Consider the following 55,801-nt stretch of genomic DNA (forward strand, 5'->3'; position numbering starts at 1 on the left):
CGCGATAGCGCATCCCACTCGACGTCAGACAACTCGTAGCGACGACTCACGCCCTACATCATCCGACACCATGATCCTTTGAAGACACTGCCTAGCGCAAGGACTCCTGCACCGTGGCGAAACTCGTACAGTTCGACCGGCTCGGCGGTCCCGAGGTTCTGACCCTGCGCGACGTCGAGGTGGCCGCTCCGGGCACGGGCGAGGTCCGGATCCGCGTCGACGCCATCGGTCTGAACCGGGCCGAGATCATGTACCGCGAGGGCGTCTACTTCGACAAGCCCGTGTTCCCCTCCACGCTCGGCTACGAGGCCGCCGGGGTGATCGAGGCGGTCGGCGCGGACGTGGACCACCTCGCCGAGGGCGACACGGTCGCGGTCGTACCGGCGTTCCTGCAGAGCAGGTACGGCACGTACGGCACCCACGTCATCGTCCCGGCCTCGGCTGTCGTACCCCGCTCCGCCCACGTCGACCCGGTCCAGGCGGCAGCCACGTGGATGGCCTACATCACCGCCTACGGGGCCCTCGTCGAGTCCGGCAAGGTGCGCCCCGGCGACCACGTGCTGATCACCGCCGCCTCCAGCAGCGTCGGCCTGGCCGCCATCCAGATCACCCGCCACCTCGGTGCGATCCCGGTCGCCACCACGCGTCGCTCCGACAAGAAGCAGCGCCTGCTGGACGCCGGTGCGGTCCACGTCATCGTCACCGACGACGAGGACCTCCCCGCCCGGCTCAAGGAGATCACCGGCGGCGAGGGCGTCCGCCTGGCCTTCGACCCGATCGCCGGCCCCGGCGTCGAGACCATCGCCCTGGGCATCGCTCCCGGCGGCTTCCTGGTGGTCTACGGAGCACTCGACCAGCGCCCCACGCCGCTGCCCAACGCACAGTCCTACCCCGCGCTGACCAGCAGCACCTACACCCTCTTCGAGATCACCATGAACCCGGAGCGCCTGCGTCGGGCCGTCGCGTTCGTCAACGCCGGCATCGCCTCGGGTTCCCTCACCCCGGTCGTCGACCGCACGTTCGACCTCGGCGACATCGCCGAGGCCCACCGCTACCTGGAGGCCAACGGCCAGGTCGGCAAGGTCGTCGTCACCGTCACGCACGACGACGTAACCGGCTGAGGCCGCCGGCAAGCGAGAGTACGCGCCGCCGCGCCACCACCCGCCGAACCCGAGGATGCCCGCCAACCTCGTCGGCACCGGTGGCGCGGCGGCACTGTTCCATCCGCCACGCAGAGTGCCCATCCGCTCACTGAGCTGCTCGTTCTTGACCCTTGGCGACGACAGAACTTAGACTCCCGTGATTGTTAACGTTAACAGTTACGTCACTCGATCGTAATCGACAGGTCATCGCCACCGGGATCCCCGTCACCCCCGGTGACGACGCGACAGACCGGTGCCGACCGGGCCGAGGGGACCGCGAAGGCGCGTACCACCACCAGCCAGGAGGACGAGACATGACGCACGAGCAGAACGAGCCGGTGAGCGGCGAACGGAAATTGCTGAGCCGCCGAACCGTCCTGACGACGATGGGGGCCGTACCGGTCGCGGCGGTCGCCGCGGTCGCGGTGCCCACGGCGGCCTTCGCCGCACCGGCGAGCATCAATCCGTCCGCCATCCGGCAGACGATCCGGGGCTTCGGCGCCATGGCCCACGCCGCCTGGATCGGCGACCTGACGGCCGCCCAGCGGGACACGGCCTTCGGCACCGGCCAGGGTCAGTTGGGGTTCTCCCTGCTGCGGATCCCCGTCAACGAGAACCAGGCGGACTGGAGCGCCGATCTGGCGACGGCGCAACGCGCGGTCGCGCTCGGAGCAACGGTCTTCGCCTCCCCGTGGAACCCCCCGGCCAGCATGATCGAGACCTTCACCCGCGGCAGCCAGACCAACGCCCGGCGCCTGCGGTACAGCTCGTACGCCGCCTACGCCACGCACCTGAACAACTTCACCACGCACCTGCGCAACAACGGGGTGAACCTGTACGCCATCTCGGTCCAGAACGAGCCCGACTACGCGGCCGAGTGGACGTGGTGGACCAGCACCGAGATGCTCCGGTTCCTGCGGGAGAACGCCGGCTCGATCAGCACCAGGGTCATCGCGCCGGAGTCCTTCCAGTACGTGAAGTCCGTGTCGGACCCGATCCTCAACGACTCGACGGCGCTGGCCAACGTGGACATCATCGGCGCACACCTCTACGGCACCTCGTACTCGAACTTCGCGTACCCCCTGTTCAAGCAGAAGGGGGCGGGCAAAGAACTCTGGATGACCGAGGTCTACTACCCCAACAGCAACACGAACTCGGGCGACGCCTGGCCCGAGGCACTCGACGTGGGCGAGCACATCCACCGCGCCATGGTCGACGCCGAGTTCCAGGCGTACGTCTGGTGGTACCTGCGGCGCAGCTACGGCCCCATGCGCGAGGACGGCCAGATCAGCAAGCGCGGGGCCATGATGGCGCACTTCGCCAGGTTCGTCCGCCCCGGATACCAGCGGATCGACGCGACGGCGAACCCGACGTCGAACGTCTACGTCTCGGCGTACCGCGGCGGCAACACCGTCGTGATCGTCGCCGTCAACAAGAACACCTCGGCGGTGAGCCAGCAGTTCACCCTGTCCAACACCACCGCGTCCGGCAGCGTCTCGAACTGGCTGACCGACGGGAGCAGGACCGTCGCGCCCCAGGGCGCGCTCACCATGTCGAACGGCTCGCTCACCGTCACACTTCCCGCCCGCAGCGTGATGACCTTCGTGACCACCGTGAGCGGCGGCACCACCCCGGTGGGAGACACCTACAAGCTGGTCAACGTCGACACCGGCGTGGTTCTCGGCGTACAGAACATGTCCACGGCCGACGGCGGTCTGGCGGTGGTGTGGGGCGACACCGGCACCGCCGACCACAACTGGGTCCGGGTCACCGACGGCAACGCGTTCCGGTTCCGCAACGTCAACAGCGGCAAGGTCCTCGGCGTGGAGAACATGTCCACCGCCGACAACGCCCGCGTCATGCAGTGGAGCGACAACGGCACCGCCGACCACCGGTGGACGCTGGTGGCCAACAGCGACGGTTCCTACCGGATCCGCAACGTCAACAGCGGCAAGGTGCTCGCCATCCTCAACGGCTCCAGCACCTGGGGCACCCAGGCCGTCCAGTACACCGACAACGGCAGCACCCGGAACAACTGGCGGCTGGTCCAGGTCGGCTGACGGTCCAGCGCGCGGCTGCGGTGGGGATCAGACTGATCACCTGATCCCCACCGGGCCGGTCCCCCTCGGTCAGCCCAGGTACTTCTCCCACGGGCCGGTGATCGCCAGGGTGAGGCCGGGGTCCTGCATGTTGACGAAGAGCACCCGGCCGTCGGCCGTGAAGGTCGGCCCGCAGAACTCCGAATCGTTGAGCTGGTTGCGGGCGATCGCGTACGTCGGTCCACCCGGGGTCGTACTGAGCACGTGGGAGGCCCCGGTGCCGTCCTCGGCGAGCACCAGACTGCCCCACGGGGTGACGGAGACGTTGTCCGGGCCGTCGAAGGTGAGGTCGTTGTACTTGACCGGGGTGCCCTCCTCCGACGCCGTCTGGTGCGGGAAGTACGTCACCAACTGGATGGTCTGAGCCTTGAAGTTGTAGAACCAGACCATGCCGTCGTGCGGCGCGGCGTCGGCCGGCAGGTCACCCTCGTCCCAGGCGTAGGAGTTGACCACGTACACGCCCTCGTCGGTGCTCCACACACCCTCGAACTTGCGTCCCCGGGTGACCTGACCGTCGGCGAACTGCTCGCGCACGGACGTGTGCCGCGCGTCGCGGTCCGGCACCTCGATCCACCGTACGGGGAAGGGGCGGCCCAACTGGGCGGAGGTCAGGTAGGCGACGTCCGGCAGCACCGAGCCGTCGTCCAGGATGATCTGCATGGCGGCGAGGACACCCGCGTTCGGTGCGAGGCGGGTGAGCACGCCAGGACCGAGCTTGACGCCTCGTGGCGCCGACCAGCGGTAGAAGAGGCCGTTGGGCTCGTCGGCGTCCTCGGAGAGGTAGATGGCGGTGCGGTCCTTGTCGACAGCCAGGGCCTCGTGCGAGTAGCGACCCAGGCACTTGATCGGCTTCGGGTCCGCGCTGCCGTCGGCCCAGACCTCGAAGACGTACCCGTGGTCCTTCTGGTAGACGCCGGACCGGTCGCCCTCTTCCCACTCGTCGCCGGCCCGGTCCTCGGTCTCCTCGCAGGTGAGCCAGGTGCCCCAGGGGGTCGGCCCGCCGGCGCAGTTGGAGATGGTGCCGGAGAGGGCGACGAACTCACCCAGGTTGCGGCCCGCACGGTCCGTCCTGATCACGGTGCAGCCGCCGGCGTCAACGGCGCCCGCGTCGTACACCGTGCCCTTGACGTGCGGTACGCCGAACTCGGCGCCCGGGTCGATCTCGTGGTTCTGGATCAGGGTGTACCGGCCCTGGCCGGCGTCGTAGACGGCCATGCCGTCATGGTCCGACGGCGTCACGCCCTGACCACGGTCGAGCCGGGTGACGCCGGTCCGGGTCACCACGGTGTAGCTGAAGCCCTTCGGCAGGGCCAGGATCCCCTTCGGGTCGTCCACGAGCGGCGGGAAGGGCGTCGGAACGCCCTTGACCGGCGGGTGCGGCCGCCCCGGGCTGGCCTGCGCGAGGGACGGCAGCCCACCGGCGACGGCAAGGCCCACGCCGGCGGCGGCGCCGCCCGCGAGGAAGGTACGACGGGAGGAAGGCACTCGAATCAGCTCCTGGTCAGGGTACGTGCGACGGCTGACAGCACACTCCGACGGGCGGTCACCGACACGTCGCCTGAGGGTTCGAGAGGTGACATCGAAGTGAAGAATCAGGTCCGTTCACCGTCGCGCCGTCAGTGCGTGGTTGCGTGGTACCCCTTCCAGTCCTCGACGAGGGTGAGCGGAACGGGTGTGGGCCGCTCCACCGCCGTCGTCAACTCGATCCGGCGGCCCTCGGCTGCCGACCGGAGCAGGGCGGTCATCGTCTCCAGCACGTGTAGTGCCATGTCGCCGCCGGCCCGTGCCGGGCGTTTCCCGTCGGCCGTGATCAGGTCGATCAGGCCGATGCCCCGGGACGACTCCAGGTAACCGGCCCGCGGTGGGAGGACCCGCCAGTCGTCGTCGCCGAGCGCGCGGAGGCGGACCTCTCCGTCGAAGTAGTTCGGGTCGGGTACGGCGAGCGTGCCGGTCTCCCCCCGTACCTCGATCGGTGCGGCGGTCGTCGCGACCCCGTCGAAGCTCGTGGTGATGGTGGAGAGAGCGCCGTTGGCGTGTTCGAGCACGCCGGTGACATGGGTGTCCACCTCCACCGGAATTCGCTGGCCGGTCCGTGGACCCGAGCCGATGACGCGCTCGGCGCGTAGGCGGCTGGCGGCTCCGACCACCGCGCGCACCGGTCCGAGCAGGTGGATGAGCGCCGAGAGGTAGTACGGACCCATGTCCAGCAACGGTCCGCCGCCCGGGGCGTAGTAGAAGTCGGGGTTGGGATGCCAGCGCTCGTGCCCCGCGGTGACCATGACGGCCGATGCGGACATCGGGCGTCCGATGAGTCCGTCGTCGATCGCCGCCCGCGCCGTCTGCGTGCCCGTGCCCAGGACGGTGTCCGGCGCGCACCCGACCCGCACGCCAGCCGACGCGGCCCGGTCGATGATCGTGCGGCCGTCCGGGAACGTCACGGCGAGTGGCTTCTCGACGTAGACGTTCTTGCCGGCGTCGATGGCGCCCAGCGAGATGTCGGCGTGCGCCGCGGGGATCGTCAGGTTGAGCACCGTCCGCACGTCCGGGCGGGCGAGCAGGCGTTCGACGCTCATCGCCTCGGCCCCGGGGATCGTGGCGGCCACCGCGGCCGACCGGGAGGCGTCGAGGTCGGCAAGGGCGGCGATCCGCACCGCGGGGTGGTGGGCGAGGGTGTCCAGGTAGGCGCGGGAGATGACCCCGAGACCTACGATGCCGACGCCGTGCGGGTCGCCCACACCATCCCCCTCTCGATGACGGTACGCACACTCGCGTGCTCCAGCACGTCCAGGCTGTGTCCCGGGGTCGTCACGACAATGCGCCCGGCACCCCAGCGCCGGGTCCAGATCGCCGGTGACGTGACCGGTCGGTGCCACGGATGCCACGCCTGCGTGGGGTGGGTCGTGACGGCCAGGACGTCGATCAGATCGTCGTGCAGCACCCAGTACTGTTCGGTGACCAGGTCGAAGTCCTCGACACCCGCGGTGATCGGATGCTCCCGGCCGAGGTCGGTGACGCGCACCGTGTGCGGTAGGAAGTTGTCCTCCGCGCCACCCTGCCGCTCGCACGGCTCCTTGCCCGGATGCGTCGCGAACTGGCCACCCACCAGGTGCAGGTATTCCGAGGACGCGCGGAACGAGTCCACGATGCCGCCGTGCCAGCCGGTGAAACCCGTACCGGCGCTGACCGCCGCGCTCAGGCCCGCCGCCTCGGCCGAGGTGATCTGCGACATCGTCATGCACTGCACGACGAGGTCGGTGTCGGCCATCTCGGCGGCATCGGCGTAGATCTCCGTCGACTCCTCGACGCGGACGGCATAGCCGCTACGGTCGAGGAACGGGATGAACAACTCGGTCGCCTCGACCGGCTGGTGTCCCTCCCACCCGCCCCGAACCACAAGTGCTCTGCGCTGCGCCACCCTCGCTCCCTCCCACGGTCCGCCGCCACCGGGCTGGCCGGTCCCGAGCCCGGCGACGTACCGCCGATACCCGTGCTTGTCGGGCACCGAAACCGTACTCCTGGTGGAGTCTACGGATCGACAGGTGACGAACCGTCCTACCGCGACGGTGGAGGCGAGGGGCTGCCGTGGTCAGCCCAGGGCGGCGGCTGGCCTGGTCGCGACGTAGTGGAGGCCCGTGGCCCGGATCCCGTCGGCGGTGATGGCCGCCTGTTCGTCGGCTTCGCTGACGGGGTGCAGGTCGGGGAAGAAGTACGGTGCATGGGTGCGCAGCCTGGTGTGGAAGCGGGCCTGGAGCGCCCGGCAGATCGCGTCGCCGCGGTGCAGGCCCTCTCGCCCGGCCCAGCCTTCCAGGTAGTCGTCCCAGGGTTGCCCGGAGGCGAGCCACTGCTCGTGGTGGCTGTGCAGCCAGCCGCGCTCGCCGCTGTCGGGCAGCCGGTCGAAGCTCCAGCGCGCGGTCGCCTCGTCGAACCTCTCGTAGGCCCACTCGACGACGATGAGTACGCCGCCCGGCGTGAGCGCCTCGGCGGCCCGAGCCAGGACCTCGTCCAGGTCGGTGACGTGGTGCAGCGAGGTACAGGCGACGATCACGTCGACCGGCTCGCTCAGCTGGTGCTTCTCGAATTCCGTCCGGTGGTATCCGGGTCCGGACGGCGCCACCGGGTCCACGCCCACGGCGGCGAAACCGTGCTCCCGCATCGCGGGGACGAAGCCACCTTCCGGGCCGCATCCGATCTCCAGCACCCGGGCTGGTGCCGGTGGCAGGTGGGCGCGTACGAACGCCCAGCGGGCATCGAGCCAACGCTGCTTGGCGGTCATCGGGTCAGCCGTCCTCGGCGATCAGCTCGCCCTGTTCCGCGGTGACATCGCGGGCGACGGCGAAGGCGGCGGCGGTGAACCGGGTGGTCCGGATGAGAGACATTGCTGCACCCTTCGATAGAGTTCGTTATTAGAGTCAGGCTCTAGTGATACAGTGCAGTCATGCCACTGGTCAAGAGCGCCGGCAAGAAGGGCGAGAAGTCCCGGCAGACTCGGCGACGCATCCTGCAGGCTGCGTACGAGCTGTTCGTCGATCAGGGCTACGGGGCCACCACGCTCCAGGGCATCGCGGAGCGGGCCGGTGTCGCCGTGCAGACCATCTACTTCGCGTTCGGCAACAAGCCGTCGCTGCTCAAGGAGCTGGTCGACGTCACCATCGCCGGTGACGACGAGCCGATTCCCACGATGCAGCGGGCCTGGTTCCGCGACGCTCTGGCGGCTGACACCGCCGAGGCGCAGTTGCGGGCACATGTGAGCGGCACCTGCGAGGTGCTTCAGCGGGTGGCACCGATCATGGATGTGCTGCGCGCCGCCGGAGCACAGGACCCAAGCCTGGCCGGGATGTGGCAGCAGGACACCGATCCGCGCCTCGAAGTCCAAACCGCAGCCGCGCGCAGCCTCATCGCCAAGCCCGGCGCCACGGCAGACCTGACCGTCGAACACGCCGCCGACCTGCTCTACGGCCTGCTGAGCCCAGAGCTGTACCTGCTGTTCATCCGCGACCGAGGCTGGACCCCCGACCGCTGGGAGCAGTGGGTGTACGACACCCTGCACGTGCAGCTCTGCCGTTGACGCGGCAGCGGAGGCACCACGCGGCGCCTACTCGCGCCAGCCGGTCAGCTCCACGCCCTTGGCCAGCTCCACCCGGAAGCCGATGGTGATCTCACCACTGGCGCCGGGCGCGAGCGACAGCCGCCAGGCCAACTCCCCCAGCTCCGTACGCTCCGCAGGCGGCGGCACCAGGTTCGTCTCCCGCACCACCACCGCCTCGTCGCGGGACACCGGCAACTGGTCGCGCACCTCGACCGTCGCCGTCCGCGGTGTGTGGTTGGCGACGGTGATCCGGTAGTCCACCTCCCGCCGCCGCGTCGACCCGAGCGTGGCCTTGGTCTCCGAGCGCCGGTGCAGCTTGCGCTCCACCCGCAGCCGGTCGTCGACCCCGAGCCCCAGCTCGATCTCCTCGCCCGGCGCCCACATCGGCAGCGGGGTGGCCGAGACGAAATCGGCGCCGTGGAACACCGCCGCCGCACCGGGCAGCATCGTGTGCTCGGAGGTGTTGCGTACCGTGGCCCGCAGGTGCGCCTCGGCGACGCGGACCGGCACGGTCACGTGGTCCAGCCGGGCGGGCATGTCCAGCACGGCGATGGTGGCTCGGTGCGCGCTGCCGTCGGCCGGCACCGCTGCCGGCCGGGCCGGCCGATAGGTGGCCGCGCTGACGCCCTGCTCGACCTGGGCGACGCTCTCCTTCAGGCGGGGCGGGAGCGCCCCGGGCCGGGCCGGGCCTCCGCCCGGTACCGGCACCGGCATCCCGACCGGCGCCGGGGGCGGCGCCCCGACCGGCCCGGCCGCCGTCACGGGCCAGGCTGGCGCCGGCTGGAGCCGGTCGAGATACCAGGGCGACAGTTCGGGTACGACTGTCGTCGCGGCCGGCCGGGCGGTCGAGAGCTGGAGCTCGCACTCCGGCCAGTCCTCTCCGGTGTTCTGGCTGACCAGCCCGAACCAGGTGACGGTCACGGTGTCCTCGACCAGCCGCAGGTCATAGGAGGGCCGCCACACCGCACCATCGACCAGGTAGGTCAGCTCCAACTCCACCTCCGCGTCGTCGGCCGTCACCAGGACCGTCACCTCGGCGGCCAACCGGTCCGGCGTCCGCTTGCCGCGCGCGCCGTTCAGGTCGCGCTCGACCGCGGCCACCTCCGCGGCCAGGTCGGTGCGCCGCCGGGACAGCCCGCGCCGCCGGCCGCGTGACTCGGCGAGCTGACCGGCCACCGAGTCGGTGAAGGCCGCCACGTCGGTCGGTGCCGCGTCGCCGGAGGCCAACGCCCGGGCGTACGTGCCACCGGCGCGCTCGGCCAACCGGATGAGGAACTCCCCGCGCTGCTCTTCGATGCCGGCCGCGTCCTCGACCTCGGCCAACTGGTCGGTCAGCTCGCGCTGTCGTTGTTCGAGGGTGACGATCTGCGCGTCGGCGCTGCGGGCCTGCCGCCAGGTTTTCAGGTCCACACCGAGTACCGTGGCCGCGCCCCGACCACCGACCCGAATGGAGTCGCGCCGCAGGCCGATTGGGAGTGGCGCGACGCGTACACGGTGCTCTCCGGCGGTCAGCCGATGGCTGCCCCGACGGGTGACCCGGGCCCGGTCGGGGTAGACGGTGACGCCGACGATGGGTGCGTCGATCTCGGTGCTTTCCACGTCGCGAGGGTAGTCCACGCGTACCGCGCAGGCGCTCCCTCGCAGCACCGACGGCGGCAGCGGCGGACCTCTAGGCTGCCGTTGTGCTCATGGACGATCGGGTGGCGGCGGCCCGCATCAACGTCCAATGGTGAAGGGCGAAGCGATGGCGCAGCATGAAGTGGCGGAGTTGGCGGGGAATTGGGGACGTCCCACCTACTCCGCTCCGGTCCCCGCTGGTCGGCTGGCTCAGTTCGCAGGCGTTGTGCCCGACCTGCTGCTGGCATGTTGGCGCCACTACGGATTCGCCGGCTTCGGTAACGGATTGTTCTGGTTGTGTGATCCCGAGGTGTGGCAGCCGGCGATCGACGCGTGGACAGACGACCTCGTCCTGCCGAGAGAAGACCGATGGATCGCGGTGAGCCGCAGCGCGTTCGGCGATGTGCAGGTGTGGGGTCAGCAGACGGGTTCGCGGTTGACGATCACCGCCCAGCACGGGTGGGTGATCCATACGGATCGGTCGGGCCGCGTGCTGTCAGACGATGGCCGCGATGACCGGCTCTACGCTCTGTTGATGTGCCAGGACCGCCGCAGTGTTGACCTGCACGGTGCCGATGGGAAGCCGCTGTTCGATCGGATCCTCGCACTGCGTGGCCCGGTGGGACCCGACACCATCTACGGCTTTGTCCCGGCCCTGGGTCTCGGCGGGGCGCTGCGTCCCGACCGGGCGGAGATCGTCGACGGACCCGTGCATCTGGAGCTGCTCGCCGAGCTCTCCGAGCGTCGCGTCGTCGACAACGACGACCTCCTGCAGATGTGGATCGGCCAGTGACCGACCCGGGCGCTGCCGGCGATGCGGCGGTGTGGCGGGCGGTGCGGGCCACCGACACGGGCCTGAATGGACGTGCCGCGCGCCTGCTGACCAGTGAGCCGACCGACGACGCGGGATGGCCGGCCGACCTGCCAGCCGGTGTGACGGAAGTGGTCATCGTCGAGGACACTCCCAGCCCGACAGCCACCCTGAAGGTGCAGACCAGCGGGGACGCCACGCCGAAGATCGCGCGGATCAGGTTCGACCAGCTCGCCGTACGCGCCACACCCGTGCAACGGTGACCGCGACGCCGATGCGGCCCGTACACCTCGTGTTCCGAGGTGTACGGGCCGCACCGTGGGTTCGTGACGACGTCGGGCCGACCGTCAGACGGCCGTGCGGGACCACTGCTGGTTGGTGCCGGTGTTGCAGGTGTACTGCTTGAGGACGACACCGTCCGCAGTCGACGCGGCCGGCACGTCCACGCACTTGTTGCTGTGTCGTGCCCGGAGCTGGAAGTAGTTGCCGTTCGTCACCATCTGGAACTGCTGGTTGGTGCCGCTGCCGCAGGTGTACTGGACCAGTTCGGCACCGTCGGCGGTCGACGCGCTCACCACGTCGAGGCACTTTCCGCTGAGTCGGCTGACGATGCGCCAGTAACCGCTGCCGGCGTCCTGGAACTGCCACTGCTGCCAGGCGTTGCCACCGTAGGTGTTCTGACTGACGCGCGCGCCGTTGTCGGTGTTCGGTGACTGGACGTTCATGGCCTTGCCGCTGTGCCGCACGTCGACCCGGTAGAACGTCCCCGTCGACGGCGGAGGCGTCGTCGGGTCGCCGCCACCGATGGTGTCGCCCCACGCGTACCGGATCCGGTCCGCGCCGGAGGTGTTGCGGACGGTCAGGTTGAGGTCGGTGCCGCTGCCGGTGAGGGCGAACATCGAGTACCAGTCGTAGCCGATGGTGCCGGTCTTGCCGCCGAGGGCGGGCCAGTAGGTGCCGCCCATCTGGTTGTCCCGCATGACCTGGGCCATGGCGCGGATGTAGCGCACGAAGTTGTCGGTGCTGCCCGCGTCGGCGTAGTTGCGACCGTCGTTCATGGGGCCACCGAACTCGGTCGCGACCGCGCGCGAGGCGCAGTTGCCGAGGCGGGCCTGGATGTGGCTGCGGAAGCCGTCGTAGGTCATCGCGCCGTAGAAGAAGGTGTAGTAGTGGAAGGACAGCAGCGTCGAGTTGAAGCGGCTGTCGTTGCAGATGTCGCGCAGGTCCTGGCTGAAGCCGGTGCCGCCGATCAGCACCCGGCCGGGCACCGCCGACGTGTGGTAGCTGAGCCAGTTCGCGGCGACGTTGCGCCACTCCGTCGAGCTGTAACCGTGCGGCTCGTTCATCGGCTCGAAGTAGACGTTGGCGTTCGAGCCGTACGTGTTGGTCACCGTGGACCACATGGTGTTCCAGGCGGCGAGATTCGTGATCCTGCCGCCGGAGGCGGCGGCGTCCTCCCAGTAGGCGAGGATGACCTTGAAGCCGCGGGCGGTGGCGGCGTCGATGGCGCCTCGGTAGGCCTCCCACCAGGCAGTACCCACCGTATGGGTGTTGATGGGCAGCCGGACGGTGTTGACGCCCATGGTGGACGCCATGTCGTCGTAGATGGCATTGGCCTTGGCCCGCACCGTCGCGTTGCTGTCGGACATGCTCAGACCCTGCACGACGAGCGGGCTGGTCTTGAAGTTGTCACCCAACATGGCCCAGTTCATGCCGCGGAACTGGTTGGTGGCGGCGGCGGCGGGCGACGACGCGACGACGACCACGCCGCCGACCATCGCCGTCACGGCGGCCACCAGGGCGATCAACGTCCGGCGCATCGACCGGCTTATCCGTTTCATGTGTTGTCCAATCACTAGATCGTGCCTCTCCAGGCTCGACAGCTCGAGGGGTTAGCTGGTCACGCGGAAGGTCGCGTCGGCACGGCTCTGCGCGTCGGAGATCGGGTCGAGCCGGAGCAGGTAGGCGTAGTGCCGGAGGTAGCGGTCCGGGTGGCTGTAGGACTGGAACGACGTCCACGAGGAGTTGGCCAGACCGGCGACCTGCCGGAAGGTGGCGTCGGCGGCGAAGGTGGCGGTGCCGTCGTTGGCTTCCAGTCGGAAGTCGAACCCGTAGTGGCGCAGGTAGTAGCCCGGGTAGTTGACCGACTGGATGGAGACCGTGCCGGAGCCGGCCAGGCCGGGCACGACCCGCCACTGGCCGTCCTGGGCCGGGCTGACGTTCGGGTCGATGCGGACGTCGTAGTCGTAGTGCCGCACGTACCGGTCCTGGAAGTTGTACGACTGGATCCGGTTGACGGCGGTGACGGGCCAACGGGCGAGCACCCGGTTCTGTTCGGCGGCGGTCAGGTTGAGGATCGTGCCGTGCCGCTTCTTGGTGCCACCCATGGCGTACGAGCCGGACGCGGGCAGCCGGTAACTGCTCGGGCTCGACGGGTTGGTGGTCAGGACGGGCAGGTAGCCCCGCCCGGAGGAGTACTGGTCGAGGTAGAGCACCCACTCGTCGCGGTTGTTGTACTTCAGCCACATCGGGCCCTCGACCTGGGCGCCGGTCAGCCCGATGCCGGACAGGTTCCCGAGGTTCGTCCAGGTGCCGAGGATGGAGTTGCTGCCCTCGATGGCGATCTGGCCGTCCCGGGAGGCCCGCACGTACCGGTAGGCGCCGACGCCGGCCGGCACCTCGACGATCTGGGTGTCGATGATCTCCTGGTTGCCGGGTCGGTTGATGTAGACCTGCGGCGTGGTGATGCTGCGGAAGTTCGTCGTGCGCGCGGCGTAGATGCGGTGCTTGGTCGCCCCGTTGAGTGGGACGTTCGTCGCCCAGTAGAGGACGTAGTCGCCGGTCTCCGGGTTCCAGATCGCCTCCGGCGCCCAGGCGTTGCGTCCGTCCGGGATCGCGCCGGCGACGTTCAGCAACCACGGCGCGGACCAGTTGACCAGGTCGGTGGACTCCCACACGACGAGGTTGCGGCTGCCGTTGTTGATCGCGGCCGACCAGTCCTGACCACAGCCGATGCACAGGTCGGTGGCGATGATCCAGTACCGGTCACCGTTCGGTGAGCGGACCAGGGCGGGATCACGGACGCCGCGGGTGCCGACTGTGGAACGCAGGACGAGCCCGCCGTTGTTGAGGTCGGTCCAGCGCAGGCCGTCGGTGCTGTGGGCGAGGTAGATCTGCTGGGCGGTCGACGACTCGCCGGTGAAGTGCGCCATCAGGTAACCGACGGTCGGGTCGAGTGCGGACGCCTCCTTCGGTGTCGCCGCGGACCAGGTGGTGAACAGCAGGCACGCGGCCACCGCGACCGCGCCGAGCCGCGCGAGGACTCTCGACATGTGTCTTTCTCCTTCGCGGAGGGGCATCCGGGTCAGCTAGAGGGTCGGTACGACGGGACGGATGGTGCCGTCGGCGTTGAACTCCATCCGGTCGATGGCAGTCTCCCGGTTGGTGCCGTTGCCGGCCGGAACAGCGAACCGGTGGTAGGCGATGTACCAGGTGTCGCTACCGGGCGCCCGGACCACGGAGTGGTGGCCGGTGCCCTTGATGCCGACGTCGAGCCGCTTCTGCAACACCACGCCGCGCCTGGTCCACGGCCCGAGGGGCGACGGGCCGGTGGCGTACGCGACCCGGTAGTCCTCACTGCGCGTGTCGTTCTCCGACCACATGAAGTAGTACTGGCCGTTGCGCTTGAACACGAACGGCGCCTCGTTGTAGCCCGACGGCGTGCTGACCCGTACCTGCGCGGCGTCGAAGGAGGTCAGGTCCGTGTTCAGCCGCACGGCCCGCGCGACGCCCTGACCCCAGTACAGGTAGGACTGCCCGTCGTCGTCGGTGAACACCATCGGGTCGATCGCCTGCCCACCGGAGAACTGGTCGCTGCGGACGAGCGGCCGACCCAGCGCGTCGCGGAACGGCCCGGTGGGGCTGTCGGCCACGGCCACACCGAGGTGTTTGGCGGTGTTGCCGCTGGCCGCGCCGCCGCTGAAGTACAGGTAGTAGCGGCCGTTGGCGCTGGCCACCGCCGGCGCCCAGGCCGAGTTGTCCGCCCAGGACACGTCCGGGCCGTGGTCCAGGACCACGCCGTGGTCGGTCCAGTTGACCAGGTCGGTGGAGGAGAACGCCTTGTGGTAGGTGCCGGCCCAGCTCGCGTAGCCGTCGGTGGTCGGGTAGAGGTAGTAGCGGCCGTTGAAGACGGCGAGGTGCGGGTCGGCGAAGAGGCCCGGGATGACCGGTCCCTTGGTGGTCCTGGGCGCCCACGGCGCGACGAGACGGAAGGAACTGTCCGCCCGGAACGCGGCCGTGTCCTGGTAGGCGTCGAGCCAGAGTGCGAAGTCACGGTGCCGGATCCGCCGGGTCGGATAGTTGTACGAGGCGAGCGCCACCGAGCCGGAGACCGAGCCGTCGACCGCGCAGAAGGTGGCGTCGGCCCGGAACCCCGCGTCACCGGCGTTGGGGTCGATCCGGAGACGGTAGTCGCGGTGTCGCAGGAACAGGCCCGTCTTGGTCTGGAACGAGTAGCAGGCAGGCGAGGCCAGGCCGTTGACCACGGTGAAGGTGGCATCGAGCTTGACCTGGTTGGCGCTGCTGGAGGTCACCGGATCGAGCTGCCCGAGGTAGTCGATGTGCCGCACGTACCGTCCGGTCTGGTTGACCGCCTCCAGCGAGACGGCGCCGGTCGGCAACGTGGCGGCCTGCGCCGGTCCGTCGGCGACCACCACGAGAGTGGCGGCGGCCACGGCGGCGAGCGCCAGGAACCGGAGGCGGACGTAGCCGTTGGCCCCGTAGCGCAGCCGCCACCGGTGGTCGGCTCTGCCGGTGTCGGCCCAGCGCGGGGTGGCCGCACCGTCCGGCGCCGACGCCGGCCCGCTGGTCGATGCCGCGGACGTTCGCCTGGGAATCACGGTGACGACTCCTCCTCCGGGCGGCCATCGATGTTAGCGTTAACAAGATCAACTCGCCACGCGGTACAGGAGCAATGTGTTCTGCTCGTTAAGTTCGCGTTGCGGACCAGTGTTAGCGATCGCATCAACGGGTGTCAAGGATCGAAGAAGTTCGCTCACCTTGATCGCGCCGCCACGGCCGGCGCTATCGTTCTGGCATGGTGCTCACGTCATCCGATGCCATCGGTGCCGCCTTCCTCGCCGCCGAGCCGGCCCACGGCGTCGACCTCAGCCTGTTCGGACAGTTCACCGGCTCCTGGGCGCTGGACTGCACCGAGTACGACCCCGACGGGTCCTCCACCGTTCGACGAGGCGAGTGGCACTTCGGGTACGCCTTGGGCGGCCGGGCCACCACCGATGTCTGGATCCTGCCGGGTGTCGAACACGGCGTCAGCGTGCGATTCCCCGACCCCGCTGCCGGCGCGGGGGTCTGGCGCTCGACGTGGGTGGGACCGGGACGGCGGCGGACGCACACCTTCCTTGCCTCTCGCGTCGGCGAGCAGATCGTGCTCGACGGCGGCGACCTCCGCTGGACCTTCTCCGACATCGAGTCAGACGAGTTCCGGTGGCGCAACGAGGCACGCCAGCCCGACGGCACGTGGCGGCTCGACCAGACGTTCCGGGTGTGGCGGCAGGCCTGACCTGACCAACAGTAGGCACAGACCGCTGCGGAGGCCGATGGTCGGCCGAAGGCGGACGCGTCAGTTCTGGATGGAGAACGTCGCGACGACACCGTTGTGGTCGGACCTGGTGGCACCGACGATGTCGTAATCGGTCATCCACATCACCTGGTGACCGGGTAGCCGCTTCCAGAAGTAGACGTAGTCGATGTGCCGATTGCCGTGTGTCCCGGTGCCCTTCTCGCCGTAGAGGTTGTAGTTGGAGCGCAGATTCGGCAGCTCGTTGGCCTCGAAGACCTGCCACGGGAACTTCGCGTACCCGTAGCTCCGGTCGGCGCTGAAGTCGACGTTGAGGTCACCGCTCACGATGACCTGGCCCTCGTCCTGCTTGTCCACCGCCAGGTCCTTGAGGCCTTGGAACTGCGCCTCGGCGCACCTGGTGCGCGGCAGGTCCTCCGGTCGGCCAGCGTTCTCGATGCTGGCCACCGCGTGGGCGTTGATGTGGGTCACGTTGCGGCCACTGGCCTTGTGCCGGTATTTGACCCAGTTGTTGTACCGCGCGGGCGGCACCTCGCCCGGGCCGTTGGTGTCACAGACGAAAATCGACCCCTTGTCGAGTACGTCGAACACGCTCTTCCTGGCGATCAACGCCTCGCCAGCCTGGTTGGTCCCGCCCGGCGCGTACAACCACCAGCCGTTGTCGGCGGCCCAGCTCTCCAGGAACGCCTTGCGGGCACCGACCTCGTTGAGACCGACGAGGTCCGCCTTGGACGCGATCAGGTTCAGGTCGTGCACGAAGTCGGCCTGGCTCAGCCCGTAGTAGATGTTCAGCGTCGCCGCCTTGAAGCCCACGCTCGCGGCAACCGCAGGGGTTGCCGGCAGCAGAGCCGCCACCAACGCGACCGCAACCGCGAGAGCGCCCAGTGCGCGGGCCTGCCAGTCCGTTGTCCTGCGCATCGATGTCCCTCCGCACAAGCCGCCGTCGGTGGCGGCCAACGAACCCTATCGACCCAAGTCGACGCGGTGCCGAACGTCCGGTAACGAAGGATCGACAGACCTGGGTCGATCGACGACCATGCTCCGCAGCGATGTCGAGTCGACCCGGCCGCGCGGGAAGCAGATCACCTCGTGCCGCGGTCAGTCGTCCGTGTCCTCGTCCTCGTCGTCGCCGGGCGTGGTCAGGCCCTGCTCGTCGAGGAAGCCCCACCAATCGTCGTTGTCGGAGCCGACCTCGCCGTACCCGGCCCCGAAGACGTAGTAGGCGAGGAACGAGTCGAGGTCCGGCGCGACTTCGAGGAACGTCTCACGCATGAACCACTCGTCGGTGGTCTCCGCCGGCAAGTACCAGACCGCGCCGGTATCGCGTCGGATCAGCAGCGGCTCGTCACTCAGCGTGCCGAAGACCAGCCACTCGCCCGGTTCGTCCGCGACGCCGGTGAACTCGGGCATCAGCTCGATGTAGTACTGGACGTCGCCGAGCAGGTCAGTTCCGCGAAGGTCGAACGAGCCGGCCCGGAGGCCGTTGGTGGTCTCCAACAGCTCCCGGACCGACCGCGGCAGAGCTGCGGGAATCTGGTCGGCCGGAGCGCCGTCGTAGATCTCGGCCCACACCAGCGTCGCCGGCTGGTCCGCCTCCAGGTCGGTGCGCAGCTCCGCGATGAGCTCCCGCAGGTCGGGGTTCAAGCCATTACCTCCATTCGGATCGGCGCGCCATCGGGCAGCTTCTTGATCTGTTGCCAGCTTTGCCGGCCGACATCCCGTGTGTTCCACCGAGAGGGTGGTCAGATCCGGCATCCGGTCCGGCTGAACCTGGTTAGCGTTCAGAGCTGGGGTCAGCGGCTCTGCTGGAACCAGGCGGCGACCAACTCCAGCGGGCGGCGGCGGCCGGTGAAGATGGTGACCGTGTCACGGAGGTCGTAGGTCTGGCGGGCATCCGTGGGCGTGGTTACGAGGCGGTTGAGCATCGCGGGGGCTAACCAGAAGTACTTCGCGGCGCCGGTGAGTTGGATGGCGCGGCGGACGGTGGCGGCGTCCACCGCGCCAGCGAGGCCGCGAAGGTAACCGGTGGTGACCAGTTCGACGACCTCGTCGATCAGGACCAGGTCGACCAGGCCGTCGAAGAACGTGTCGAGGATGAGGTTGGCGGCGTCCTCGCCGAGTGGACCGGGACCGACGAAGCTCCAGTCCAGCAGCACCGGCCCCGAGTCGTCGACGATCAGGTTCGTCGGCCACACGTCGTGGTGGCAGAGGGTGCGGGGCAGCTCATCCGTGGCCCGCAGCACGTCGTACCGGCGTAGCCAAAGCTCTCGGAGGCTGGCCCGGAGGTCGTGCGGCCAGGCGGAGGCCGCGGTGGGATGGTCCCAGGGAATCGGTTCGGTGACGGGGCGGGTCGTGGTGTAGTCGCGCAGCCAGTCGCGGGACAACCATGGCTCGGTGGGGCGCCGGCCCAGCCAGAACGCGTGCCCAGCGCCGAGCCGCTCGGCGAAGTCGCCCAGCGTCGCGGGCGTTGCCGCGGTGCCGGGCACACCGTCGACGTGCTCCAGCCACAGCGCGACCGACCCGTCGGGCCGGTCCGTCCACTCCAGCAGGGCCGGAGCGCGGATGCCCGCCGCCGAATAGGCAGTCTTCGCCAGCCCATCGCGGTAGGCCAGGGCTTCTCGCTGCCAGTAGTTCCAGTGGCCCTGGTCGGTGCTCGCCGCCCAGTGCGCGGGCACCCCGTTCCGGCCCGGCGGTGCCGCGATCTTCAAGATTGTTCTCCGGCCATCGCGGTTCACCCGCCAAATACCACCGGTCGCCCCGTTGAGCGAGTTATGGGTCAGCAGTTCGGCCTCCGACTGCCGCCCTATGAGGTCACCAGGCGGGTTCATCGGCCCATCCTAGGTACCGCCCGTTCATCGGCGGTGAGCACGGACGGCTACGGTGCTGCGATGGCGGTGTGGGAGCTGTGGCGGCAGGATGACAACGGTAACCGGGTCCAGATAAGCGCTTTCGCTGATCGGGTTGAGGCGCTGGCCAACGCCCTGGCGTTGGAATCTGGGGTGGTGCACAAGCAGACCTACTGGCTCCACGGGCCGCCCGAGCCGGTCTGCCGCACGAACCGCGACCTCTACCGACGCCTTGTCCGAGAAGGCGAGGGGATGAACGCCGCCGGACACGGTTTGGACAGGTTCCTGCGCGGCTGGTGGCAGGTTGCCCGGCCGCTGTCAGGTCAGGTCCGGCTGGACCTGGACACGGTTGCCGCGATGGTCACGGCGGCCGGCATGGTCGAGCCGGCGCCGTTGCAGGCCTCCTGGCGATCCGCCGAGTTCCGCTACACACACGAGCCGACCACGTATGCCCACTGGGAAGCCATCGTCCTGTCGCAGATCGCGGACCTGGCCGACTTCGCCGACCAAGGTCCCCTCGACAAGTACGCCTATTTCGGCATTGCCGCGCCCCGTCCCGCCGGATGTGTACGAGCCCTGAGCACCACCTGGTACAACTTCGATCCGAAGGGTTACCTGGAATGCGGGATGGCCGGGGCGCTGGGCGGCTGGAGCGAGGACGACGGCATACGACAGCCGCTTCCTGGCCCACACCCGGAGTTCGTGGACGAACGGGAGCCAGGCGATCAGGCCATCGATTTCCTCGGCTGGGACGATCTGGCAGAGCTGGCCCGATGTGGGCAGCAGTACGAGTAGCAAACCACGTCAGGCGGTGGCCAGGCGAACCATGAACTGGCAGCCCTCCGGGGTGTTGCGCACCTCCACCCGACCGCCGTGCGCCTCCACCAGGCCGTGGACGATGGCCAGGCCGAGCCCTCCGGACGCCCCACCGTCGCCGGGGCCGGGCGTGCGGGCCGGCTCGCCACGGAACGCGATGTCGAACAGTCGGGGAAGGTCGGCCGGGGGGATGCCGCCGCAGGTGTCGGCGACCGACAGCCAGGCGTGGTCCTCGTCGTGGCCGGCCTCGATGCGTACGGTGCCGTCCTCCGGGGTGTAGCGGACCGCGTTGAGCAGCAGGTTGGCGACGACCCGGGCCAGCTCCGGCTCGCTCGCGGCCACCGTCGGCCAGCCCGACTCGCTGGCGATCAGCTTGATCCGGCGGGCGTCGGCCAACGGGGTGGTACTGGCCAGCGCGTCCGACACCACCTCGCCGAGCGGCACCGCGGTCAGCGACAACCGCAGCGCTCCCGCGTTGATCCGGGACAACTCGAACAGGTCGTCGACGAGTCGGGTCATCCGGTCGGTCTCCAGGCGGATCCGGCGGTGGTACTCGTCGACGGTGTCCGGATCGCGGACCACCCGGTCCTCCAGCGCCTCCGCCATGGCCCGCAACCCGGCGAGCGGGGTACGCAGGTCGTGGGAGACCCAGGCGACCAGGTCGCGTCGCCCCTTCTCCAGGTGCCGTTCCCGTTCCCGCGCCTGGTCGCGCCAGACCGCCGCGCGGGCCAGTCGACGGCCGAAGTGCCCGCCGACGGCGAGGCTGACCACCCCTGCCGCCGAGACGGTGATCAGCACCACCTCGAGGTCGTGTGCGGAGAGGAACATCGCCTCCGCGACCGCCAGCACCCCCACGGCGACGGCAACCACCGTGGTGGCGAGCAGCACGCTGAGGTGCACGGTGATCGAGCTGCGCCGAAGCGCACGCAGCAGCAGCGCGCCGGCGAGCCCGATGCCCAGTGCCGCGCCGAGGGCGATCGCGAAGATCAGCAGTAGGTCACGCATCGGCTGGCTCGTACCGGTAGCCGACGCCCCAGACGGTCACGATCCGCCGCGGATCGGCCGGGTTGTCCTCGATCTTCTCGCGCAGCCGGCGTACGTGCACGGTCACCGTGGAGTGGTCCCCGAAGTTCCAGCCCCAGACCTGCTCCAGGAGTTCGGCCCGGCTGAACACCCGGGACGGGTGCCGCATGAGGTGGACGAGCAGGTCGAATTCGCGCAACGTCAGCACCAGGTCGGCATCGGCGAGGCGGGCGGTCCGGGAGGTGGTCTGCACCACCAGGCTGCCGTCGAGAAGCGCCTCCGGCCGCTCGGGTGGCGGCCCGCTGGCGGCGCGCCGGAGCACCGACCGGACCCGGAGCACCAGTTCCCGGGGGGAGAAGGGCTTGGTCAGGTAGTCGTCCGCGCCGAGTTGCAGCCCGAGGATCCGGTCGGACTCGTCACCCCGCGCGGTCAGCATGATGATCGGGATGCCGTCCGGCCGGGCGCGCAGCTCCCGGCACACCTGTAGGCCGTTGATCCGGGGCAGCATCAGGTCGAGCACGACCAGGTGCGGCACCTGGCGCGCCACCGCCGCCAGCGCCGCTGCCCCGTCCGCGGCGTGGCTGACCTGGAATCCGTCGTGTTCGAGGTAGCGACAGATGACGTCACTGACGGTCTGGTCGTCGTCGACCACCAGCACCCGCTGTGTCACGAACGTCCCCCGCTCCGGCCCGTCGACCTGTCCATCCGCCCAGCGTAGCCAGGCGGTGGGCGCCGACCGCACCGGCGAAACCTAACGAGGTTCTTACGGCTGCGCGGGCCGGCCGGTACGGGCGTACGCGGGGTCCTACGGTGACCGGAATGCGGATACTTGTCACCGGTGCTGCCGGGTTCATCGGCTCCCACGTCGCCGACCTGCTCGGCGAGGAGGGGCACGAGGTGGTGGCCGTCGACGCGCTCCTGCCGGAGGCGCACGGTGCGACGGCACCGCCCTGGGCGCAGCGACACGACCTCGTGGTCGGCGACGTGCGCGACCATGAGCTGCTGACCCGGCTGCTCGCCGGGGTCGACGCGGTCTGCCATCAGGCGGCCATGGTCGGCCACGGCGTCGACCCGGCCGACGCCCCCCGCTACGCCGCCCACAACGACCTCGGCACGGCCACCCTCCTCGCGGCGATGCACGCCACCGGCGTACGCCGGCTGGTGTTGGCCAGCTCGATGGTGGTCTACGGCGAGGGCCGCTACCACTGCCCGGTCCACGGAATCGTCCGGCCGGCCGGTCGCCGTGCCGCCGACCTGGCCGAGGGCCGGTACGAGCCGATCTGCCCCCGGTGCGACCTGACGCTCTCCCCCGGTCTCGTGCCCGAGGACGCGCCGCTGGAACCGCACAGCACGTACGCCGCCACGAAGCTGGCCCAGGAACACCTCGCCGGCGCCTGGGCCCGGCAGACCGGCGGATCGGTCTGGGCGCTGCGGTACCACAACGTCTACGGGCCGAGGATGCCCCGCGACACTCCGTACGCCGGGGTGGCGTCGATCTTCCGGTCGGCGCTGGCCGCCGGGCAACCGCCGCGGGTCCTGGAGGACGGTCGGCAGCGGCGCGACTTCGTCCACGTGACCGACGTCGCCGCGGCCAACCTGCTGGCCCTGACGACACCGGCGCCGGAGCCTCTGGTCCCGGTCAACGTCTGCTCGGGTGAACCGCACACCGTCGGTGAGCTGGCCCACGAGCTGGCTTCGGCGATGGGCGGACCCCTGCCGGTCATCGTCGGCGGCGGGCGGGTGGCCGACGTCCGGCACGTCGTGGCCGATCCGGCCCGCGCCGCCCGGCTGCTGGGTTTCACCGCCCGAGTCGGTTTCGCCGCCGGCGTCACCGACTTCACCACCGCGGTGATGCGGGAGCCGGCGTCGGTCAGGACACCGTCCACAGTAGGTGGTTGACGGCGAGAGCCGTGCCGGCCTGGGCCGCCAGCCACCACCGTCGGTGTCCGGGGGGCAGGTGCGCGGTGGCGACCAGCAGCCAGACGGCGAACGGTAACCAGATCCGCTCCACCTCGGCCTTGCTGAGCCCGGACAGGTCCGCCGCGAGCACGGCCACCGCCGCCGCGACGGGCAACCACACGGTGGGGCCGGCGCTGACGATCCGCTGGCGCAGGGCCGTCGGGAGCGGTGGTCGGATCGACACGGCGGCCACCGCCCGGCGCAGCGCCGGCCCGAGCACCGGCCCGGCCGAGAGCAGCAGGGCGGCGAGGTTCGCCCAGATCCAGTAGCCGTACGGGCGTTCCGCCGCCCAGCCCTGGTAGTAACGACGCGCCACCAGGTGGTAGCCGTCCAGCCACCAGAAACCGGCGACGCTGAACCCGGCGACAACGACCGCCACCGCCGTCGCCGCGACCAGGAGCACGCCGAGGCGGTCCCGCGCCCGCAGCAGCACCACGGTCACCACGAGGACCCCGACCAGGACGAACCCGTACGACAGGTAGAGCGCGAATCCGAGCAGCAGCCCGCCGAGTACGGCCCCGGGTCGGCCACCCACCACCAGCAGCGCCAGTCCGGCGGCGATCACCGCCGCGAAGATCCCGTCGGCGGACGCGCCCACCCAGACCGCCCCCGGGAAGAGGACCAGGAACGGCCACACCGCCCGAGCGGCATCCTCGGCCCCGAGCGCCCGCAGCGTCACCGGCACCGACACGGCGACCGTGGCGCCGAGCACCACACACGCGAGCCCGGCGGCGGTACCGCCGCCCAGGCCGATCCGCTCCAGGACGACGAAGAACAGCAACGCTCCCGGTGGATGACCGGCGGCGTGGGTGGACCACGAGTCGGGCTGGAAATCGAGGATCCGATCGGCGTAGCCGGCCACCATCGCACCGACATCCGTCACCCGGGGTACCTCGTGCAGGTACTCGGCCTGCACGGTGAGCCGCTCGGTCAACCCGGCGGACCAGCCGTCCACCAGGGCCAGCGACAACGTCCAGAGCACCGCGCCGAGGTAGCCGACGACCAGCAGCAGTGGCCACCGCGCGGTGGCCCCCCAGCGGGTACCCCGCCAGACGAACAGCGCCGCGACGAGGAGTGCGGCGGGAGTGCCGGGACCCAGATGGGGCTGCCACGCGGCGTAGAGCGGGGCGGCGTCCGCGTGGAGCTGCACGCCCCGATGGTTGAGCAGTGCGCCGACGGTGACGGCGACGACGAGCAGGGCAATCTCGGCGCCGATGACGATCAGGTCGGCGGACCGGGGTCGTCCCGGCCGGGTCATCATGGTCATGGTGACGGCCGACGATACGACCTCCGGCCAGGGATCCGACGGCGCGACGGCGCGACGTCAGGGACTCGTAAGATCCCCTGCCGCGTAAGCGATTCGTAAGGAGCGACGGCGGTCCGGACGGACCGTGGCGGGCCTAGCGTCGCCGGTATGCACACAACGATCGACGTGGTGCTGCCCTGCCTGGACGAGGCGGCCGCACTGCCTGCCGTCCTGAGCGGGCTGCCACCCGGCTACCGGGCCATCGTGGTCGACAACGGCTCGACCGACGGTTCGCCTGCCGTCGCGGCCGAGTACGGGGCGCGTGTCGTCCACGAGCCGAGACGCGGGTACGGCGCGGCGGTGCACACCGGCCTGCTGGCGGCGGACGCGGAGCTGGTCTGCGTCCTCGACGCGGACGGCTCGTTCGACCCGGCCGAGTTGCCCAGGCTCGTCGCGGCGGTGCTCGACGGTCGGGCGGATCTCGCCGTCGGGAGGCGTCGACCGGTCTCGGCGCAGGCCTGGCCGTGGCACGCCCGGATGGGAAACGCGCTGGTGGCCGCGCTGCTGCGGCGGCGCGGCGTGCCGGTGTACGACATCAGCCCGATCCGGGTGGCCCGGCACGCGGCGCTCCTGGGACTCGGCGTTGAGGACCGCGCGTTCGGTTACCCCCTGGAGTTGCTGCTGCGCGCCACCGAGGCGGGCTGGCGGATTCTCGAGCTGGACGTCGCGTACGCGCCCCGGGCCGCCGGCACCAGGTCGAAGGTCTCCGGGTCGGTCCGGGGCACGGTACGGGCGAGCCGGGACTTCGCCGGAGTGTTGCGCGCCGGCGTCGGCGGTGGCCGGTGAACGTCCTGCTCCTGGTCGCGAAGGCGCCGGTCGCGGGACTGGCCAAGACGCGCCTGTGTCCTCCGGCGAGTCCCGCCCAGGCGGCCCGGGTCGCGGCGGCGGCGCTGTTGGACACCCTCGCGGCGGTACGCGCCACCGCCGCGACGATTCCCGTGCTGGCCCACACCGGTCGGTTCGCCGATGCCGAGTGCGGCGCGGAGCTGACCGCAGCGCTGGCGGGCTGGCACCTCGTCGCACAGCGCGGCGCCACGTTCGCCGACCGTCTCGCGAACGCGCACGCCGACACCGCCACGGCCTTCCCCGGCCGACCGGTGCTACAGATCGGCATGGACACCCCGCAGGTCCGGCCGGCCCTGCTCACCACCGCCCTGGAATTGCTCGCCGCGCACGGAGCCGTGTTCGGGCCGGCGCTCGACGGGGGCTGGTGGGCACTCGGGTTACGCGACCCGGCGTACGCGGGCGTGTTGCGCGACGTGCCCATGTCCACCGACGACACCGGTCGCCGTACCCTCGCCGCTCTCCGGGAGCACGGCGTACGCCCGGCGATCCTGCCCGGGCAACAGGATGTCGACGACTGGCCCAGCGCGCTGGCGGTCGCGGCCGACCTGCCCGGCACGCGGTTCGCGGCTGCCGTCGAGTCGGTGGGCGGCCACCTGGTGAACGGACGCCTCCGGTGAGTTCGACGATGATCCTCGACGGTTTCGCCGTGGCGCTGGGCGGGCTCGGCGGGTGGTCCGCCGACCAGGATGCCCGCGGTACGCCGGTCGCCCCGATGCCTCCGGCCCCGTCCGAGCACTGGCTGGTGCACACCGACGGACGACGCGACCTGTTGCCGGTTCGGCGCTGGCACGGTCCTCCCGAACCGGCGATCGAGTCGCTCGCCGCGCGCTGCGACGGGCCGACGATCGACCTCGGCTGCGGCCCCGGCCGACTGACCAGGGCGCTCGCCCAGCGCGGTCTCGTCGCCCTGGGGGTGGACATCTCCGCCGAGGCGGTACGGCTGACCCAGGGCCGGGGTGTGGTCGCCCTGCGACGCGACGTCTTCGACCCCCTGCCCGGCGAGGGGCGGTGGGCTCACGCCCTGCTCGTCGACGGCAACATCGGCATCGGCGGTGACCCGGTCCGGCTACTGCGTCGGTGCGCGGCCCTGCTCGCGGCCGACGGGACGCTGCTGGTCGAGGTGGAGCCCCCGGGAGCCGGGCTGTGGCAGGGACAGGCGTTCGTGCTGTCCGGGGCGTCCGGCGACGGGGTACGTCAGGGGCCGACGTTTCCCTGGGCGCGGGTCGGTGCGGACGTGCTGGCCGGTACCGCCGCCGCTGCCGGCCTACGGGTGGCGGACCGTCTCCGGTTCGGCACACGCTGGTTCGCCGAGTTGGTCCGCCAATGATCCGCCAGCCCCGCGTCCCCACCCCCGAGGACTTCACCGCGCCGTCGCACTCACCGCTGGTCGCCGCCCGGCTCGGCCTCTGGCTCGGGGTGGCGTTCGGGCTGTGTTTCGGCACCGGGCTGCTCAGCCACTACCTCCAGCACCCGCCCGGTTGGTTCACCTGGCCGACCCGACCGGTCAACCTCTACCGGATCACCCAGGGCGTCCATGTGCTCTCCGGCATCGCGGCGATCCCGTTGCTGCTGGCCAAACTGTGGAGCGTCTACCCGCGGCTGTTCGTCCGGCCGCCCCTGCGCCAGCCGATCCGGTTGTCCGCCCACGCCCTCGAACGGATCTCCGTCCTCGTCCTGGTCTGCGCGGCGTTCTTCGAACTGGTCACCGGCCTGTTCAACGTCGCCCAGTCGTACCCCTGGGGGTTCTTCTTCCCGACCGCGCACTACGCGGTCGCCTGGCTGGTGGTGGGCGCGTTGCTGCTGCACGTCGCGGTGAAGCTCCCGATCGCCCGCGCGGCACTGGGCACGCCGCTGCGGCCCAGCGCCGGTGGGCGAGACGATCGGGACTCGTCCGGACGTCGCGCGTTCCTGCGTACCTCGGCGGGTGTCGCCGGAATCGCCGTGCTGGCCACCGCCGGCGTCACCGTCCCGTGGTTGCGTCGGGTGTCCCCGCTGGCGTGGCGGTCCGCGTCCGGACCGCAGGGCGTGCCGATCAACCGGACGGCCGCCGCCGCGCGCATCGCCGTTCCACCCGACTGGCGGCTGGAGATCGTCTGGCCGGGCGGGCGGTACGCCCTGTCCCTGGCCGACCTGGCGGCCCTGCCGCAGCGCACGGCCGAACTGCCGATCGCCTGCGTCGAGGGCTGGAGCGCCTCCGCCCACTGGACCGGTGTGCCCGTCGTCCACCTGCTCCGCCGGGCCGGCGCACCCACCGGCCGACCGGTTCGCGTCACCTCCCTGGAGACCGACGGCCTGTACGCCGCGAGCACCCTCCCCGCGGCCCACGCCAGCGACCCGCTGACCCTGCTCGCACTGCGGATCAACGGCGAGGAGCTGTCGCCGGACCACGGGTACCCCTGCCGTCTCATCGCGCCGAGCCGACCGGGTGTGCTCCAGACCAAGTGGGTGGCCCGGCTGGAGGTGTTGCGGTGAGAACCGTCCGACTGCTCCTGCTCGTGCTCGGCACCGCCGCGGCGGCGTACGGCGGTTGGCTGCTCCTCCCCCAGCTCGCCACCACCCTGCCGTGGCTGCTCGGCGGTCCGCTGCTGCACGACATCCTGGTGGCACCACTTGTCGGACTTGTCGGGCTGGCCCTGGGCCGACTGGTGACCGACCGGTTCCGCCGGGCCTGGATCGGCGCGGGCCTGCTGGCCAGCGCCACGTTGCTGCTGATCGCGGTGCCCCTGCTGTGGCGACCGCCATCGGCGCCTCCGAACCCCGGCCTGCCGGACCGTGACTACCCACTGGGGCTCGCGGCCGGGCTGGCCGTCGTCTGGGGCGTCATCGTGCTCGTGCTGGTCGTCACCACGATCGTCGGCCGGCGCGGCGCCAACCGTTCCTGAGTCCCCCACCCGCCTCCGAGGAGACGTGCACATGTCAGAAGGCAACGCCCGCCCGCCGATCGGCGTGATCGGCGGGTCGGGTTTCTACGAGTTCCTCGACGACGTCAGCGAGGTCACGGTCGACACACCGTACGGACCGCCGAGCGACTCGCTGTCCGTCGGGAGCGTCGCCGGGCGACCCGTGGTGTTCCTGCCCCGCCACGGACGTCGGCACACCCTCCCCCCGCACCTCATCAACTACCGGGCCAACCTGTGGGCGCTGCGGGCAGCGGGCGTCCGGCAGGTGCTCGCACCGGGGGCCGTGGGCGGTCTGCGACCGGATCTGGGTCCCGGCACCCTCGTCGTGCCGGACCAACTGGTCGACCGGACCGCCGGCCGCGAGCAGACCTACTACGACGGGCGGCCCCGCGGGGACGGGCAACTTCCCGGGGTCGTCCACGTGCCGTTCGCCGACCCCTACTGTCCGGTGGGGCGCGCCATCGTCCTCGACGCCGCCCGCAACGCTGATTGGCAGCCGGTCGACGGCGGCACCATTGTCGTCATCGGAGGGCCGCGCTTCTCCACCCGCGCCGAATCACAGTGGTACGGCCAGCAGGGCTGGTCGGTCGTCGGCATGACCGGTCACCCCGAAGCGGTGCTGGCCCGCGAACTGGCCCTGTGTTACACCGCGCTGTCGCTGGTGACCGACCTCGACTCCGGCGTCGAGGTCGGGCACGGCGTCACCCAACAGGAGGTGTTCACGGTCTTCGCGCGAAACGTCGAACGCCTGCGCGTCCTGCTCGGCGACGCGATCCAGACGTTGCCGGCGGACCAGGCGGGCTGCCCGTGCGCAGAGGCCCTGTCCGGCACGGACACCGGCATCACGCTCCCCTGAGAATCGGGGCGGGGTTGTCGACAGCTGCCGATTCGTAAGGGTTCCGCAAGGGTTCGCGACCGGTTCGACGGTTGCCGCGGCCGTACGCTGCGGTGATGGGAAAGCCGATCTTCCGGTCGCCGGTGGCCTGGGCCGCCCTCGTCTCCGCCGTCGTCGTGACGGCCCTGGCCCTCTCCTGGTTTCAGCCGTGGAAGCTGTTCACCGACACCTACGTCGACGAGGCGCTCCCGGGCGCGGGGACGACGTCGACCGTCCCCGCGCCGACCTCCACGACCCCGGCCCCCACGACCCCGACCCGCACGACCCTGGCCCCCGCGACCCCGGCCCCTGCGTCGAAGGCCACACCGGCGGCTAACGAGATCCTTGCCGCCGGGACGTTCGTCACCCACGAGCACCAGACGACCGGCAGTGCCGAGATCCACCGGCTCGCCAACGGACGCCACCAGCTCGTCCTGCGCGACCTCAAGACGTCGAACGGGCCGGATCTGCGGGTGTGGCTGACCGACCAACCGGTCATCCGGGGCACGGCCGGCTGGCACGTGTTCGACGACGGCGAATGGGTCGAGCTGGCACGACTCAAGGGCAACAAGGGCAACCAGGTGTACGACCTACCGACCTCGGTGGACCCCCGTGACTTCCGGAGTGTCTCCATCTGGTGCAAGCGATTCTCGGTCTCCTTCGGCGCGGCCGACATCAAGACCACCTGACCCGGCCCCTCACGGGCGTGCGGCCGAGCGGAACCCCGTCCAGCGCAGCTCACCCGACAGGTGGCTCTGGTCGTTGAACATGACGAGCGTGGGCGACAGGCCGGCCCGGTATTCGAGCACGGTGAGGCCGGTGTTCGCGCTGTCCAGGCCGAGCCACCGGGTGGGCGGGGCCGCCAGCGCGTGCCGCACCAGCCACGCGATCGGGTACGCGTGCGTGATGAGCACCTCGTGCGAGTCCGGCTCGGTGCGCTCCGGGGCCGTGGTGAACCTCGCCACCAGGGCCTCCGCGATGCGTGTGCCGGCTGCCGCCTCGGCCTCGTCGTAGCCGTCGAAGAAGCCGGCCCAGGAGCGGGGCATCTCGTCCGCGTTCGGCACGTACGGCACGTGGTCGACGAGTTCGGCCGCCTCGGCGACCGGCACGTCCGGCAGGTGCTTGGCGATCTCCCGCGCGCTCGCGGCGGCACGCGGCAGCATCGAGTGCCACACCGCGTCGATCGGCAGGCCGGCGAGACGCCGACCGAGCAGGTCTGCCTGCCGGTGTCCCACGTCGGTGAGCTGGCCGAAGGCGTCCGCCGCACCGTGTCGGGCCAGGTAGAGGTATCGGACAGCCACGGCGGGAACCTATCGGCTTTCCGGTGCGGCGTCGCGGGCGATCCCGAGTGTCGACAGGAGGTCCTCGTGCAGCTCCATCCACACGGCGTGGCACGATGCGACCCCCACCCCGGTCACCCACCGCCCGTCCCCGGCGCGAGCCCGGGTGAGCGCCGCGTCGAACCGGTCGGCGTAACCGTCGAACCGCCTCAGCACGCTGACGAGCGCGCCGATCAGCCGGGTCAGCTCCACGCCGATCGCGGTGAGCTCGTCCAGCACCCGGCCGTCCCACTGCGGGTCGGTGTGGTCGTTGGACGTCAACCGGTCACCCTCGACCGGCCGCAGCTGCCAGTCGGTGCAGGCCCGGACCAGTCGCCCGTTGAGGGTCTCGAACTCCTTGTGGGCCTGCTCGACGGTGGCTCGCGCGCCCGCCTGGTCCAGCTCCTCGCCAAGCTTCCGGGAGTCCTGCTCGCGGCCGCGCTCGGTGAGCGTCCACCCGCCGGTGCCACCGAACTCGACGTGGGTCACCCACCCGTACGCCTCGAAGTCCAACAGCAGCTCGGCGGCCGTCTCCAGGTCGACGCCGGTGCGGCCGGAGACGGCCGCGTCGTTGGCCACCCCGGCGACCCGCACGGCGTGCAGAACCGACAGGTCCGGTGCTGAGGCATGCGTCATGGTGATCAGCATTCCGACTCCCGCATCGGACGTCAACGTGGCGCTTCGGGTCCGGGTAGGCTCGCCCAGCAGTTGAAAGGGGGCCTGTTGCTGATCGACCTGAGCGACGCCGAACCGGCGACGTCCGGCGGCAAGGCCGCCGCGCTCGCCCGGCTTCTCCGCGCGGGCATGCCGGTCCCACCCGGGTTCGTGGTACCGACCACCGCCTACCGGGAGACCGACGACGGTCTCCCGGCGGAGCTGATCGACGAGATCGCTCAGGCGCTCCCGCGGATCGGGGACGGCTACCTTGCCGTGCGGTCGTCGGCGACGAGCGAGGACACCGCCCACGCCACCGCGGCGGGGCAGCACGACACCTTCCTGGGCGTGCGCGGCCCCGAACAGGTGGCGGACGCCGTCCGCGGATGCTGGTTGTCGCTGTGGTCCGAGCGTGCCGTGGAATATCGGCGTCGGCAGGGCGACACACCGTCGCCGTCGATCGCCGTGCTGGTGCAGCGCCTGGTGGACGCGGACGTCGCCGGGGTGATGTTCACCGGCGACGACATCCGGATCGAGGCGTCCTGGGGGTTGGGGGAAAGCGTGGTCAGCGGCCACGTCACCCCGGACTCGTGGACGCTCTCCGGCGGCGACATCACCCACCGGTCGCTCGGCACGAAGGAGACCCGGGTCGACCGCACGGTCACCCGCGAGGTGGCACCGGCCGACCGGGAGCGCTTCTGCCTCACCGACGACCAGCTCACCCGGCTTGCGCAGCTCGGCCGGCGGGCAGCCGACCTGCTGGGTGGCCCGCAGGATGTCGAGTGGGCGATCGCCGGCTCCCGGATCTGGATCCTCCAGTCGCGCCCGGTCACCAGCGCCCTCCCTCCCGCGCCAACGGTCGGCGGCGAGGGCGGTCAGGCCCGCACCGGTACGCCCGGCAGCCCCGGCCGCGCCACCGGGCCGGTGCGCGTCGTGCGTGGCCCCGCCGACTTCGCTCGGGTCCGGCCCGGTGACGTCCTCGTGTGCCGTACCACGGATCCGGCGTGGACCCCGCTGTTCGGGATGGTCGCCGCGGTCGTCACCGAGATCGGCGGTCTCCTCTCGCATGCCGCGATCGTCGCCCGCGAGCAGGGCCTCCCGGCCGTCCTGGCGGTCGCGGACGCGACGACTGCCCTGCCCGACGGCGCGCCCGTGCGGGTGGACGGGAGCACCGGCCGGGTCGCACTCCTCGATCCCTGATCGCGAGTGGCGCCCGGCAGCACGCTGCGTCGGCCACGAAGCTAGCCCACCGAGACGGAGACGTGCGCGGTGACGATCCGCCAGCCGACGGGCAGGCGTACCCAGGTCTGGGTCTGCCGCCCGGTGGCGGCGGTGCCGGCGTACCCGAATCGGGTCGTCACGACCGCCAGGTCCGGGCCGAACGTGGTGACCACCGGATCGACCAGCCGGCGGCCGGCCGGCAGTGGTGGCTGCGCGGCCCGCCACTTGCGCTGCTCGTCCAACCCGTACTGATGGTCGGCGAGGCCGAAACGCACGGTCTGTTCGGAGTCCCAGAAGTACCCGCAGATCTCCTCGGCGTCGCCGTCGGCCAGCGCCCGCTCGTAGGCGGCGAAGGCCGCCGTCACCTCGGCGACCACGTCCGTCCGGTCGATCTCCATGCGGTACGTCCCTTCGATCCGGTGGTCGGGAACTGGCCGGCCCGGTCGGTGGCTTGCCGCCCCGACCGGGCCCGCCGGCTCAGCCGCTCAGTGCCGACGTCCGCCGCTCGCCGTCGGCCCGATCGGCGTCGAGGTCAGCCGGACCGTGCTCCCGGTCCAGTGCGGCCTCCTCCGGGTCGGGCTCGCGGGGAGTGGGGCGACCCAGCGCGAAGATCACGCAGATCACCGCGACGAAGAGGTAGCCGAGTGCCACCTGGCCGTTGGCGTTCCATTCGACGCGCTCGCCGTGGATCAGCCCGATGAACGACAGCGCAGCGCCGGTGCCGGCGAAGATCGCGGCCCGGACGAACCGCTTGTCGATGATGAAGACCACCACCGCGCCGAGCACCAGGCCGGCGAGGATCGCGCCCTGACCGAGCACCAGCAGCCCGTCGTAGACCACGCCCGCGCCGTTGAGCGCATCGTCGCCGACCGCCGCGGCGGTGGTGCCGGCCGCCGCCAACGCGTTGTCGATCTGCCCGGTCGCCCAGGCCGCGATGTTCGGGATCAGCGCGGCGACCACCGCGGCGGCGTGCGCCCGAGGGGTCGCCTGGAACGCCTGTGCGCCGATCAGCAATCCGATGTAGAGCAGGATCGGCACGATGGCCGCCGTCGGGAAGATCGCGCCGAGCAGCCCGAACATGCCGAGGAAGCACAGCACGGCGATCACCACCCCGGTCGCCATCGAGTAACCGCTGCGACCACCGGCCGCCTTCCAACCCGGGTGCCCGACGTAGACGGCCGGCGGGAAGGGCGAGCCGAGCGCGGCCCCGATCACCGCGCCCGCGCCGTCGGCCAGCAGCACACTGCGCAGGTTGTAGTTGTCCCCCGCGGTGGCGGCGCTCTCCACGTTCGTCATGCCCTCGGTGAAGTTGTAGACGCCGAGCGGGATCGCCGTCGCCAGCAGCGGCGCCATGTCGGCCAGCCCGGTGAGGAGCAGGTCCAGCTTGAACGAGGGTACGGCGATCGCGATGTCCCGGGCAGCGGCCGTGACGTCCGGCACCGACATCGCCCCGCCGGCCCAGCCGATCGCGGTGCCGAGCAGCAGCGCGGCGAGGCCGATCGGGAAGTTGAACGGCAGCTTCACGTCGGTGAGCAGGCCGATCAGCAGCAACGCGAAGACCGGTAGGGCCACCCAGGCCATCCGCCACATCTGCCCGGCCGGATTCATCGAGATGAACGTGATGGAGATTCCCGCGAGGGTGCCGAGCAGCGCGGCCCGGGGCGCGTACCGGCGGATGTACGGCCCGACGAACGCGCCGATCAGCACGATCACGCCGATGATGAAGGCCCACGCCAGCCCGGCCTCCCAGGCCCGCACGGGGTCCTGGGTGCGCAGGTAGATCGGCAGCATGATGACGAAGATGACGATGAACATGTGCGGCACGCTCGGCCCGTACGGCAGGGCCGTCACGTCCGTGCGGTTCTCCCGTCGCGCCAGCCGGCGGGCCAGCCAGGTGTAGTAGACGTTGCCGGCGACCAAGGCGATGCCCAGCGCCGGCAGGATGGTGCCGAACACCTCCCCCTCGGGAAGGTTCACCACGGCGAGGCAGAGCCCGGTCAGGGTGAGCACGTTGACCAGGACGTTGACGCCGAAGCCGAAGAACGCGTTGGTGTCGCCGCGTACCCAGTACGGGAGCGGGGCGACGGTGGGCTTGGTCGAGACCATGGCTGCTCCCGGTCAGGAAGAGGGTTGCAACACGGTGGTGGTGGGCAGCGCGGCGCGGACCTGCGCCGAGTCGGCGACCCACCCGAAGATCCCGCCCTGGGCGGCGATCATGTCGAGCCCGACCCGCTGGAACTCGGGGAAGTAGGACCCGACGCAGTCGGCGAGTACGAGGCACTCGTACCCGCGGTCGTTGGCCTCCCGGACGGTCGTGTGCACGCACACCTCGGTGGTGACCCCGGTGACCAGAAGACTGCGGACGCCCCGCTCGGCGAGTAGGCCGTCCAGTTCGGTGGCGTAGAAGGCGCCCTTGCCGGGCTTGTCGATGACCGGCTCGTCAGGTAGCGGTGTCAGCTCGTCGATGATGTCGTGGCCGTACTCGCCGCGGACCAGGATCCGGCCCTTGGGTCCGAGGTCACCGATCCGCATGCTGGGCGCTCCGCGGCTGAGCTTGGCCGGCGGACAGTCGGACAGGTCGGGCAGGTGCCCCTCGCGGGTGTGCACGATGGTCATGCCGACGGTGCGGGCGTCGGCCAGCAGCGCCGCGAGTGGCGGGATGGTGCGGCGCAACTGGCCGACGTCGTTGCCCAGGCTCGCACCGAACCCGCCGGGTTCCAGGAAGTCGCGCTGCATGTCGATGACGAGCAGCGCCGTGGTCGAGAGGTCGAAGGTGTACGGGCCGGGCCGTGCGGCGGGGATGGTCAACATGGGCGCACCTCACTGGGCCGTGGCGGCGATGACGTCGTCGGATGTGGTGACGCAGCCGAAGACGCCGCCCTGCATGGTGACCATGTGCAGTGCCGCGTCGTGGTTGGCCTTGTCGGTGGCGCCGGTGCAGTCGGAGAGAATCAGGCACTCGTACCCCCGGTCGTTCGCCTCGCGCATCGTGGTGTGCACGCAGACGTCGGTGGTGATGCCGGTGAGGATCAGGTGGGTGATGCCCCGGGTGCGCAGCACCAGGTCGAGGTTGGTGGCGTAGAAGGCCCCCTTGCCGGGCTTGTCGATGATCACCTCGCCGGTCACCGGGGCGACCTCGGGCACGATCTCCCAGCCCGGCTCGCCCCTGATCAGGATCCGGCCGGCCGGGCCGGGCGTGCCGATCTCGGCGCCGATGCGGGCCGACCGCCACCGCTTGTTCGCCGGCAGGTCCGACAGTTGCGGGTCGTGCCCCTCCCTGGTGTGGACGACGAGCATTCCCAGCAATCGGGCGTGCTCCAGCAGCCGGGCGGTGGCCGGCAGGCCGGCCCGGGTGAGGCCGATGTCGTAACCCATCGCGTCGACGTAGCCGCCCGGTCCGCAGAAGTCGGTCTGCCAGTCGATACAGAGCAGTGCGGTTCGCGCGGTGTCCGCCGCGCCGTCGTACGGCCACGGGTAGGGGTTGGCCGGTACCGGCCCGATGCTGCCCATCCTCTCGCCTCCTGTCGTCGTCGCTGGTGCCTGTCCGCGCTAGCGCCGGGTGGCGGCGCGGCGGTAGGCCCGCCACCCTCCGGTGGCGCTGATGTCCTCGGCCGGCGGGCCGGCGGCGTACGCCTCGCAGAGGAAACCGAGCACGTCGCGCCCGTCGTCGAGCCGGACCCAGCCGAGCGAGAGTGGGGCCGGGACCCCGGCCAGCAGACCGCCGACCGCGGAGCCGGGCAGTCGCCACAGCTCGACCTCGATCGAATGACCCGCCGGCTCGTCCGGTGCCACGCGGACCAGGCCGGGCAGTCCCTCGCCGTCGGGGGTGTCCATCCGGACGAGCCGGTAGAGCGGCGCGGTGCGGGCGGTGTCGACGAGCGCGGCACCCTGCCCGACCAGCTCACCGTTGCGGGACTCGCCCGTCAGGTGCCGGCCCACCACGGCGACCAGGAGTTCCGCCGGACGCTGCGCCGGTGGTGAGCTGACCTCGACCGTCCGGGTTGGTGGGCCGCCGTCGGTGAGGGTGGCGGCCAGGCGGGACAGGGTGGTGTCGCTGAACGCCGGGCCGACCAGGGTCAGGCTCGCCGGGCGACCGGTGCTGGTGAACCCGTTGGGTACGGTCACCGCGGCCAGGTCGAGCAGGTTCGCGAACTGGGTGTAGCGGCCGAGCATGGCGTTGCGCCCGATCGGGTCCTCGGCGATCTCGTCGAGCGTGAACGTGGTGCCGACGGTGGGCACGACCAGCACGTCGATGTCCTGCCAGAGCTGGTCGACCTGCGCCCGCAGCTCGCGCAGGCGGTGCTGGCCCCGAAAGGCGTCGATGGCGTCGTAGCGCCGCCCGGTCTCCAGCACGGTCCGGGTGACCGCGAGGACCGACTCGGGATGCGACCGCAGGAAGCCGTCCAGCGCGACGAGCCGCTCGGCGACCCAGGGTCCCCGGTAGAGCAGGTCGCCCGCCTCGAAGAAGTCGCCGAGCGGCACCGACCGAGGGGTCCCGACGAAGGTGCGCAGCCGTTGCACTCCCGCGACGAACCGAGCCTCCTGCCCGGCGTCGCCGAAGAACTCCAGGTCCTCTGCCCGGGGCACTCCGAGGCGGAGCGTCCCCGGCAGGCGGGCAACCACCCGCTCCGCCGGCAGCGGACGTCCCCAGGGGTCGGCCGCCGTGACGCCACGGGCCGCGTGCAACACCTCGACGGCGCCGGCGACGTCGGCGGCGAAGACCGACACGCAGTCCAGCGAGCGGCAGGCCGGCACGACACCGGCCGCGCTGAGCAGACCCCGGGTGGGTTTGAGGCCGACGATCCCGTTCAGTGCCGCCGGCACCCGACCGGAGCCGGCGGTGTCCGTACCCAGGGCGAAGCTGACCTGGCCGGCGGCGACCGCAACCGCGGAGCCGGAGCTGGAGCCGCCGGAGATCAGCCCGCCACCGAAGACGCTCTCGCAGCTGCCGTAGGGCGAGCGTGCGCCGGTCAGGCCGGTGGCGAACTGGTCGAGGTTGGTCTTGCCGACGAGCATCGCGCCGGCGTCGAGCAGTCGGCGCACCACCGGCGCGTCCTCGGCGGCGCGGTACCCGAAGTCGGGGCAGCCGGCGGTGGTGATCATGCCGGCCACGTCGATGTTGTCCTTGACCGCGAACGGGATGCCGTACAGCGGCAGCGCGGGATCACCGTGGCGGGTCAGCGACTCGGCGCGTTCGCGCAGGTGCTCAGCCGGGACGGTGCTGATCCAGACCGGCCCGCCGGCACGTCCGGCAAGCCCGTCCAGGACGCGCTCGGCCTGGGCCGCCGGGGTCAGGCCGCCATCGCGGTACGCCGACCGAAGCTCCGAAATGGACCCTACTGGTTCTGGCATACAGTCGATTGTCGACCGAACTGTTACGGGAACCAGCGCGCTGTGTAACGACGACATGACGGCACCCGGGCCGCGCCGCGCCTAACCGAGGTACGAGCGCGCCCCGTGCCCCGCGAGCACGGTGAGCACCTCCTCCGCGTCTCCCCCGGCGACCGCCTCGAACAGCCGCTCGTGCCGGTGGACCCCGTCCAGCGGCTGCGCCAACTCGGCCTCCCGGCGCAGGTTGATCGCCATGTAGAGCTGCAACTTCACCAGGATCGAGCCGTACACGGCGGACAGTTGGCGGTTACCGGCGAGCGCCACCAGCGCGACGTGGAACTCCCGGTGCGACTCGGCGACCGCCATCCGGTCGCCGGACCGGGTCGCCTCCCTCATCTGGTCCAGGGTCGCCCGCAACCCGGCCAGGTCGCTCTCCCGGCCGACCGGGATCCCGGCCCGCACCGCGAACTGTTCCAACATGTCCCGCAGCTCGTACAGCTCCCGCACGTCGCGGTCCGACAGGGTGGCCACCCGGACTCCCCGCCGCGGCACGTGCTCGACCAGTCCCTGTTGGGCCAACAACCGCAGCGCCTCCCGCAACGGAGCCCGGCTGATCCCCAGCCGTCGGGTCAGCTGCTCCTCCACCAGGCGTTCGCCCGGGTCGCTCTTGCCGCTGAGGATCTCCCGGGTCAGCCGGGAGACGGCGAGGTCCACCAGACTGACGCTCTCCAGCTCACCATCCACCGACGAAGCGGCCACGTCGTTCACGCCGATGAGTCTGCCACCCGCCCCCGGCCGACCGGTGTGGCCTGGTCGCCTCGTACGACCTGTCTCCGGTGCCGCCGCCTCCGACGGCATCGCCCGGCGTCGCGCCGCGCCGATCGGCGGCCGGCAACCAGCGGGCTTCTGGGGTTTGGCCGGTCAGCGTCGCATCGGTGGGGCGCCGATGGCCAGGACCGCGGTGTCGTCGGTGAGCCCGTCGCCGAACGTGTCGAGCAGATCGGTGACGGCGGCGACGGTATCGGCGGCGGTGGCGGGCGCGAGAGAGCCGGCAAATCGGGCGAGAGCCGCCGCTCCGTAGCGACCGTCGGCGGTCTCACCGCCATCGACACGAGCCTCGGTGAGTCCGTCGCTGTAGAGGAACAACGTGTCGCCGGGGTTCGCCACGATCGTGGTGTTGGTGTACCGGGACTGCGGGAAGGCCCCCACGATACGGCCCTTGGTGGGGTGGTAGTGGGTCGCGCCGTCGGCACGCAGCAGCAACGGTTCCGGGTGCCCGCCGCTGGCGATGATCGCGGTGAAACCGCCGACGGCCGGCGTGGGTGTGAGGATGCCGAACACGACGGTGCAGTAGCGCGCGTCCGAGCGGTATTCCTGCCAGAGCACGGTGTTGAGGTTGTGCAGCGCGGCAGCGGGATCGGGGTCGTAGACGGTCGCGGCGCGCAACGTGTAGCGGGCCAGGGCGGTGACGGCGGCCGCTTCGACGCCTTTGCCGCTGACGTCGCCGAGGAAGAACCCCCAGCGGCCGTCGATGAGCGGGAACAGGTCGTAGAAGTCGCCGCCGACCTGGTCGGTGGAGGCGGCCCGGTAGTACGCGGCGCTCTCCAGCCCGGGCGGGGTCTGCAGTACGGCGGGCAGGAGACTGCGTTGCAGTTGGCTGACGAGATGTCGTAGCCGTTGGTCCTCGCGCTCCGCGGCCCTGCGGGCGTGGAGAAGCTCTCTTTCGTAGGCGCGGCGCATCTTCGCGTCGAAGATGGCCGTCCGGATGAGTTGGGGTTGCCCCTCGCTGCCGGTCTTGACGACTGACGTGACGAGGACCGGCATCCGGGAGCCGTCCCTGGTGCGAAGTTCGAGGGAGACACCGGCGATCTCGCCCTGCATGGCGAGCATCGGCGCGAAGTGGGTCTCGTGGTAGATCCGGCCGCCACCGGTGAGCAGATCACTGAAGCGACGCCGGTCGACGAGCTCCTCGCGGCGGTAGCCGAGCCAGCCCAGCAACGTCTCGTTGATCTTCGCGATGGTGCCGTCCAGCAGGGTGGACAGGTACCCGCAGGGCGCATTTTCGTACAGGTCTTCGAGGTTGTCTTCAAGCAGGGCAGGAAAACCGACCCCACTCGGCTGGGCACTCCCGTCATCGCCCAGGCCCTGACCGTCCGGGTCGGGCCCCGCGGTGGCGGTCATCGGTAGGCGGCCCTGACGAACGACGTGATCGCTGCGGCCGTCGCCTCCGGCGCGCTCAACTGCGGGCAGTGCCCCGTCGCATCCAGTGTGACGAGTCGACTTCCAGGAATCTGCCGATGGACGAATGCCCCCACCTCGGGCGGTGCGATGGCGTCCTGAGCACACTGCAGGATCAGGGTCGGAACTCTCACGCTGGCGAGATCCGTGCGGTTGTCGGACAGGAACGTCGCCCGGGCGAACACCTGCGCCATGGCGGGATCCGTCCGGCAGAAGCTAGCCGTCAACTCTTCACCCAGCTCCGGCCGCTCGGGATTGCCCATGATCACGGGCGCCATGGTCGACGACCAGCCGAGGTAGTTGCTGTCGAGTGAATCGAGCAGGTCGTCGATGTCCTCGCGAGTGAAGCCACCCCGGTAGTTCTCGTCATCGATGTAGCACGGCGACGGGGTGACCAGGACAAGTGCGGAGAAGCGGTCCGGTTCGCGGTTCGCCGCGAGGACCCCGATGCTCGAACTCACCGAGTGCCCGACGAAGATCGGCTGCTGGAGGTCGAGGTCCTGGCAGATGGTCAGCACGTCGTCGGCGTAGCCGTCCAGGGACGCGTACCGGTCTGCGTCCCAGGCCATCGGGTCGGCCTTACCTGATCCGACATGATCAAACAACACCAACTGGGCCCATTGTCCGATTTCGGCGACCAGATGGCGCCACATCTGCTGATCGCAACCGAAGCCGTGCGCGAGCACAAGAGTCGGGCCGCCCTCACGACCGGCCACCATCACGTTGTTGCGGTCCCGCACAAGCATCCGCCCATCTTCCATCACCCGCATCCGCGGTCCAAGCAGGGCTCACCTGCCCTTGGCTGGAGGTGGCCGCCGGCGCGGCGGATGCGGGTCCGGTCTGCTCGACCTCCGCCACGGCCGCCGTGACCTGCGCCACGCCGAGTGCCGCCAACGCCGCGTGCGGCTCGGCCACCGGCGTTGCTGGTTCCGGGTTCGGCGGCGGCGTTTCCGGCCCACCCCGCCGCCAGGCAACGGCGGGGCGGGCCGGTGGCACCGCGTCGGCTCACCCGTCGCCGGCGGCACGGTGGCGGTCGGCCTCGGCGTCCGCGGCACCTGTCGGAACGCCGTCGCTGTCGCGGGCGGCGTGGGACAGGTCCACGTCCGCTCCGGTCCGGGCGGCGTCGGCCGCCGCGTCGTCCGCGCCGACGATCTCCCCGCCAGCGTCGGCACCCGCGCCGTCGTCGTCGATGAGCTGTTCGGGGGCGGCCAGTGCGATCGGTACATACCTGGGCTCGGTCATCTCGTCCTCCTCCGGGGTCCCTGCGTGCTTCCCCTACCGCTACCCCGAGGAGTGCTCGACACACCCTCGACCATGCCGGCGAGGGGGTGCACGGACACCGTCCAGATGAGAGCCAGCTGCACCGCGACGATCTGCGGGGCATCTCCGGCGCATCGGCGTCGCGCTCGGAACGGGCAGCGGACCGTCGGCCAGCATCACGCTACGTAGTGACGTCATACGTCAGACGATGATGCTAATCTATTTCGGCGCGGTAAACGGATCTCGACTGCGGAAGGATCACGATGCCATCGGATCGGCCGACAGTCAGCTCCGCCTTCACGCGTCATACCCGTGCACGGGCGGCCGGCAACATCCCCACGGCCGCGGCAGGACGCACAGTCGTCCTGCCCAGACGACGGGCGATCGCCGCCGCGACGCCCGTCCCTGCCCGTGCGGACTCCGGCATCGCCGCGTCCAGCCACGCCGTCCCCCGCTGGTCGTTGTCCCGCCAATCAGAACGGGACGTCCGCCCAGCTGCGTGTCGCCGACGCGGGTCGAATGCCGCACGTCGTCAGCAACGCATACCCAAGGAGGTTTGACTGTGCCACTTCGAAAACTCACCAACCCCTGGATAGGGGCGGCCATGGCCGCCATGATGATGGTCGCCGTCGGGGCGTACGTCATCATGACCGGCGCATCCGCATCCGCGGCCAGCACCGCCGGCTGCGGCAAGGCGCCCGGATTGAACAGCGGCACCCACACCATCCAGAGCAGCGGAAAGAGCCGCAGCTTCATCCTTCGGCTGCCCGACAACTACAACAACACCTATGCCCACCGGCTGGCCTTCGGGTTCCACTGGCTGGGCGGCACCTCCAGCCAGGTCGCGGGCGGCGGCACCGACGGAGCGTCGTGGGCCTACTACGGCATGCTCTCGCAGGCGAACAACACGACGATCTTCGTCGCCCCGCAGGGCCTCAACGGCGGCTGGGGCAACTCCAACGGTGAGGACGTCACCTTCACCGACGACATGATCCGCATGATCGACAACGCGCTCTGTGTGGACACCACCCAACGTTTCTCGGTCGGGTTCAGCTACGGCGGCGCGATGAGCTACTCGTTGGCGTGTTCCCGGCCGAACGTGTTCCGTGCGGTCGCGGCAATCGCCGCCCCCGGGGCGATCAGCGGATGCAGCGGCGGCACCCAGCCAGTGGCGTACCTGGGGATTCACGGCATCAACGACAACATCGGGAGCGGACGGTCGCTGCGCGACAGGTTCGTCCGGAACAACGGCTGTGCCGCGCAGACCCCGCCGGAACCGCGGGCGGGCAGCCTGACCCACATCACCACCGCGTACTCGTGCCAGCCCGGATACCCGGTGCTCTGGGCCGCCTTCGACGGCGGCCACCAGCAGGGGCCGGTGGACGGGTGTGCCGGCTGTGAGAGCGGCGCGCGGAGCTGGGTCAAGCAGGAGGTGTGGCGGTTCTTCAGCCAGTTCGGGTCCACCGTGCCGCCCACCAGCGCACCGCCCACCACCACTCCCCCGCCGTCGAGCCCGCCGCCGGGTGGTCAGCAGAACGTGCAGATCGTGGGTAGCCAGTCCGGCCGCTGCGTCGACGTCCCCGGTTCCAGCACCACCAACGGGGCCCGCCCGGCGCTGTGGGACTGTCACGGTCGCACCAACCAGCGCTGGACCCACACCTCCAACCGCGCCCTGACCGTCTACGGCAACAAGTGCCTGGACGCCAGCGGCGCGGGCAGCAGCAACGGCACCGCTGTCATCATCTGGGACTGCAACGGCCAGGCCAACCAGCAGTGGAACCTGAACGCCAACGGCACCATCACCTCTGCCCAGTCGGGGCTCTGCCTCGACGCCGTCAACTCCGGCACGGGCAACGGAACGCAACTGCACCTCTGGGCCTGCCAAGGCAGCGCCAACCAGCAGTGGAGCACGCGCGCCTAGTGCCACATCCGGCTACTGCCGGAGACGCGCCGCCCGGGCACTTTCCCGGGCGGCGCGTCGCCGTCGGCTACCGGCCCGCCTACCATTTCGCCATGCAGGACAGCACCGACGGCGTACGGATCAGACGCGGTAGCCCGGCCGACGCACCCGCCGTACTGAAGATGCTCGACGCCGCGGTGACGTGGATGAACGATCGGGGCAATACCGAGCAGTGGGGCACCACCCCGTTCTCCGCGAAGCCCGGCGGGGCCGACCTGGTCGACCGGTACCTGACCGAGAACCTCCCGTACATCGCTGAGCTGGACCGGACACCAGCCGCGACCCTGGTGCTGGACTACGGACCCAGCCCGCGCGCACCGATCACGCCCGCGGCAGAACCCGAGCGGTACGTCCGCCTCCTGGTGACCGACCGACGGTTCGCCGGTCGACACCTCGGAGCGGCCATGTTGGCGCACGCCGTGGAGGAGACCCGACGCGCCGGCGTGCGGTTGCTCCGGGTGGACTGCTGGGCGGGCGGTGGTGGCGAGTTGGTGGCGTTCTACGAGCGCAACGGGTTCACCCCCACCGACACCTTCCGAGCTGGCTCCTGGCCGGGGCAGGTGCTGGCCCGGCGGGTCGACTGAGTCGTACCCGCTGTCTCCGCGATGGGGCGAACACGTCCTCAACGGCGGGTGGCGCGGTGCAGCGCGGCGACACCGCCACTGAGGTTGCGCCAACCCACCCGCTGCCAGCCCGACGCGGCGATCCGCTCCGCCAGGTCCCGCTGATCCGGCCAGACGCGAATGGACTCGGTCAGGGGTCGTACCGTTCGGCGACGCCGTCGAACATCGCGGCGACCGTTGGCGGCTGCTTGTCCAGACCGGCCCGCGTCACGGCATCACCGCCGCTGCCGGTACCGCCGTCGTGAGCAGGTACTCGACCTCCAACCGGAGACGACCGCCGTCGGCCACCCCACGGTCGCCGACGAACGAGCGCAGGTCCGCGCGCAACGCCTCCCACCGGCCCTGGGCCACCAGCCGATCCCGTTCGGTGACGACGTGACCGGCGGTGTCGATGAGCAGGCTGGTCGCCGCGTCGGCGTTGGCGAAGCTCAGGCCCAACCGGTGCACGACGGTCGACGTGATCCGCAGGTCGGCGTCTGCCAGGATCTGGCCGACGAGCGTGCGGTCACCCCATCGGCTCGGTGGGGCGCCTCCGGCCGGAGGCGGCGGTAGATATCCGCCGAGCACCTGGCCCATGGCCGGCAGCAGACTGCCCGGTGTCCAGGCGGCCAGCAGGACCCGGCCCGATGGGGCACACACCCGGCTCAGTTCCCGGGCCGCCGCTTCGTGGTCGTTCGCGTACATCACGCCGAACACCGACAGGACCACGTCGGCCGCATCATCGGGAAGCGGCAGGCGACAGGCGTCCGCGACCTGCCAGTCGACCGCCAGGCCGTCGTCCGCGGACCGACGCCGGGCCAGTTCCACAAGCGCCGGCTCCAGGTCCACCCCGACGGTACGGGCTCCGCACCGGGCGGCCAGTATCGCCGCGTTGCCCGTACCGGTGGCCACGTCGACCACCTGTTCACCCGGCCGTATCGCGGCGGCCGCCACCACCGTTTCGGCGACCGGCATCAGCCGCCGCGCCATGGCCGGATAGTCGCCGGCAGCCCACGTGGTCACGGATGCACTCTCCCATGGACCCGTGGGACGGCGGTCGGGACAGGTGTGCACACGCGGCATTCGGGGCGTCGCCGGTACCAGTAGGCGAGGGTGGCGGCGGCGAGCAGGAGCCCCCAGAGCGGGAAGGGCATCAACAGGACCAGGAAATGTTCCGAGAGGTCGGTTCCGGCCCCGAAGGACTGCTGTACCAGCGAATGGCCGGCGATGCACATCATGAGGGCCACGATCAGGCCGGGTATGACCGCCGCGTGGACGGGTACCGGGCGACCGCCGACAAACGGCAACGAGCGTGGGAAGACCTCGCCGCGGGGCCGGATCAAGCCGAGAGTCAGCCAGGTGCCTGCCTCGCCGGCGACCGCGAGGGCCAGTCCGAAGATGCGGAGACCGGGGTGTGCGGCGAGGGTCTCGGCGCTTTCCCCGATGGGCCAGGGCGTCAGCCAGCTCAGTCTGGTCACCACGTACGGCAGGGGGCACAGGGCGGCGGCCCAGGTCAGGACGCGACCCCAGGACGACGCCGCCGCTGGTGTCGTCCACGCCGCTCCCGGGCGTCCACAGGACTGGCAGTGGCCGCGGTGGTGCCGCAGGAGACGGACCAACACCGCAGCCCAACAGGCGCCGACGGCCAGGGATCCGAACACGACGAACGGTCGGTAGCCGATCGGTTCGGCGTCGCGGGCGATGTAGCCCAACCACAGCAGCAGCGCGACGAAGGCTGCCGCTCCGACGGTGATGCCACCGGCGCCCGCGGCGCGACCGCTGCGTGGCCTCGCGGACCTGAACAGGCGCGTGGCCAGTGCGGCGGTGATCGCGGCAGGCACCGCCAGCGTCATCAGGTACGCGGTGATGGTGAGCACCTGGATGTCGGGAACCAGGAAGCCGAGCAGCGTCGCCGCGACGGCGGCGACCACGATGCCGCCGACCCGGACCGCCGCGCCGACCCGGCCGCTGCGGAGCAGACCGGCCAGCGCCAGCCCGACGACGCCGGCCGTCAGGGCGAGCGCGACAGCCGTGTCCGACGGTACGTAGGTCATGAGGGAGAGGTCCGCGAACCGGTCCTGCGGGCCGAACGGGTAGCTGCTCGGGCGCAGCCACCACAGGACCCCGACAGCGACCAGCAGGAGGGACCCGACCAGGACGCCGGCCTCCGGCCAGCCGGCGACATATCGATGGTGTCGTGATGCCGGTACGTCATCCGTCAGTGCTGCGTGCATCTCTGTTCTCCCCGTGGGTGAGCCGGCCACGCCCGTGACCGGCATCGTGACGCCAGCATCGCCGCGCTCAGGAACCCCTCGCCATCTGCCGATCGGTAGATACCGGTCGGCAGCGCGATGCGGTTACGGTGACCTCGTGATCTCGCTGAACGCCCTGGGAGCCCGGTACGGGCGGGTGTCCCGCAGCCGTACGGCACGAGCGAGTACGGCGATCGGCGCCTGCCTCGCTGTCGTCGTACCGGCCGGGGTCTGGGGTTCGGGCGGCCACCCACCGCTCGCCCTCGTAGCCGTGCTGGCCCTTGCGACGCTCGCCGGGCACGCGGCGATCTGGCCGCGCGCCCGGCACCTGACCGGCGTGAGCAGCGTCGTGGTGTCCGTGCTGTCACTCGGCGCGGTGGCGCTGTGGCACCACGCCGGCGCTCCCATGCCGGCGGGGCCGTGGCCCCTGCTGACCACGGCAGTCCTGGTCGCCTACCTCGCCCTGGTCTGCCGGATGGCCACGTCCCGCATCTCGACACTGACGGTCGCCGTGGCGATCCTCGCGGAGAGCGTGCTGGCCGTTCCGATCACCGGGGCCGCCGAGCTGGGCTGGCGCGACCGCGTCGCCGTCTGCGTCTTCTGGTCGCTGGCCGGGTTCGCCGGCATCGCCGCCGGTCGGTACCTGCGCCGCCTCGACGAGGCCCGGGTACGCGCCGTCCGGCTGGCTCGCCGGGCGCAACGCGTCCAACTCGCCACCGACCTCCACGACTTCGTCGCCCATGACGTCAGCGCGATGGTGATCCAGGCGCAGGCCGGACGGATCCTGCTCGACGAGGGTGTCGACGTCGCCGAGGTACTCCAGGCCATCGAGGCGGACGGCACCCGCGCGTTGAACGCGATGGATCGCACCATCCGGCTGCTCCGGGAACTTGAGGATGTCGCTGGCGCGGTCCGCACGCCCTTGCCGGATGCTAGCGAGTTGCCGAACCTGATCCGGCGGTACGCGGCCGCCTGGGACGGACCCGTCACCGTCGCTGTCGATCCGGGACTCGAATCCTCGTTGCTGCCCGAGGCGAGCACGACCGCCTACCGCGTGGTTGTCGAAGCGCTCACGAACGTGCGCCGCCATGCCCACCCCGGGGCCGCCGTCGACGTACGGCTGCACCGCAGGCTCGAAGGCGTCACCGTGGCCGTGACGAACACGTCACCCACCGACCAGCGGAGCCCCGCACCGATGCACAGTCGGCGCGATCCGGTACGACGGCGCAGCGGCACCGGGCTGAACGCCCTGGCCGAACGAGTCGACATGCTCGGCGGCACGCTCGACTACGGGCCGCAGTCGCCCGCTGGATGGCAACTACGTGCCGACCTGCCCGCCGACGTGCTGCGGACGACAGCATGACCATCCGCGTACTCCTCGCTGATGATCAGCACTCCGTCCGCTTCGGGTTCCGCACCATCCTGGGGGCCGCCACGGACATCGAGGTCGTCGGCGAGGCCGCCGACGGTGCGACGGCGCTGACCCTGACTCGGCAACTGCGTCCCGACGTCGTCATCGCCGACATCCGCATGCCCGGGATGGACGGACTCGAACTGACACGCAGGCTGTGCGCGGCAGGCGCTCCCGTCGCGGCGCGCGTCGTGGTGGTGACGGCCTACGATCTCGATGCCTACGTGCACACCGCGCTCCGCCACGGCGCCAGCGGATTCCTCGTCAAACACTCCGGGCCGGCGCTTCTCACCGAGGCGGTTCGCGCCGCGGTGGCCGGCGACGCGTTGATCAGCCCCACCGTGACGGTTCGGCTGCTCCGCGAACTCTCCCGGACCACGATCGCGCCCGCCCGCAAGCCGGAACCCGCGCTGTCCGACCGCGAGATGGAGGTCGTCTCCCTGGTGGCCGACGGTCTGACCAACCCCGAGATCGGCGCCAGACTGTTCATCACCACGGGAACCGTCAAGACCCACCTGGCCAGCGTCCACCGCAAGCTGGGCGTGCGGAATCGCGTCGGCATCGCGCAGTGGGCGTGGGAGACACGCGCCCACACCCGGATGCCGGGCGAGCAGCGCTAGTCCCCCGTCGGCGTGCCGGGCCGACCGGTCGCGCGTGCTACTTGCTCCGGGAGCGCAGGAACAGGATGACGACGATGGCCACCACGACGAGGACGAAGAAGCCGATCAGCACCGGTTGGGAGACCGGCGTCTTCGGACCTCCGACCACGGCAAGGTTGTCCAGCATGGCAGTCTCCGTCCACTGAGGAGGTACGCGTTCGGGACTGTCCCCTTCCCAGAATGCGTGGCGCGCAACCCACTCCGACGCGGGGAGCAGACCGAGGCGCCGCGACCGCCTCGCTGGTGTCCCCCGGTCGAGCGCGACACGCTCCCCGACCTCCCGATCCGTAACAGGCCCGAAACTACCGGTTGAGAATCCTGGAACTTCGTGCCAGCCTGAGAGCCATCGATGAGTGTGAACGTTAACGCTAACGACCCGTGGTTTTCGCTCTCACCACCGGAGGATCAGCATGATGTCCCCGGACCCGTCCCACCGGGCGCACCCGACCACTGACGCTCACATCTTCCGGAACGACGGCGGTAATTCTGCTCCGAGGGCGCCCGGCCCGGGTCTGCTGACGCGGCAGCACTGACGGACGGACAACGCCGGGGCACCCACCCACCACCAGGAGGTACCAACCATGCGCGGACATGCGAACCACCCCCCACCCGAGGAAGACAACCGGGTGTCCTCCCGTCTTCGCGGACGGCTGCTGAAACTCGCCGCTGCGGGGATCGCCGCCGCAGTCGCGATGTTCACCCTGACGATGACTACCGGATCGGCATCGGCCGCCGACAACCCGTACCAGCGAGGCCCGGACCCCACCCGGACCAGCGTCACCGCCGTGAACGGCCCCTTCGCCAACACGTCGGTGAGCGTCCCGACCGGGTACGGCTTCAACGGCGGCCGGATCTACTACCCGACCGACACCAGCCAGGGCACTTTCGGGGCCATCGCGATCTCGCCCGGCTACACCGCGTTGTTCTCCGCCGAACTGGCCTGGATGGGTCCGTGGCTGGCCTCCCACGGCTTCGTCGTGATCGGCATCGAGACCAACAGCCGTAACGACTTCGACACGGCTCGAGGCACCCAGTTGCTCGCCGCACTGGACTACCTGACCCAGCAGAGCCCGGTACGCGACCGGGTCGATCCCACCCGGTTGGCGGTCGCCGGTCACTCGATGGGTGGCGGTGGCGCACTGAGCGCGGCCATCCGGCGCCCGTCGTTGAAGGCAGTGGTCGGCATCGCGCCGTACTCGCCGTCGTCGAACCTGGCCAACGACCGGGTGCCTACGATGATCTTCGCTGGGCAGGCGGACACGGTGGTCACCCCGTCCTACGCCACCGGCCTGTACAACAGCCTCCCGGCCACCACGGAGAGCGTCTACGTGGAGGTCGCCGGCGCGGATCACGGGTTCATGGTCGGACGGTCGAACCCGGTGATGGTCCGCACCATGCTGCCGTTCGTCAAGATGTTCGTCGACAACGACGCCCGGTACAGCCAGTTCCTGTGCCCGTTGCTGGACTCCAGCGGCGTGGTCACCTACCGCAGCACCTGCCCGTTGCTGCCCTCGACGCCCACCAGCCCGACGGCGACCCCCACCAACACGCCGAGCCCCACCAACACGCCGACCCCCACCGCGTCGCCCTCCGTCCCGCCCACCTCGGCCAGCGAGATCGTCGGGACGCAGTCCGGTCGGTGCGTCGACGTACCCAACGCCGCACGCACCAACGGCACCCGGGTGCAACTCTGGGGCTGCAACAAGCAGACCAACCAGGCATGGACCTACACCGCAGGCAAACAACTCCAGGTGTACGGCACCATGTGCCTGGACGCGGCGGGCTCCGGCAACGGCGCGGCGGTGCAGATCTACGGCTGCCACAGCCAGACCAATCAACAGTGGAACGTCAACTCCAACGGCACCATCAGCAGCGTCCAGTCCGGACGATGCCTGGACGTCTGGAGCACGGCCAACGGAGCCCAGATTCAGCTGTACGACTGCCACGGACAAACCAACCAGCAGTTCCGGCTCGCGCCCCTCGCGTAGGGATCGCGGCCGGACGAAAACGGGCGGGCTCGGCGTCACGCCGGGCCCGCCCGGATCAGATCAGAGCTCCCGGTAGTAGACGGCGATCGGCAGCGGAGTGCAACCAAGTGCTTCGTACAGGGCTCGGGCGGGGGCATGGAATCCGTCCCCGCCCGTGCCGATCATGACGACCTCGGCACCGAGTTCCCGCATCGCGGCGAACGCGTGCTCGCACAGCACGGTGCCCGCGCCGAGCCGGCGGTGCTGCGCGGACACGGCGAGGATCGTGACGCTGGCATTTCGGCGCTCGGGTTCTACTGCCCAGGCCACGTAGCCGGCGACGGCACCGTCGATCTCAGCGACCGCGACGTACCGGTGCTCGGCGGGGTCATGGAGCCCGGCAACCTGCTTGACGTAGTCGTCGCGCCACGTACCGTGCTGGTTGGCGAAGACCGCCTCGCCCACGAGGGGGCGGAAGGAGTCCTCGTAGAACGGCCCGAACGTCTCGATTGTCAGTTCGGTGAGCCGAGCCAGGTCATGCGGAAGAAACGAGCGGATACGCATGTGAGTGTGCCTCTCGAGCCGAGGATCTGAAAGCCAACAAAACGGGCATCAGATGGCCGGCTGGCGGCCGGAACGGCGGCAAGCCGACCCTCAGCGGCGGGTACGCCAAGCGGCGAAGCAACACATGGTCGAAATCCTACCGGGCACCGCAACGGCATTCGCGTCCCTTCTAGAAGGAGCACCAGCAGTACAGGCCCTCGCCCGCGTCCCGGGCGCGCTGCACGAGGGCGGCGACCTTGTCGATGACCGGGAGCATCTCGTCGTCGGGAAGCGGGCCACTCCGCGCCAACTCCTCGGTCCGCCCCCACCGCGCGGACAACTCCGGCATCTGCGGCGTGGCGATGGAGGCGAGGGTGTCCCGCGTGGCCCGATCGAGCGACATCAGCCACGGCCCCTCCTGCTCGTCCTCGCTCCACACCAGATCGGTACCGATCAGGCTCGCGTTCCAGTCGACCTGGCGCACGAAACCCACGAGCTGGCCGAGGATCACCGTCGGCTCGATGCCCTTCAGGTCGACCGCATCCACGGCCGCGCCGCCGTGACCGACGGCGAGCGGCCCGCCCTCGAAATCCTCCACCAACCTGACAGCCGCAGCGTCGTCCTCGGCCCGGAAGTAGTCGTACAGCACACCCATGGCGTGCACTCCACCACAGGGGTACGACAGCAGATGCCCCACGCCGATCCCGCCGCCGAACTCCCCCACTTCCTCGAATCTGTAAACAACCCTTGATATTAAACTTCACGAACGTCAATATGTGGAGGTCGCGGGTCGTCGAAGCCTGGGGAGTGAGCCATGAGGAGCCGTCGGATTTTCGCAGTGGTGGCCGGGGCGGCGATGACCGTCACGGCAGCCGTCGCCTTCGTCCCCAGCAGCATGGCGGCCGTGTCCTCGGCGGATGCCGTGCCGATGGTCGCCTGCACCGCCCCGGCCTGGGCCGAGGGCACCACGTACCAGACGGGCGCCCAGGTCACCTACGGCGGCCGGCTCTACCAGGCACTTGTCACCCACACCGCGCACCCCGGCGCCGGCTGGAACCCGGCCGCGACCCCGTCGCTGTGGCGTGACCTGGGCGCGTGCTCGGGAAGCACTCCGCCGCCCACCACCGCCCCACCGACCACGGCGCCACCCACCACTGCGCCACCCACCACTCCACCCCCGACCACACCGCCCCCGACCACGCCACCCCCCACCGGCGGGACCTGCGCGGTGAAGTCGCGGCCCACCGGCAAGGTGTTGCAGGGCTACTGGGAGAACTGGGACGGCGCCTCCAACGGCGTACACCCCGGTCTCGGCTGGATCCCGATCACCGACAGCCGGCTCAGCCAGCACGGCTACAACGTGATCAACGCGGCGTTCCCGGTGATCCGCGCGGACGGCACGGTCCTCTGGGAGAACGGCATGGACGCCGGCGTCAAGGTCGCCACCCCGGCCGAGATGTGCCAGGCCAAGGCCGCCGGCGCCACCATCCTGATGTCGATCGGCGGAGCCGCCGCGGGCATCGACCTGAGTTCCACCGCGGTCGCCGATCGGTTCGTCGCGACGATCGTGCCGATCCTGACGGCGTACCACTTCGACGGGATCGACATCGACATCGAGACCGGCCTGACCGGCAGCGGCAACATCAACACCCTGTCCACGTCGCAGGCGAACCTGATCCGGATCATCGACGGCGTGCTGGCCCGGATGCCGTCGAACTTCGGCCTCACCATGGCACCGGAGACCGCCTACGTCACCGGCGGCAGCGTGGTCTACGGCTCGATCTGGGGCTCGTACCTGCCGATCATCAAGAAGTACGTGGACAACGGCCGGCTCTGGTGGCTGAACATGCAGTACTACAACGGCAGCATGTACGGCTGCAACGGCGACTCGTACCCGGCGGGCACCGTGCAGGGCTTCACGGTGCAGACACAGTGCCTCAACAACGGCCTCACCATCCAGGGCACCACCATCCGCGTGCCGTACGACAAGCAGGTCCCGGGCCTGCCCGCGCAGATCGGGGCGGGCGGCGGCCACCTGTCGACGTCGCTGGTCACGCAGGCGTGGAACTCCGTGCCCGGGCTGAAGGGCCTGATGACCTGGTCGGCGAACTGGGACGGGTCGAAGGGCTGGACCTTCGGCGACAACGTGAAGCGCCTCCAGGGCCGCTGACGGGTCACGTCGCCGGGCCCCCGCCAGCCGGCCTTCCGGCAGGCGCGGGCCCGGCGATTCAGGAGGCCGTGCCAGGATGGCGAACCGAAACTCGGTGCCGTTGCGATAGGTAGGCATGACCGCCCAGGACGACGCCGACCTCCTGGCCCTGACCGCAGGCGGCGACCGGAACGCGTTCGAGGCGTTCTACCGCCGGCACGCGCCATGGCTGCGCCTGCGCCTGTGCTACCGCTGTGCCGACGACGCCCTCGTCGACGACGTCGTGCAGGAGACGTTCCTCGCCGTGTGGACCGGCGCCGCCGCCTCCTTCCGGCCCCGCGACACCGACCCCGCCGCCTGGCTGTGGCGGATCGGGTCGCGCCGGCTCATCGACGCGCTGCGTCGCCGCACGTCCCGCGACCGGCTCGGCCGGCTGCTGGCCCGCCTGGGCGGCCGGGACGAGTCGTCCGCCGAGGAGCAGGTGCTCATCGGCCTCGAACACGGCGACCTCGGCGGCGCCCTCGCCCGCCTCTCCCCGGAGTTGCGCGCGGTCATCCGCGCCACCGTCCTGGACGGCCTCTCCACCGCCGAGGCCGCCGTCCTGCTCGGCATCCCCGCCGGCACCGTCAAGACGCGGGCGATGCGGGCCCGCCGGCAACTGCGAGAGGAGTTGACATGACCTGGCACCTGCTCGACGAGGACCTGCGCGCCTACGCCACCCGTACCCTCGCCGCCCCTGGTCTGTGGTCCACGGAGGCGCACCTGGCGGCGTGCGGTGAGTGCCGCGAACGCCTCGCCGCCGCCGCGACCGCCGACCTGCGGTGGGCGATCGACGAGGGCTGGGCCCGCCTCGACGCCTCCCTGGACGCGCCGCGGCCGGGGCCTGTCGAACGGTTGATGATCGCGGTCGGCGTTCCCGACCACACCGCGCGGCTGCTCGCGGCGACGCCCGCGCTGCGGCTGTCGTGGCTCGTGGCGATCGCGGTCACGGCCACGTTGACGGCAACGATCGCCCTGTTCACCGACCCGGTCGTGTTCCTCGCGGTCGCCCCGCTGTTGCCGCTGGTCGCGGTCGCGATGTCCTTCGCGCCCGGCATCGACCCCACCTACGAGATCGCGGTGGTCGCTCCGATCCGCTCGTTCCGGTTACTGCTCTTGCGGTGCCTCGCGGTCCTGTCCGCGACCACCGCGCTGTCCGCCGTGGCCAGCCTCTTCATCTACGAGTACGGGCTGCGCGCGACCGGTTGGTTCCTGCCGTCACTCGCCCTGACCGTGCTGTCGGTGCTGCTCTCGGCTCGGCTCGGCGCGGGGCCGGCCGCGGTCGTCGTCGGCGTCGGCTGGGCGACGGTGGTCGCCGCCACCTTCGGCGACCGGCTCGTCTTCACCCTGGCCGGGCAGGTCGGCGTCGTGATCGTCGGCGGGATCGCCGCCGTGGCACTGGCCCGACAGCGCGGCACCTACGACCGCCACCACGTCCCCCACCTGTCGAGGAGAATGTCATGACTGCCGTTCAGGCAGACGGTCTGGCGCTGCGGTACGGGCGCACCACCGCGCTCGAGGACGTGTCGTTCACCCTGCGTACCGGGGTGACCGGGTTGCTCGGCCCGAACGGTGCGGGCAAGACGACGCTGCTGCGGATCGTCGCGACCGCCCTGCCGGCGGGTGGCGGCACGCTGCGGGTCTTCGGCCACGACCCGAGCACGCCACCCGGGCGGCTCGCGGTCCGGCGCCGGCTGGGCTACCTGCCGCAGGACCCCGGCTTCCACCCGTCGTTCACCGCGTTCGAGTTCGTCGACTACGTCGCGATCCTCAAGGAGCTCACCCACCGGACGGCGCGGCACACCGAGGTCGCCCGGGTGCTCTCCGCCGTCGGCCTCGACGACCGCCGACGGTCCCGGATCCGGACCCTGTCCGGCGGCATGAAGCAACGGCTCGCGCTGGCGGCCGCCCTGGTCGGCGACCCGGACCTCGTCATCCTCGACGAACCGACGGTCGGCCTCGACCCGGAGCAGCGGCTGCGGTTCCGGGAGCTGATCGCCGACCTCGGCGAGCACAAGACGGTGCTGCTGTCCACCCACCAGACCGAGGACGTCATGTCGCTGTGCCAGGAGGTCATCGTGCTGGACCGGGGCCGGGTCCGGTTCGAGGGCACCCCGGCCGAGCTGGCCGGGCTGGCCGCCGGCCGGGTGTGGACGAGCGCGGCGCGCCGGGCCGGGACGTTGGCGTCGTGGCGGACGGGCACGGGGCTGTACCGTCACGTCGGCGACCCGCCAGCCGGGGCGAGGCTGGTGGAGCCGTCGATCGAGGACGGCTACCTGACGCTTGTCGGCGCCGGCGCCGAGGCGTCCGCGGTCGCGGGCGGTGCGCGATGACCGCGACCCTGACGGTCGCCACGCCGGCCCGGCCGACGCCGTCGTCCACACCCGGGCGTCGGCGAGCGCTGCTCGCACTCACCCGGTTCGAGTCGGTCCGGATGCTACGACACCCGCTCACCGTCGCGGCCGCGCTGCTCTTCCTCGCCCCGTGGCTGTGGGGCTGGCTGTCCGGCTCGGCCAACCGATATCCGGTGCTCCCCGACGAGCTGATCACCATCCAGCTGCTCGCGCTGCCGATCCTCGGCGGGTCGGCGCTGATCGTGGCGAACCTCGTCACGCTGCGGGCCCACCGACACCACGTCGACGCGTCCTACGACGTGCTGGTGCTGCCGCCAGCCTGGCGGGTCGGCGGGTTCCTGCTGGCACTGCTACCGCTGGCCGGCCTCAGCCTGCTGCTCGTGGGCGTCCGGGTCGCGGTTTCCGCAGTGCTCCCGGGTGCGGCCGGAAGCGTCGACGTCGCCCTGGTGACCCCGGCGGCGCTGACACTGCTCCTCGGTGCGGTCGGGGTGCTCTCCGGCGTCCTGATCCGCTCCCTGCTGATCGCCCCACTGCTCGTCCTGCTCGTTCTGGTGCTGGAGTTCACGGCGATCACCATGACCCTCGTCGGGACCGGCTGGCGGTTCCTGCTTCCGGTCTACATCAGCGAGTTCGCCGTCCCGGTCCCCGCCGGCGTCTCCGAGCGGCCCTCGGCCCGGCACCTCGCCTACCTGGTCGGGATCACCGTGCTGCTCGTCGCGGCCGTACTGGCCCGGGCCACCGCGCGGCGGTCGGTCGTCGCGGCCGGGCTTGCCGTCGGGCTGATCCTCACCGTCGGCGGAGGGGTGACCCAGTCGCTACCCGACCCGGGCATGGCGGCGGCCCGCGCGACTGTCGAAGACCGGCCGGCGAGCATCCAGTCGTGCGTCAGGCGCGGCGACGTCACCTACTGCTACTTCGACG

56 protein-coding genes and 1 pseudogene (1 of these 57 cut by a window edge) are annotated in these 55,801 nt (G+C 70.8%); 26 read left to right on the forward strand and 31 right to left on the reverse strand.

Annotated features, from left to right (window positions below; genetic code table 11):
• Positions 1–113: 113 nt before the first annotated feature.
• Together AB0A90_RS31950 and AB0A90_RS31955 are read left to right on the forward strand one after the other, a co-directional pair.
• Positions 114–1,121, forward strand: coding sequence for a zinc-dependent alcohol dehydrogenase family protein (locus AB0A90_RS31950; RefSeq protein ID WP_357255124.1), 1,008 nt, complete (start codon positions 114–116; stop codon positions 1,119–1,121).
• Between the two features lie 335 nt (positions 1,122–1,456).
• Positions 1,457–3,202, forward strand: a complete 1,746-nt coding sequence (locus AB0A90_RS31955) for an RICIN domain-containing protein (protein WP_357255126.1) — start codon at positions 1,457–1,459, stop codon at positions 3,200–3,202.
• A 69-nt stretch (positions 3,203–3,271) separates the two neighbouring features.
• Here AB0A90_RS31955 and AB0A90_RS31960 read toward each other — a convergent pair whose 3' ends face one another.
• From AB0A90_RS31960 to AB0A90_RS31975, 4 genes are all read right to left on the reverse strand, one after another.
• Positions 3,272–4,726 carry an alkaline phosphatase PhoX gene (locus AB0A90_RS31960; RefSeq protein WP_357255128.1) on the reverse strand — a complete coding sequence of 485 codons (1,455 nt, stop codon included), beginning with the start codon at positions 4,724–4,726 and terminating at the stop codon, positions 3,272–3,274.
• A gap of 131 nt (positions 4,727–4,857) precedes the next feature.
• A complete protein-coding gene (locus AB0A90_RS31965; RefSeq protein WP_357255130.1) occupies positions 4,858–5,976 on the reverse strand; it encodes a Gfo/Idh/MocA family oxidoreductase in 1,119 nt (372 codons plus the stop codon).
• Positions 5,946–6,656: a ThuA domain-containing protein gene (locus AB0A90_RS31970; RefSeq protein WP_357255133.1), complete on the reverse strand. Its 711-nt coding sequence runs from the start codon at positions 6,654–6,656 to the stop codon at positions 5,946–5,948. The genes AB0A90_RS31965 and AB0A90_RS31970 overlap by 31 nt, the downstream gene beginning before the upstream one ends.
• A 171-nt stretch (positions 6,657–6,827) precedes the next feature.
• On the reverse strand, positions 6,828–7,514 hold the full coding sequence (locus AB0A90_RS31975) for a class I SAM-dependent methyltransferase (protein ID WP_357255134.1): 687 nt from the start codon (positions 7,512–7,514) through the stop codon (positions 6,828–6,830).
• 162 nt (positions 7,515–7,676) lie between these two features.
• Between AB0A90_RS31975 and AB0A90_RS31980 the strand changes: the two genes are divergently transcribed.
• Positions 7,677–8,306 (forward strand): TetR/AcrR family transcriptional regulator, encoded by a 630-nt coding sequence (locus AB0A90_RS31980; protein ID WP_357255136.1) that lies wholly within the window; start codon positions 7,677–7,679, stop codon positions 8,304–8,306.
• 27 nt (positions 8,307–8,333) lie between these two features.
• On the opposite strand, the gene AB0A90_RS31985 is transcribed toward AB0A90_RS31980, so the two are convergent.
• Positions 8,334–9,926 (reverse strand): mucoidy inhibitor MuiA family protein, encoded by a 1,593-nt coding sequence (locus AB0A90_RS31985; RefSeq protein ID WP_357255139.1) that lies wholly within the window; start codon positions 9,924–9,926, stop codon positions 8,334–8,336.
• A 130-nt stretch (positions 9,927–10,056) separates the two neighbouring features.
• Between AB0A90_RS31985 and AB0A90_RS31990 the strand changes: the two genes are divergently transcribed.
• Positions 10,057–10,737, forward strand: a complete 681-nt coding sequence (locus AB0A90_RS31990; protein ID WP_357255142.1) for a GAD-like domain-containing protein — start codon at positions 10,057–10,059, stop codon at positions 10,735–10,737.
• Positions 10,734–11,018 carry a hypothetical protein gene (locus tag AB0A90_RS31995; protein ID WP_357255145.1) on the forward strand — a complete coding sequence of 95 codons (285 nt, stop codon included), beginning with the start codon at positions 10,734–10,736 and terminating at the stop codon, positions 11,016–11,018. Before AB0A90_RS31990 ends, AB0A90_RS31995 begins: the two co-directional genes overlap by 4 nt.
• A gap of 84 nt (positions 11,019–11,102) precedes the next feature.
• On the opposite strand, the gene AB0A90_RS32000 is transcribed toward AB0A90_RS31995, so the two are convergent.
• From AB0A90_RS32000 to AB0A90_RS32010, 3 genes are all read right to left on the reverse strand, one after another.
• Entirely contained in the window at positions 11,103–12,575 is a 1,473-nt protein-coding gene (locus AB0A90_RS32000) for an RICIN domain-containing protein (RefSeq protein ID WP_357255148.1), read from the reverse strand.
• A gap of 72 nt (positions 12,576–12,647) precedes the next feature.
• The gene (locus AB0A90_RS32005; RefSeq protein ID WP_357255151.1) at positions 12,648–14,087 is read right to left on the reverse strand and encodes a glycoside hydrolase family 43 protein; all 1,440 of its coding nucleotides are present in this window, start codon (positions 14,085–14,087) and stop codon (positions 12,648–12,650) included.
• Positions 14,088–14,123: 36 nt separating this feature from the next.
• Positions 14,124–15,653, reverse strand: coding sequence for a family 43 glycosylhydrolase (locus AB0A90_RS32010; protein WP_357255155.1), 1,530 nt, complete (start codon positions 15,651–15,653; stop codon positions 14,124–14,126).
• Between the two features lie 197 nt (positions 15,654–15,850).
• Here AB0A90_RS32010 and AB0A90_RS32015 point away from each other — a divergent pair, with 197 nt between their 5' ends.
• Entirely contained in the window at positions 15,851–16,333 is a 483-nt protein-coding gene (locus tag AB0A90_RS32015) for a hypothetical protein (RefSeq protein ID WP_357255158.1), read from the forward strand.
• Positions 16,334–16,393: 60 nt separating this feature from the next.
• On the opposite strand, the gene AB0A90_RS32020 is transcribed toward AB0A90_RS32015, so the two are convergent.
• The 3 genes from AB0A90_RS32020 to AB0A90_RS32030 form a co-directional block, all read right to left on the reverse strand.
• The gene (locus AB0A90_RS32020; protein ID WP_357255161.1) at positions 16,394–17,269 is read right to left on the reverse strand and encodes an endonuclease/exonuclease/phosphatase family protein; all 876 of its coding nucleotides are present in this window, start codon (positions 17,267–17,269) and stop codon (positions 16,394–16,396) included.
• 180 nt (positions 17,270–17,449) lie between these two features.
• A complete protein-coding gene (locus tag AB0A90_RS32025) occupies positions 17,450–17,995 on the reverse strand; it encodes an SUKH-4 family immunity protein (RefSeq protein ID WP_357255164.1) in 546 nt (181 codons plus the stop codon).
• Positions 17,996–18,144: 149 nt separating this feature from the next.
• Positions 18,145–19,059, reverse strand: coding sequence for a phosphotransferase (locus tag AB0A90_RS32030; RefSeq protein WP_357255167.1), 915 nt, complete (start codon positions 19,057–19,059; stop codon positions 18,145–18,147).
• Between the two features lie 180 nt (positions 19,060–19,239).
• On the opposite strand from AB0A90_RS32030, the gene AB0A90_RS32035 reads away from it, so the two are divergent.
• Positions 19,240–19,992 (forward strand): hypothetical protein, encoded by a 753-nt coding sequence (locus AB0A90_RS32035; RefSeq protein ID WP_357255170.1) that lies wholly within the window; start codon positions 19,240–19,242, stop codon positions 19,990–19,992.
• Positions 19,993–20,001: 9 nt separating this feature from the next.
• Here the strand turns inward: AB0A90_RS32035 and AB0A90_RS32040 are convergent, their stop codons facing one another.
• Together AB0A90_RS32040 and AB0A90_RS32045 are read right to left on the reverse strand one after the other, a co-directional pair.
• The gene (locus AB0A90_RS32040; protein WP_357255173.1) at positions 20,002–21,018 is read right to left on the reverse strand and encodes an ATP-binding protein; all 1,017 of its coding nucleotides are present in this window, start codon (positions 21,016–21,018) and stop codon (positions 20,002–20,004) included.
• Positions 21,011–21,706 (reverse strand): response regulator transcription factor, encoded by a 696-nt coding sequence (locus AB0A90_RS32045; RefSeq protein WP_357255311.1) that lies wholly within the window; start codon positions 21,704–21,706, stop codon positions 21,011–21,013. The genes AB0A90_RS32040 and AB0A90_RS32045 overlap by 8 nt, the downstream gene beginning before the upstream one ends.
• A gap of 149 nt (positions 21,707–21,855) precedes the next feature.
• Between AB0A90_RS32045 and AB0A90_RS32050 the strand changes: the two genes are divergently transcribed.
• Complete coding sequence (locus tag AB0A90_RS32050; RefSeq protein WP_357255176.1) at positions 21,856–22,935, forward strand: NAD-dependent epimerase/dehydratase family protein; 1,080 nt, start codon at positions 21,856–21,858, stop codon at positions 22,933–22,935.
• Here the strand turns inward: AB0A90_RS32050 and AB0A90_RS32055 are convergent.
• On the reverse strand, positions 22,907–24,262 hold the full coding sequence (locus tag AB0A90_RS32055; protein ID WP_357255179.1) for a hypothetical protein: 1,356 nt from the start codon (positions 24,260–24,262) through the stop codon (positions 22,907–22,909). The genes AB0A90_RS32050 and AB0A90_RS32055 overlap by 29 nt on opposite strands.
• Before the next feature lie 147 nt (positions 24,263–24,409).
• On the opposite strand from AB0A90_RS32055, the gene AB0A90_RS32060 reads away from it, so the two are divergent.
• From AB0A90_RS32060 to AB0A90_RS32090, 7 genes are all read left to right on the forward strand, one after another.
• Positions 24,410–25,087, forward strand: coding sequence for a glycosyltransferase family 2 protein (locus AB0A90_RS32060; protein WP_357255181.1), 678 nt, complete (start codon positions 24,410–24,412; stop codon positions 25,085–25,087).
• Positions 25,084–25,764, forward strand: a complete 681-nt coding sequence (locus tag AB0A90_RS32065; protein WP_357255183.1) for a DUF2064 domain-containing protein — start codon at positions 25,084–25,086, stop codon at positions 25,762–25,764. Before AB0A90_RS32060 ends, AB0A90_RS32065 begins: the two co-directional genes overlap by 4 nt.
• Positions 25,765–25,859: 95 nt before the next feature.
• On the forward strand, positions 25,860–26,474 hold the full coding sequence (locus tag AB0A90_RS32070; RefSeq protein ID WP_357255314.1) for a methyltransferase domain-containing protein: 615 nt from the start codon (positions 25,860–25,862) through the stop codon (positions 26,472–26,474).
• Positions 26,471–27,619 carry a molybdopterin-dependent oxidoreductase gene (locus AB0A90_RS32075; protein WP_357255186.1) on the forward strand — a complete coding sequence of 383 codons (1,149 nt, stop codon included), beginning with the start codon at positions 26,471–26,473 and terminating at the stop codon, positions 27,617–27,619. The genes AB0A90_RS32070 and AB0A90_RS32075 overlap by 4 nt, the downstream gene beginning before the upstream one ends.
• Positions 27,616–28,029 (forward strand): hypothetical protein, encoded by a 414-nt coding sequence (locus AB0A90_RS32080; RefSeq protein WP_357255190.1) that lies wholly within the window; start codon positions 27,616–27,618, stop codon positions 28,027–28,029. Before AB0A90_RS32075 ends, AB0A90_RS32080 begins: the two co-directional genes overlap by 4 nt.
• Before the next feature lie 31 nt (positions 28,030–28,060).
• Complete coding sequence (locus AB0A90_RS32085; RefSeq protein ID WP_357255192.1) at positions 28,061–28,903, forward strand: S-methyl-5'-thioadenosine phosphorylase; 843 nt, start codon at positions 28,061–28,063, stop codon at positions 28,901–28,903.
• Between the two features lie 95 nt (positions 28,904–28,998).
• Positions 28,999–29,610 (forward strand): DM13 domain-containing protein, encoded by a 612-nt coding sequence (locus AB0A90_RS32090; RefSeq protein WP_357255194.1) that lies wholly within the window; start codon positions 28,999–29,001, stop codon positions 29,608–29,610.
• Between the two features lie 9 nt (positions 29,611–29,619).
• Here the strand turns inward: AB0A90_RS32090 and AB0A90_RS32095 are convergent, their stop codons facing one another.
• Together AB0A90_RS32095 and AB0A90_RS32100 are read right to left on the reverse strand one after the other, a co-directional pair.
• The gene (locus AB0A90_RS32095) at positions 29,620–30,222 is read right to left on the reverse strand and encodes a histidine phosphatase family protein (RefSeq protein WP_357255197.1); all 603 of its coding nucleotides are present in this window, start codon (positions 30,220–30,222) and stop codon (positions 29,620–29,622) included.
• A gap of 9 nt (positions 30,223–30,231) precedes the next feature.
• The gene (locus AB0A90_RS32100; RefSeq protein ID WP_357255198.1) at positions 30,232–30,876 is read right to left on the reverse strand and encodes a transcriptional regulator; all 645 of its coding nucleotides are present in this window, start codon (positions 30,874–30,876) and stop codon (positions 30,232–30,234) included.
• Positions 30,877–30,963: 87 nt separating this feature from the next.
• Between AB0A90_RS32100 and AB0A90_RS32105 the strand changes: the two genes are divergently transcribed.
• Complete coding sequence (locus tag AB0A90_RS32105; RefSeq protein ID WP_357255201.1) at positions 30,964–32,094, forward strand: PEP/pyruvate-binding domain-containing protein; 1,131 nt, start codon at positions 30,964–30,966, stop codon at positions 32,092–32,094.
• A gap of 41 nt (positions 32,095–32,135) precedes the next feature.
• Here the strand turns inward: AB0A90_RS32105 and AB0A90_RS32110 are convergent, their stop codons facing one another.
• The 9 genes from AB0A90_RS32110 to AB0A90_RS32150 form a co-directional block, all read right to left on the reverse strand.
• Positions 32,136–32,513, reverse strand: coding sequence for an AtzH-like domain-containing protein (locus tag AB0A90_RS32110; protein ID WP_357255204.1), 378 nt, complete (start codon positions 32,511–32,513; stop codon positions 32,136–32,138).
• 79 nt (positions 32,514–32,592) lie between these two features.
• Complete coding sequence (locus AB0A90_RS32115) at positions 32,593–34,221, reverse strand: regulator (protein WP_357255206.1); 1,629 nt, start codon at positions 34,219–34,221, stop codon at positions 32,593–32,595.
• 12 nt (positions 34,222–34,233) lie between these two features.
• Positions 34,234–34,926, reverse strand: coding sequence for a cysteine hydrolase (locus AB0A90_RS32120; RefSeq protein ID WP_357255209.1), 693 nt, complete (start codon positions 34,924–34,926; stop codon positions 34,234–34,236).
• A gap of 9 nt (positions 34,927–34,935) precedes the next feature.
• Positions 34,936–35,625, reverse strand: a complete 690-nt coding sequence (locus AB0A90_RS32125) for an isochorismatase family cysteine hydrolase (protein ID WP_357255211.1) — start codon at positions 35,623–35,625, stop codon at positions 34,936–34,938.
• A 39-nt stretch (positions 35,626–35,664) separates the two neighbouring features.
• Positions 35,665–37,467 (reverse strand): allophanate hydrolase, encoded by a 1,803-nt coding sequence (gene atzF / locus AB0A90_RS32130; RefSeq protein ID WP_357255214.1) that lies wholly within the window; start codon positions 37,465–37,467, stop codon positions 35,665–35,667.
• A gap of 81 nt (positions 37,468–37,548) precedes the next feature.
• Positions 37,549–38,214: a GntR family transcriptional regulator gene (locus AB0A90_RS32135; protein WP_357255217.1), complete on the reverse strand. Its 666-nt coding sequence runs from the start codon at positions 38,212–38,214 to the stop codon at positions 37,549–37,551.
• A gap of 153 nt (positions 38,215–38,367) precedes the next feature.
• The gene (locus AB0A90_RS32140; protein WP_357255220.1) at positions 38,368–39,627 is read right to left on the reverse strand and encodes a SpoIIE family protein phosphatase; all 1,260 of its coding nucleotides are present in this window, start codon (positions 39,625–39,627) and stop codon (positions 38,368–38,370) included.
• Positions 39,624–40,454, reverse strand: coding sequence for an alpha/beta hydrolase (locus AB0A90_RS32145; protein ID WP_357255222.1), 831 nt, complete (start codon positions 40,452–40,454; stop codon positions 39,624–39,626). Before AB0A90_RS32145 ends, AB0A90_RS32140 begins: the two co-directional genes overlap by 4 nt.
• A gap of 235 nt (positions 40,455–40,689) precedes the next feature.
• Positions 40,690–40,926 (reverse strand): hypothetical protein, encoded by a 237-nt coding sequence (locus AB0A90_RS32150; RefSeq protein WP_357255225.1) that lies wholly within the window; start codon positions 40,924–40,926, stop codon positions 40,690–40,692.
• A gap of 631 nt (positions 40,927–41,557) precedes the next feature.
• Between AB0A90_RS32150 and AB0A90_RS32155 the strand changes: the two genes are divergently transcribed.
• Both AB0A90_RS32155 and AB0A90_RS32160 read left to right on the forward strand, forming a co-directional pair.
• Positions 41,558–42,865, forward strand: coding sequence for a ricin-type beta-trefoil lectin domain protein (locus AB0A90_RS32155; RefSeq protein ID WP_357255317.1), 1,308 nt, complete (start codon positions 41,558–41,560; stop codon positions 42,863–42,865).
• A 92-nt stretch (positions 42,866–42,957) separates the two neighbouring features.
• Positions 42,958–43,488: a GNAT family N-acetyltransferase gene (locus AB0A90_RS32160; RefSeq protein ID WP_357255228.1), complete on the forward strand. Its 531-nt coding sequence runs from the start codon at positions 42,958–42,960 to the stop codon at positions 43,486–43,488.
• A gap of 38 nt (positions 43,489–43,526) precedes the next feature.
• Here AB0A90_RS32160 and AB0A90_RS32165 read toward each other — a convergent pair.
• From AB0A90_RS32165 to AB0A90_RS32175, 3 genes and pseudogenes are all read right to left on the reverse strand, one after another.
• Positions 43,527–43,661 (reverse strand): annotated as a pseudogene (locus AB0A90_RS32165) (class I SAM-dependent methyltransferase); the annotation flags it as partial.
• A gap of 73 nt (positions 43,662–43,734) precedes the next feature.
• Positions 43,735–44,529: a class I SAM-dependent methyltransferase gene (locus tag AB0A90_RS32170; RefSeq protein ID WP_357255231.1), complete on the reverse strand. Its 795-nt coding sequence runs from the start codon at positions 44,527–44,529 to the stop codon at positions 43,735–43,737.
• Positions 44,526–45,740 (reverse strand): hypothetical protein, encoded by a 1,215-nt coding sequence (locus AB0A90_RS32175; RefSeq protein ID WP_357255234.1) that lies wholly within the window; start codon positions 45,738–45,740, stop codon positions 44,526–44,528. Before AB0A90_RS32175 ends, AB0A90_RS32170 begins: the two co-directional genes overlap by 4 nt.
• A gap of 136 nt (positions 45,741–45,876) precedes the next feature.
• Between AB0A90_RS32175 and AB0A90_RS32180 the strand changes: the two genes are divergently transcribed.
• Together AB0A90_RS32180 and AB0A90_RS32185 are read left to right on the forward strand one after the other, a co-directional pair.
• Positions 45,877–47,121 carry a histidine kinase gene (locus tag AB0A90_RS32180; RefSeq protein ID WP_357255236.1) on the forward strand — a complete coding sequence of 415 codons (1,245 nt, stop codon included), beginning with the start codon at positions 45,877–45,879 and terminating at the stop codon, positions 47,119–47,121.
• On the forward strand, positions 47,118–47,789 hold the full coding sequence (locus AB0A90_RS32185) for a response regulator transcription factor (RefSeq protein ID WP_357255239.1): 672 nt from the start codon (positions 47,118–47,120) through the stop codon (positions 47,787–47,789). Before AB0A90_RS32180 ends, AB0A90_RS32185 begins: the two co-directional genes overlap by 4 nt.
• A gap of 37 nt (positions 47,790–47,826) precedes the next feature.
• Here AB0A90_RS32185 and AB0A90_RS32190 read toward each other — a convergent pair whose 3' ends face one another.
• Positions 47,827–47,955, reverse strand: a complete 129-nt coding sequence (locus tag AB0A90_RS32190) for a hypothetical protein (protein ID WP_357255242.1) — start codon at positions 47,953–47,955, stop codon at positions 47,827–47,829.
• A gap of 454 nt (positions 47,956–48,409) precedes the next feature.
• Between AB0A90_RS32190 and AB0A90_RS32195 the strand changes: the two genes are divergently transcribed.
• A complete protein-coding gene (locus AB0A90_RS32195; protein WP_357255245.1) occupies positions 48,410–49,816 on the forward strand; it encodes a ricin-type beta-trefoil lectin domain protein in 1,407 nt (468 codons plus the stop codon).
• 60 nt (positions 49,817–49,876) lie between these two features.
• Here the strand turns inward: AB0A90_RS32195 and AB0A90_RS32200 are convergent, their stop codons facing one another.
• Positions 49,877–50,359 carry a GNAT family N-acetyltransferase gene (locus tag AB0A90_RS32200; RefSeq protein WP_357255248.1) on the reverse strand — a complete coding sequence of 161 codons (483 nt, stop codon included), beginning with the start codon at positions 50,357–50,359 and terminating at the stop codon, positions 49,877–49,879.
• Positions 50,360–50,528: 169 nt separating this feature from the next.
• The gene (locus AB0A90_RS32205) at positions 50,529–51,062 is read right to left on the reverse strand and encodes a hypothetical protein (protein WP_357255251.1); all 534 of its coding nucleotides are present in this window, start codon (positions 51,060–51,062) and stop codon (positions 50,529–50,531) included.
• A 90-nt stretch (positions 51,063–51,152) separates the two neighbouring features.
• Between AB0A90_RS32205 and AB0A90_RS32210 the strand changes: the two genes are divergently transcribed.
• The 5 genes from AB0A90_RS32210 to AB0A90_RS32230 all read left to right on the forward strand — a co-directional run.
• Complete coding sequence (locus AB0A90_RS32210) at positions 51,153–52,508, forward strand: glycosyl hydrolase family 18 protein (RefSeq protein ID WP_357255253.1); 1,356 nt, start codon at positions 51,153–51,155, stop codon at positions 52,506–52,508.
• Between the two features lie 115 nt (positions 52,509–52,623).
• Entirely contained in the window at positions 52,624–53,166 is a 543-nt protein-coding gene (locus AB0A90_RS32215; RefSeq protein WP_357255256.1) for an RNA polymerase sigma factor, read from the forward strand.
• Positions 53,163–53,990, forward strand: a complete 828-nt coding sequence (locus AB0A90_RS32220) for a hypothetical protein (RefSeq protein WP_357255258.1) — start codon at positions 53,163–53,165, stop codon at positions 53,988–53,990. Before AB0A90_RS32215 ends, AB0A90_RS32220 begins: the two co-directional genes overlap by 4 nt.
• Positions 53,987–54,859, forward strand: a complete 873-nt coding sequence (locus tag AB0A90_RS32225; RefSeq protein ID WP_357255259.1) for an ABC transporter ATP-binding protein — start codon at positions 53,987–53,989, stop codon at positions 54,857–54,859. The genes AB0A90_RS32220 and AB0A90_RS32225 overlap by 4 nt, the downstream gene beginning before the upstream one ends.
• A protein-coding gene (locus AB0A90_RS32230) for a hypothetical protein (protein ID WP_357255261.1) crosses the window boundary here: on the forward strand, positions 54,856–55,801 show its 5' portion. 653 nt of this gene lie beyond the right edge of the window; 946 of the gene's 1,599 nt are visible here — the first part of the coding sequence; it begins with the start codon at positions 54,856–54,858; the stop codon falls past the right edge of the window. The genes AB0A90_RS32225 and AB0A90_RS32230 overlap by 4 nt, the downstream gene beginning before the upstream one ends.

The organism is Micromonospora sp. NPDC049204 (assembly GCF_040647935.1).
In the GTDB taxonomy this organism is placed as follows: Bacteria; Actinomycetota; Actinomycetes; order Mycobacteriales; family Micromonosporaceae; genus Micromonospora.

Bases quoted from the DNA above. Each gene is read 5' to 3' on its own strand.
- AB0A90_RS31955 (WP_357255126.1), top strand. From the start codon at position 1,457: ATGACGCACGAGCAGAACGAGCCGGTGAGCGGCGAACGGAAATTGCTG.
- AB0A90_RS32155 (WP_357255317.1), top strand. From the start codon at position 41,558: ATGATGATGGTCGCCGTCGGGGCGTACGTCATCATGACCGGCGCATCC.
- AB0A90_RS31980 (WP_357255136.1), top strand. From the start codon at position 7,677: ATGCCACTGGTCAAGAGCGCCGGCAAGAAGGGCGAGAAGTCCCGGCAG.
- AB0A90_RS32195 (WP_357255245.1), top strand. From the start codon at position 48,410: ATGCGCGGACATGCGAACCACCCCCCACCCGAGGAAGACAACCGGGTG.
- AB0A90_RS32220 (WP_357255258.1), top strand. From the start codon at position 53,163: ATGACCTGGCACCTGCTCGACGAGGACCTGCGCGCCTACGCCACCCGT.
- AB0A90_RS32055 (WP_357255179.1), bottom strand. From the start codon at position 24,262: ATGACCATGATGACCCGGCCGGGACGACCCCGGTCCGCCGACCTGATC.
- AB0A90_RS32035 (WP_357255170.1), top strand. From the start codon at position 19,240: ATGGCGGTGTGGGAGCTGTGGCGGCAGGATGACAACGGTAACCGGGTC.
- AB0A90_RS32060 (WP_357255181.1), top strand. From the start codon at position 24,410: ATGCACACAACGATCGACGTGGTGCTGCCCTGCCTGGACGAGGCGGCC.
- AB0A90_RS32160 (WP_357255228.1), top strand. From the start codon at position 42,958: ATGCAGGACAGCACCGACGGCGTACGGATCAGACGCGGTAGCCCGGCC.
- AB0A90_RS32020 (WP_357255161.1), bottom strand. From the start codon at position 17,269: ATGCGCAGGACAACGGACTGGCAGGCCCGCGCACTGGGCGCTCTCGCG.
- AB0A90_RS32185 (WP_357255239.1), top strand. From the start codon at position 47,118: ATGACCATCCGCGTACTCCTCGCTGATGATCAGCACTCCGTCCGCTTC.
- AB0A90_RS32090 (WP_357255194.1), top strand. From the start codon at position 28,999: ATGGGAAAGCCGATCTTCCGGTCGCCGGTGGCCTGGGCCGCCCTCGTC.
- AB0A90_RS31975 (WP_357255134.1), bottom strand. From the start codon at position 7,514: ATGACCGCCAAGCAGCGTTGGCTCGATGCCCGCTGGGCGTTCGTACGC.
- AB0A90_RS32120 (WP_357255209.1), bottom strand. From the start codon at position 34,926: ATGTTGACCATCCCCGCCGCACGGCCCGGCCCGTACACCTTCGACCTC.
- AB0A90_RS32110 (WP_357255204.1), bottom strand. From the start codon at position 32,513: ATGGAGATCGACCGGACGGACGTGGTCGCCGAGGTGACGGCGGCCTTC.
- AB0A90_RS32070 (WP_357255314.1), top strand. From the start codon at position 25,860: ATGCCTCCGGCCCCGTCCGAGCACTGGCTGGTGCACACCGACGGACGA.
- AB0A90_RS32015 (WP_357255158.1), top strand. From the start codon at position 15,851: ATGGTGCTCACGTCATCCGATGCCATCGGTGCCGCCTTCCTCGCCGCC.
- AB0A90_RS32040 (WP_357255173.1), bottom strand. From the start codon at position 21,018: ATGCGTGACCTACTGCTGATCTTCGCGATCGCCCTCGGCGCGGCACTG.
- atzF (WP_357255214.1), bottom strand. From the start codon at position 37,467: ATGCCAGAACCAGTAGGGTCCATTTCGGAGCTTCGGTCGGCGTACCGC.
- AB0A90_RS32100 (WP_357255198.1), bottom strand. From the start codon at position 30,876: ATGACGCATGCCTCAGCACCGGACCTGTCGGTTCTGCACGCCGTGCGG.
- AB0A90_RS32215 (WP_357255256.1), top strand. From the start codon at position 52,624: ATGACCGCCCAGGACGACGCCGACCTCCTGGCCCTGACCGCAGGCGGC.
- AB0A90_RS32145 (WP_357255222.1), bottom strand. From the start codon at position 40,454: ATGCGGGTGATGGAAGATGGGCGGATGCTTGTGCGGGACCGCAACAAC.
- AB0A90_RS32140 (WP_357255220.1), bottom strand. From the start codon at position 39,627: ATGACCGCCACCGCGGGGCCCGACCCGGACGGTCAGGGCCTGGGCGAT.
- AB0A90_RS32075 (WP_357255186.1), top strand. From the start codon at position 26,471: ATGATCCGCCAGCCCCGCGTCCCCACCCCCGAGGACTTCACCGCGCCG.
- AB0A90_RS32000 (WP_357255148.1), bottom strand. From the start codon at position 12,575: ATGCGCCGGACGTTGATCGCCCTGGTGGCCGCCGTGACGGCGATGGTC.
- AB0A90_RS32005 (WP_357255151.1), bottom strand. From the start codon at position 14,087: ATGTCGAGAGTCCTCGCGCGGCTCGGCGCGGTCGCGGTGGCCGCGTGC.
- AB0A90_RS32190 (WP_357255242.1), bottom strand. From the start codon at position 47,955: ATGCTGGACAACCTTGCCGTGGTCGGAGGTCCGAAGACGCCGGTCTCC.
- AB0A90_RS32210 (WP_357255253.1), top strand. From the start codon at position 51,153: ATGAGGAGCCGTCGGATTTTCGCAGTGGTGGCCGGGGCGGCGATGACC.
- AB0A90_RS32125 (WP_357255211.1), bottom strand. From the start codon at position 35,625: ATGGGCAGCATCGGGCCGGTACCGGCCAACCCCTACCCGTGGCCGTAC.
- AB0A90_RS32175 (WP_357255234.1), bottom strand. From the start codon at position 45,740: ATGCACGCAGCACTGACGGATGACGTACCGGCATCACGACACCATCGA.
- AB0A90_RS32225 (WP_357255259.1), top strand. From the start codon at position 53,987: ATGACTGCCGTTCAGGCAGACGGTCTGGCGCTGCGGTACGGGCGCACC.
- AB0A90_RS32115 (WP_357255206.1), bottom strand. From the start codon at position 34,221: ATGGTCTCGACCAAGCCCACCGTCGCCCCGCTCCCGTACTGGGTACGC.
- AB0A90_RS32150 (WP_357255225.1), bottom strand. From the start codon at position 40,926: ATGACCGAGCCCAGGTATGTACCGATCGCACTGGCCGCCCCCGAACAG.
- AB0A90_RS32085 (WP_357255192.1), top strand. From the start codon at position 28,061: ATGTCAGAAGGCAACGCCCGCCCGCCGATCGGCGTGATCGGCGGGTCG.
- AB0A90_RS32200 (WP_357255248.1), bottom strand. From the start codon at position 50,359: ATGCGTATCCGCTCGTTTCTTCCGCATGACCTGGCTCGGCTCACCGAA.
- AB0A90_RS32050 (WP_357255176.1), top strand. From the start codon at position 21,856: ATGCGGATACTTGTCACCGGTGCTGCCGGGTTCATCGGCTCCCACGTC.